Source organism: Tepidibacter formicigenes DSM 15518 (assembly GCF_900142235.1).
GTDB classification, from domain to species: domain Bacteria; phylum Bacillota; class Clostridia; order Peptostreptococcales; family Peptostreptococcaceae; genus Tepidibacter; species Tepidibacter formicigenes.
In genome coordinates this window covers 1-50,503 of the sequence record NZ_FRAE01000015.1, presented here as the reverse complement: position 1 = coordinate 50,503, position 50,503 = coordinate 1, and the positions used below count along the sequence as shown (strand labels likewise).

General features: G+C 27.0%; 42 protein-coding genes and 1 riboswitch. Of the genes, 4 read left to right on the top strand and 38 right to left on the bottom strand.

Annotated elements, in window-relative coordinates; translation table 11 throughout:
- Positions 1 to 155: 155 nt before the first annotated feature.
- The 23 genes from BUA77_RS04590 to BUA77_RS04480 form a co-directional block, all read right to left on the bottom strand.
- Positions 156 to 731: a TlpA family protein disulfide reductase gene (locus BUA77_RS04590; protein ID WP_072887777.1), complete on the bottom strand. Its 576-nt coding sequence runs from the start codon at positions 729 to 731 to the stop codon at positions 156 to 158.
- Positions 732 to 743: 12 nt separating this feature from the next.
- Positions 744 to 1,436 carry a cytochrome c biogenesis CcdA family protein gene (locus BUA77_RS04585; RefSeq protein ID WP_072887775.1) on the bottom strand — a complete coding sequence of 231 codons (693 nt, stop codon included), beginning with the start codon at positions 1,434 to 1,436 and terminating at the stop codon, positions 744 to 746.
- A gap of 147 nt (positions 1,437 to 1,583) precedes the next feature.
- Positions 1,584 to 1,760 (bottom strand): aspartyl-phosphate phosphatase Spo0E family protein, encoded by a 177-nt coding sequence (locus BUA77_RS04580; RefSeq protein WP_084605498.1) that lies wholly within the window; start codon positions 1,758 to 1,760, stop codon positions 1,584 to 1,586.
- A gap of 58 nt (positions 1,761 to 1,818) precedes the next feature.
- Complete coding sequence (locus BUA77_RS04575) at positions 1,819 to 2,145, bottom strand: hypothetical protein (RefSeq protein WP_072887773.1); 327 nt, start codon at positions 2,143 to 2,145, stop codon at positions 1,819 to 1,821.
- Between the two features lie 48 nt (positions 2,146 to 2,193).
- A complete protein-coding gene (locus tag BUA77_RS04570; protein WP_072887771.1) occupies positions 2,194 to 2,571 on the bottom strand; it encodes a hypothetical protein in 378 nt (125 codons plus the stop codon).
- Positions 2,572 to 2,648: 77 nt separating this feature from the next.
- Positions 2,649 to 3,731, bottom strand: a complete 1,083-nt coding sequence (locus tag BUA77_RS14360; protein ID WP_159428948.1) for a YecA family protein — start codon at positions 3,729 to 3,731, stop codon at positions 2,649 to 2,651.
- Between the two features lie 71 nt (positions 3,732 to 3,802).
- Entirely contained in the window at positions 3,803 to 4,477 is a 675-nt protein-coding gene (locus BUA77_RS04560; RefSeq protein ID WP_072887766.1) for a hypothetical protein, read from the bottom strand.
- Positions 4,478 to 4,799: 322 nt separating this feature from the next.
- Positions 4,800 to 10,193 (bottom strand): DUF5057 domain-containing protein, encoded by a 5,394-nt coding sequence (locus BUA77_RS04555; protein WP_072887764.1) that lies wholly within the window; start codon positions 10,191 to 10,193, stop codon positions 4,800 to 4,802.
- Positions 10,194 to 10,216: 23 nt separating this feature from the next.
- A complete protein-coding gene (locus BUA77_RS04550) occupies positions 10,217 to 10,729 on the bottom strand; it encodes a PilW family protein (RefSeq protein WP_072887762.1) in 513 nt (170 codons plus the stop codon).
- Between the two features lie 25 nt (positions 10,730 to 10,754).
- Positions 10,755 to 13,073, bottom strand: a complete 2,319-nt coding sequence (locus BUA77_RS04545) for a pilus assembly PilX N-terminal domain-containing protein (RefSeq protein WP_072887760.1) — start codon at positions 13,071 to 13,073, stop codon at positions 10,755 to 10,757.
- An 11-nt stretch (positions 13,074 to 13,084) separates the two neighbouring features.
- Positions 13,085 to 13,867, bottom strand: coding sequence for a type IV pilus modification PilV family protein (locus BUA77_RS04540; RefSeq protein WP_072887758.1), 783 nt, complete (start codon positions 13,865 to 13,867; stop codon positions 13,085 to 13,087).
- Positions 13,864 to 15,108: a hypothetical protein gene (locus BUA77_RS04535; RefSeq protein WP_072887756.1), complete on the bottom strand. Its 1,245-nt coding sequence runs from the start codon at positions 15,106 to 15,108 to the stop codon at positions 13,864 to 13,866. The genes BUA77_RS04540 and BUA77_RS04535 overlap by 4 nt, the downstream gene beginning before the upstream one ends.
- Positions 15,108 to 15,677, bottom strand: coding sequence for a PilN domain-containing protein (locus BUA77_RS04530; protein WP_072887754.1), 570 nt, complete (start codon positions 15,675 to 15,677; stop codon positions 15,108 to 15,110). Before BUA77_RS04530 ends, BUA77_RS04535 begins: the two co-directional genes overlap by 1 nt.
- Positions 15,678 to 15,689: 12 nt before the next feature.
- On the bottom strand, positions 15,690 to 16,760 hold the full coding sequence (gene pilM / locus BUA77_RS04525) for a type IV pilus assembly protein PilM (protein ID WP_072887753.1): 1,071 nt from the start codon (positions 16,758 to 16,760) through the stop codon (positions 15,690 to 15,692).
- 14 nt (positions 16,761 to 16,774) lie between these two features.
- Entirely contained in the window at positions 16,775 to 17,530 is a 756-nt protein-coding gene (locus tag BUA77_RS04520; protein WP_072887751.1) for a prepilin peptidase, read from the bottom strand.
- 88 nt (positions 17,531 to 17,618) lie between these two features.
- A complete protein-coding gene (locus tag BUA77_RS04515; protein ID WP_072887749.1) occupies positions 17,619 to 17,987 on the bottom strand; it encodes a competence type IV pilus major pilin ComGC in 369 nt (122 codons plus the stop codon).
- A gap of 116 nt (positions 17,988 to 18,103) precedes the next feature.
- Positions 18,104 to 18,187: riboswitch (cyclic di-GMP riboswitch) on the bottom strand.
- A 42-nt stretch (positions 18,188 to 18,229) separates the two neighbouring features.
- Positions 18,230 to 19,441 carry a type II secretion system F family protein gene (locus tag BUA77_RS04510; RefSeq protein ID WP_072887747.1) on the bottom strand — a complete coding sequence of 404 codons (1,212 nt, stop codon included), beginning with the start codon at positions 19,439 to 19,441 and terminating at the stop codon, positions 18,230 to 18,232.
- Between the two features lie 17 nt (positions 19,442 to 19,458).
- Positions 19,459 to 20,514: a type IV pilus twitching motility protein PilT gene (locus tag BUA77_RS04505; protein WP_072887745.1), complete on the bottom strand. Its 1,056-nt coding sequence runs from the start codon at positions 20,512 to 20,514 to the stop codon at positions 19,459 to 19,461.
- A 9-nt stretch (positions 20,515 to 20,523) separates the two neighbouring features.
- Positions 20,524 to 22,203: a type II secretion system ATPase GspE gene (gene gspE, locus BUA77_RS04500; protein WP_072887743.1), complete on the bottom strand. Its 1,680-nt coding sequence runs from the start codon at positions 22,201 to 22,203 to the stop codon at positions 20,524 to 20,526.
- A 78-nt stretch (positions 22,204 to 22,281) separates the two neighbouring features.
- A complete protein-coding gene (locus tag BUA77_RS04495) occupies positions 22,282 to 22,980 on the bottom strand; it encodes a DUF881 domain-containing protein (RefSeq protein ID WP_072887741.1) in 699 nt (232 codons plus the stop codon).
- Positions 22,981 to 23,151: 171 nt separating this feature from the next.
- Entirely contained in the window at positions 23,152 to 25,188 is a 2,037-nt protein-coding gene (locus BUA77_RS04490; protein ID WP_072887739.1) for a methyl-accepting chemotaxis protein, read from the bottom strand.
- Between the two features lie 199 nt (positions 25,189 to 25,387).
- Positions 25,388 to 27,187 carry a heme NO-binding domain-containing protein gene (locus tag BUA77_RS04485; protein ID WP_072887737.1) on the bottom strand — a complete coding sequence of 600 codons (1,800 nt, stop codon included), beginning with the start codon at positions 27,185 to 27,187 and terminating at the stop codon, positions 25,388 to 25,390.
- 14 nt (positions 27,188 to 27,201) lie between these two features.
- Positions 27,202 to 27,393 (bottom strand): hypothetical protein, encoded by a 192-nt coding sequence (locus BUA77_RS04480; protein WP_072887734.1) that lies wholly within the window; start codon positions 27,391 to 27,393, stop codon positions 27,202 to 27,204.
- A 419-nt stretch (positions 27,394 to 27,812) separates the two neighbouring features.
- On the opposite strand from BUA77_RS04480, the gene BUA77_RS04475 reads away from it, so the two are divergent.
- The gene (locus BUA77_RS04475; RefSeq protein WP_072887732.1) at positions 27,813 to 28,295 is read left to right on the top strand and encodes a hypothetical protein; all 483 of its coding nucleotides are present in this window, start codon (positions 27,813 to 27,815) and stop codon (positions 28,293 to 28,295) included.
- A 653-nt stretch (positions 28,296 to 28,948) separates the two neighbouring features.
- Here BUA77_RS04475 and BUA77_RS04470 read toward each other — a convergent pair.
- From BUA77_RS04470 to lon, 5 genes are all read right to left on the bottom strand, one after another.
- On the bottom strand, positions 28,949 to 30,028 hold the full coding sequence (locus BUA77_RS04470) for a PRK06851 family protein (RefSeq protein WP_072887730.1): 1,080 nt from the start codon (positions 30,026 to 30,028) through the stop codon (positions 28,949 to 28,951).
- Between the two features lie 157 nt (positions 30,029 to 30,185).
- On the bottom strand, positions 30,186 to 31,511 hold the full coding sequence (locus tag BUA77_RS04465) for an APC family permease (RefSeq protein WP_072887727.1): 1,326 nt from the start codon (positions 31,509 to 31,511) through the stop codon (positions 30,186 to 30,188).
- Between the two features lie 227 nt (positions 31,512 to 31,738).
- Positions 31,739 to 32,854 carry an aminopeptidase gene (locus BUA77_RS04460; RefSeq protein ID WP_072887725.1) on the bottom strand — a complete coding sequence of 372 codons (1,116 nt, stop codon included), beginning with the start codon at positions 32,852 to 32,854 and terminating at the stop codon, positions 31,739 to 31,741.
- 302 nt (positions 32,855 to 33,156) lie between these two features.
- On the bottom strand, positions 33,157 to 33,765 hold the full coding sequence (gene yihA / locus BUA77_RS04455; protein WP_072887722.1) for a ribosome biogenesis GTP-binding protein YihA/YsxC: 609 nt from the start codon (positions 33,763 to 33,765) through the stop codon (positions 33,157 to 33,159).
- Between the two features lies 1 nt (position 33,766).
- Positions 33,767 to 36,112 (bottom strand): endopeptidase La, encoded by a 2,346-nt coding sequence (gene lon, locus BUA77_RS04450; RefSeq protein WP_072887720.1) that lies wholly within the window; start codon positions 36,110 to 36,112, stop codon positions 33,767 to 33,769.
- A gap of 197 nt (positions 36,113 to 36,309) precedes the next feature.
- On the opposite strand from lon, the gene BUA77_RS04445 reads away from it, so the two are divergent.
- Positions 36,310 to 36,825 (top strand): chromate transporter, encoded by a 516-nt coding sequence (locus BUA77_RS04445; RefSeq protein ID WP_072887718.1) that lies wholly within the window; start codon positions 36,310 to 36,312, stop codon positions 36,823 to 36,825.
- A complete protein-coding gene (locus tag BUA77_RS04440) occupies positions 36,810 to 37,346 on the top strand; it encodes a chromate transporter (RefSeq protein WP_072887716.1) in 537 nt (178 codons plus the stop codon). The genes BUA77_RS04445 and BUA77_RS04440 overlap by 16 nt, the downstream gene beginning before the upstream one ends.
- 9 nt (positions 37,347 to 37,355) lie before the next feature.
- On the opposite strand, the gene clpX is transcribed toward BUA77_RS04440, so the two are convergent.
- The 3 genes from clpX to tig all read right to left on the bottom strand — a co-directional run bounded on the left by clpX (position 37,356) and on the right by tig (position 40,578).
- Positions 37,356 to 38,615, bottom strand: a complete 1,260-nt coding sequence (clpX, locus tag BUA77_RS04435) for an ATP-dependent Clp protease ATP-binding subunit ClpX (protein ID WP_072887714.1) — start codon at positions 38,613 to 38,615, stop codon at positions 37,356 to 37,358.
- A 23-nt stretch (positions 38,616 to 38,638) separates the two neighbouring features.
- A complete protein-coding gene (gene clpP, locus BUA77_RS04430; protein ID WP_072887711.1) occupies positions 38,639 to 39,223 on the bottom strand; it encodes an ATP-dependent Clp endopeptidase proteolytic subunit ClpP in 585 nt (194 codons plus the stop codon).
- Between the two features lie 68 nt (positions 39,224 to 39,291).
- Positions 39,292 to 40,578: a trigger factor gene (gene tig / locus BUA77_RS04425; protein ID WP_072887709.1), complete on the bottom strand. Its 1,287-nt coding sequence runs from the start codon at positions 40,576 to 40,578 to the stop codon at positions 39,292 to 39,294.
- Positions 40,579 to 40,789: 211 nt separating this feature from the next.
- Between tig and BUA77_RS04420 the strand changes: the two genes are divergently transcribed.
- On the top strand, positions 40,790 to 42,058 hold the full coding sequence (locus BUA77_RS04420; protein WP_143151297.1) for an ArsB/NhaD family transporter: 1,269 nt from the start codon (positions 40,790 to 40,792) through the stop codon (positions 42,056 to 42,058).
- Positions 42,059 to 42,081: 23 nt separating this feature from the next.
- Here BUA77_RS04420 and BUA77_RS04415 read toward each other — a convergent pair whose 3' ends face one another.
- The 7 genes from BUA77_RS04415 to BUA77_RS04385 form a co-directional block, all read right to left on the bottom strand.
- Positions 42,082 to 42,612 (bottom strand): DUF2179 domain-containing protein, encoded by a 531-nt coding sequence (locus BUA77_RS04415; RefSeq protein WP_072887704.1) that lies wholly within the window; start codon positions 42,610 to 42,612, stop codon positions 42,082 to 42,084.
- Positions 42,613 to 42,623: 11 nt separating this feature from the next.
- Positions 42,624 to 43,094, bottom strand: a complete 471-nt coding sequence (locus tag BUA77_RS04410) for a metallophosphoesterase family protein (protein WP_072887702.1) — start codon at positions 43,092 to 43,094, stop codon at positions 42,624 to 42,626.
- A 2-nt stretch (positions 43,095 to 43,096) separates the two neighbouring features.
- Positions 43,097 to 44,446: a ribonuclease PH gene (gene rph, locus BUA77_RS04405; protein WP_072887699.1), complete on the bottom strand. Its 1,350-nt coding sequence runs from the start codon at positions 44,444 to 44,446 to the stop codon at positions 43,097 to 43,099.
- Between the two features lie 197 nt (positions 44,447 to 44,643).
- Positions 44,644 to 46,686 carry an N-acetylmuramoyl-L-alanine amidase gene (locus BUA77_RS04400; protein WP_072887696.1) on the bottom strand — a complete coding sequence of 681 codons (2,043 nt, stop codon included), beginning with the start codon at positions 46,684 to 46,686 and terminating at the stop codon, positions 44,644 to 44,646.
- Between the two features lie 105 nt (positions 46,687 to 46,791).
- Positions 46,792 to 47,778, bottom strand: coding sequence for an AIR synthase family protein (locus BUA77_RS04395; protein ID WP_072887694.1), 987 nt, complete (start codon positions 47,776 to 47,778; stop codon positions 46,792 to 46,794).
- Positions 47,779 to 47,892: 114 nt separating this feature from the next.
- Positions 47,893 to 48,480 carry a hypothetical protein gene (locus tag BUA77_RS04390; RefSeq protein WP_072887691.1) on the bottom strand — a complete coding sequence of 196 codons (588 nt, stop codon included), beginning with the start codon at positions 48,478 to 48,480 and terminating at the stop codon, positions 47,893 to 47,895.
- 58 nt (positions 48,481 to 48,538) lie between these two features.
- A complete protein-coding gene (locus tag BUA77_RS04385) occupies positions 48,539 to 50,164 on the bottom strand; it encodes a peptide ABC transporter substrate-binding protein (RefSeq protein WP_072887689.1) in 1,626 nt (541 codons plus the stop codon).
- Positions 50,165 to 50,503 lie beyond the last annotated feature (339 nt).

Sequence of the window (50,503 nt, the reverse complement as noted above, 5' to 3'; positions counted from 1 at the left end):
TCTAAAGATTTTACAATGTAGACTTTTTTGAAACTCATAACGGAATTTATATTTATCCACAATTTAAATAGGAATATAATTTCCTATTCGTTATAAAAAACTCAATAAATTATATCAAAGATTTATAAAAATTAAAAGCTGGGAAAAGTCCCAGCTTATTTTAATTTATCAACCATTTCCTTCATTTGATCATAAGTCATCATTTGCATTTTTATATCTGCTATTTTACCTTCTTTATCTATAAAATAAGATGTAGGTATTCCTCTAATCATATAACTATTAGCAACTTCTCCTTCTTCATCTAGTAAAATAGAAAATTTATAATCCTTATCTTTTAAATATTTATCTACAACATCTTTAGATTCTCCAATATCTATAGCTAATACTACAAAATCATTATCCTTATTCTCTAAATATATTTTATTTAAATCAGGCATTTCTTTAATACAATAAGGGCACCATGTAGCCCAAAAGTTTATAATAACATTTTTACCTCTATAATCACTTAATGATACTTCTTCCCCTTGTAAATTTTTAAAAGTAAAATCTGGTGCATCTTTTTCTTTTTCTACAAAAAATATACCATTTTCAACCATCTTTTGATTCTTAATTTCTATATTTTCTTTATCTTTTTTTATATTATCTTTCATATTATTATCTACATTAAATAAGTATGTACCTCCCAAAACAGCTATTAGAAGTATACTTATTATTATAATTTTTTTACTCATAATTCCCTCCAATTATATAAACATATTAGCTATTATGCTCATTTTATTTAAAAATACTAAAATGCCAAAACCGATAATTATAATACTACTAAATTTACTTATATAAGGAATGACTTTTTCATATTTATTTAAAAATTTTCCAAATCTACTTATGATTAGCGAAGTTATTATAAATGGTACCCCCATTCCTATAGAATATGCAAGTAATAAATAGAATCCTTTAGAAACTGTAGTAGTTGATGAAGCATATATTAATATAGATCCTAATACTGCTCCAAAACAAGGAGTCCATCCCGCTGCAAACGCCATTCCCATAATTATTGAACTAAACCAATTAGAGATTTTTTTAGGTGCTTTTAGTATTTTTATTTCTTTATTTAAAATATTTATATTTAAAAAACCTATCATATTAAGCCCAAACAATATAATTAATACCCCACTTATTTTACTAAAAACATATTTATATTTTATGAATAGTTTTCCTATAAAACTTGCTGATACTCCCATTATCATAAATATTATTGAAAACCCAACTACAAATCCTAATGTTCTAGTAAGCGCAAATAATTTTTTATCATTAAGCTCCTCTTCTACATATGTTCCAGTTATATAAGTTATATACGCAGGAATAAGAGGTAATATACAAGGTGAAAAAAAAGACAAAAAACCAGCCATTATGGCTATCCATATTGATATATCTTCCATATAAAAACCTCCTTTTTTTACATTATACTATATATAGGTATATTGTATATTTAAATTAATAATTTTTTCAAAAAAATAAAAGTCCTACTTCGAAATATTTCAAAGTAGACTTTTCCATATTAAAAGTGTAAATCTTATATATTTATTTCAAGAGAGAAATTTATTACCTCTAATCTTTGTATAAGTATCTATTAGGGTGTCTAATTTTTGACTTAAATCTATTATTTCTCTATTTCCTAGCTTGAAATCATTATCTTCTATTAATTTATTCAACCTTTCCCTTAATATTTCTATATTGATTTGTAAATCTTTTATATTTTGCATACAACCCCCCCTTTAATAAATTTACACCATGATAGCATAAAAATCAACAATATTCATTTTATTTATTTAGACCAAAAATTACATTTATAGACTTTTCATTTATATTTATTAGTGGAATTTCTCGAATTATAAATTTTTTTATCTTTTTTTCTATATCTTCTAATGTTATATCGACATTTTTATTTAAATTTTCTATTATAGCATATCCAACACTTTCTTCAATTTCCTTTTCTTTATATAAAGGATTTATGTTTAACTTTATAAATTTTAAATCACATATAAAATTTTTATTATTTCCAAGTTCTATTACATCATCATATTTGAAAATTTTATATTCATAAATATTCTCGTATGGTTGTATTTCTTCAACACCGATAAAATCCATTTTATCATCTCCTTTAAAATACTTAATTGGTAGCAAAAGTAAAGAGGACTAACCCCTTTTAGTAGTAAGTCCTCTTATAAATTTCATATTATCAAATAATTTTTCTACAAAGCTTTCTGCTTCTTCATTATCTAATAAGAATATTTCTCCTTTAGATTCTAAATCTATATTCTTAGTTTCACAATATTCTTTAGCTTTAACTATTAAACCTTCTTTATCTTGTGATGATAATTCATATTCTTTAAAATCTATAATTATATATTCTTTTACTTTTTCATCATTACCTTCATAAAATCCTATTTCTATGTGATATATCATACCAAATAAATTATCAAAGGTTTCTTCTCCTTTATAAATAGGCACAGCAGGGTTAGATTTAATATAGCTAGTTGAAACAGCTATTTCTTTTCCTAAAGTCAAATTCATTTTTATCCCTCTTTCTACATAGTTATAAGCACTTTATCTACAAATATTATATCATAGTAATTCTAATATAATCTATATTAATTGTGTATTGATTTTATTTCTTTATATCTTTTTCCTAAAGTACTTGGACTGACTTTATACTTTTTAGCAATTTCACTTTGAGTAACGCTTATTCCTTTTTCTTTTTTAGTATGATATTCAAGTGCCGATGCCCATCCATTTTCATTTCCTTTTATTTCATTATTAGAGCTTTTGTATTCTTCCCAAATTGTTAATGCTACTTCTAAGTATTCATCTTCTATATTTTCTTTAACAAGTTTTTTTACTGAACATGAATCATCATTATTTTCTTTAGCTTTTTTTATTTCTTTTTCTTCTTTTGATTCCTTAATATTATTACTATTGTCTTTTTTATTTTTTCTTAAATACTCTCCTATTTTAGGTTCTAGAAGCTGTTGTATATATTTGTAGAATATATTTGTATTGTAAATTAAGAAAGTATCCATATTTTTATATGTATTTTTATTATTTTCATATATACTAGTAATATCTTTAATTATTATATCTTTAATTTTAGGTGATATAGAAAGAATCGTATCTAAAAATCTATTTACTTCAACTATTTTAGCAATTCTAGCAATTATTAATTCTCCAACATTTAAGCTTTTTAAAATATTTACATCTTCTACATAAGTTTCTTTATTTAATATCAAGTCTTTAAGTACAACTTTTTCTTCTTCAATACTTGTAATTTCGTAAATACTGATATATGATTTTAATTTACTTTTTAATATATTTTTTTCTATAACATTTAAACTATTACTATTTTCTTCATAAAAGGAAATAGCTATTGTTTTATTCATACTCGTTATAAAATCTTGAAGATAATATGTGTTAAAGAATGATGAAAATTTCTTATTTATCTCTTTATCATTTAAAATGAAAAATTTTTCTTGAGCCTTTAGATATTCATCATAAAATTTTTCTTTTCTAGAATACGAATATAACTTTTGTGAAATATCCCTATCATGTTTTTGTGAAAAATCAATTTTTTGTTTTAACATTAAAGTTTTTTTATCTTTATTTAAACAGCATTTTTTATATTTTTTACCGCTCCCACATGGACATAAATCATTTCTTCCTACCAAGTTAACTTTCACTCCCTTACAATATATAGTTTTCAATTTAGACAGATACAATTTTTTATTATATCATTTTTTTCTAAAATATTCTACATTATAATCTTATATTTTTTGTCAATTGTTTTGATTACTTTTGATATTATTCCATCCCATATTCCTTCTCTATTTTTTTCTATACAATCCTTTAAAACAATATTATAAAGTGAATTTTTTATCAATATAGAACTATTATTAAAATTCACTTTTTTTAATTTAGGGTATATTCCATTTACACAAAACCTATAAACTATATCCTGTATACCCTGCTTATTATCTGTTTTTTCAAGTTCTATATTTATGAATTCATTATAATTTCTCATATATCTACTTCTCATTATTTCACTTATGTGAATCTTATTTGCTTTTTTATCTAAAAATACTTTTCTTGATATATCATCTAACTTTTTAGTTAAATCTAAATTATTATATCCAAATATATACCCCTGAATATAATTATATACTATTATTCTTTCTCTTTCCTCTTGTGTATCCTTAGATATTTTCTGTGAAATATCATTTGCATTTAATATTTCAATTAGCTTTTCTTTAATTTCCTCTTCAAATAACTTTACTATATAAAGCTCCCAAAAGTAACTGTTCCACTTTTTACAGTCTATTCCATAAAGTTTTTTGCAAAATTTAAGATATTTTTCATTTCCATTGTAAAGATAATCAAGCTTCATTTTAGTTATAGTATCTTCTAAAACTATAACTTTTTCCCCCATATTCTCACCAGTCCTTACTCTTTACTTTTATTATATTTCTATAAATATATGTAAATATCCTTTTTATATTTCCAATTAAAAGAAAAAGAGAATAGAAAGCAATGAAATTTACTACTTTCTATTCTCTATAGATTTAATTAAAACTTCCTTTCCTTTAAATGCAATTCCTATTTTGATTATTTATTTTATACCTTTATCAATTAGCTCTTGTTCATATTTTTTATCTTGTATTTACTCTAGTGTTCTTTTAACAGCTTCTTCTAAAGTTTTTATCTTATTTAGCTCAGAGGATTAATCTGAGCTTTTTAAACTTTAATTTTAATTATTCTAATTTAGGTAGTGGTACAACTTTTATATCAAATTCTCTACTTGCTGTTTTATTTATTGTAACTCTGTTATTTAAAGTAGAATTTTCTGGTGCATCTTGTGATATTTTATACTCTAAAATATAGTGGTTATTAAAAGTATCACTTTGAGGAATCTCTATTTTTAATTCTTTATTTCCTGATATACTACTTAAATCTATAACTTCATTGCCATCACTTAGTTTAGTAATTCCCATTTCATCCCCATTTATATCTCTTTCTACTTTATAAACAGCAATATTTTTTATAGGTGAACTTAAATCATCAGCTCTATATAAAGTAAACTCTATCTTATTAATATTTTCATCTAATTCAAATCTAATATCTGGCTTTTTGTCATAAGATTTAAATTCTACTCCTAAATTAAGGTCATATCCTTTTACTACTTTTAAACTAGTCTCATTAACTTGTTTATTAGCAAATACTCCATTTTTAACTATCACTGCACTATCATCAAGTTTAAATTCTATATTTTCTGTTGCATTATCATATGATAATTTAAAACTTCTAGAGTTACCACCTGTAGCCTCAAAACCTCCTGGAAGTTCTATTAAAACTGTATAGTTTCCTGAAGGTTGATCAGTTAAATTATACTCTCCAAGACTATTTGTTCTTCCTTGAGCTATAACATTTTCACCTTTAGTAACTTTAACTTCTACGTTTTCATAAGGAGTATTATCATGATTAACTGCTTTTACTTTTATTTTACCAGATTTAACTTTAATATTATGTATAGCATTTCTTACATCTGTCATATTTTCTAGATACTTATACGATACAGTATTAATTATTTGATAATCTCCTTCTTTCTTGATGTCAAAGCTTAATTCTTTAGTTTGTTCTTTATTGTTAGGAATGTTTTCTCCATTAATTTGTACATCATTTAATTCCCAACTGCTATCGGTAGTTAATTCTAGAGCATCAGTATTGTACGTCATAGAATAATTAATATCTCTAATAGTAGTGTTTAAGTTTTCATCTTCATTTTGAGCAACTGCCTTTAATTTAATATTTGCTGTATCTCCTACTAAATATCCATTTTTTCCTTCTGATGTTAAGTTTAATCCTATTTTAGTTTTATCTATTATTTCAAATGTTATTTTTTCATCTGAATTATCATATGATAGATTTACATTTCTTTGATTATTTCCTTTTACCATATACTTTTCATCTAAACCTTGTATTGAAATAGTATATGTTCCTGTTCCTGATAATTCATTTTCTAAAGCTACATATCCATATTCATCAGTATTAACTGTTATAGTTTTTCCATTTGATTTTGTAATCATAACCTGAGCATTATCAAAAGCAGTACCATCAGTATTTAATACTTCAATTTCAATTTTTCCCTGTTTTACAGATACAGTATAGTCATAATTAATATTTTGACTACCTAAATCACTAAAATTTGAATACTCATATGATAAAGTATTACTTATATTGTAATTACCTTCTTTATTCACTTTAAATGTAAAATCCTTTTCTTGAATACCCGGGGTTGGATCTGGATTAAATATAATATTCTCTAGCTCCCAATTAGTATCACTAATTTCTATTCCTCCATTAGAATTATCAAAACTAATATTATAATTAATATTTCTAATTTCAGTATTTAAATCATCACTTGTTTTTTGTGTTTTGGCTTGTAATTTAATTATAGCTGTATCTCCTACTAAATATTTTGTTTCTCTATCTTTAATTAAGTTAAGTACTGGATTATCAACAAACTTCATATTGAAGTTTCCATTTTGCTCTGCTACTGCTCCTTTTGAATCTTCAACTACAATTCTAATTGTAAAATCTTCACTATCTCCTACAATTCTTTGTAGTTCTGCAATAGTTATTGATACACCTACTGGTTCATTATTGTTAATATCTCCTTCTCCATAGCTTCTAACTAATATATCATTGATGTATATTTCTCCACTTAAAGGATCACCGTCTATATCATTTGCTGTAAAACTAAACTCAAATGTTTCTTGAGACTTAGATATAATTTTATTTTCATCAAGATTTTTGACTTCTAGTGTTGGAGCATGATTTGCACTTCGTGATGCTTTAATTATAGTATTCATGAACATTTTATGCTCATCTAATTTATTTCCTGTTCCATTTGGAGAACTATGTCCTGTACCTGAATAAGTTATATTCCCTTTTGTGTATGTGTAATAATTATTTCTTCCATCATACTTATCGTAAACGTATTTACGATTACTATTTTTAAATTTAGTATTACTTTCGCCATTTAGTGTAAACCATGGAATAACATCTTCATCTTCTAAATTCAGCTGAAAGTACTGCTCATGTGTAGTTGCAACATTAAGCTGTTTTTGAGGATTGTTTGCTAAAATATATGGATATCTTGTATATAATCCTTCATTTAATTTATATGTTTTGCTAATTTGTGGATGACCTGAAGCCACATTATTTTTAACATCTAAAATTCCTTTAGTAAAACCATATGAAATTTTATTAGAATTAGGTAAAGAATCATGTACTATCTCCTCAGAGTAATACTCATCATTATCATAAGTTATATTGTTATTATTTTTTAAAGGATTGTTATTATATCTACTTTGACCAATTATGTCTCTAAATTGCTGAGTTAAATTTTTACATTGTTTTCCATAGTTATTTACATGATAGCTCATAGTATCATGAGTAAACATTACACTTTGCCCTGTTTTTATAAATTCTTTAATTTCATTTATTGCTTCAATTGTTAAATCTCCATTTTCAAAACCATCCGCAAATCCTAAAATAATCATGTCATAATTACCATTTAGTTTTGTTTGGATTATTTCCCCACCTTTATTTATAGAATTAGGATAGTTATTTTTAAACTCTGTAGTCGTTAACTCCGTTACTTCAACTTCATAGTATTTTGTGTTCAGTGGAACTTTCATACTTTTGATGCTAAATGTATTTTTTGGTGGAACTAATTGAAGTACTCTAATTTTTAACTTTTCTCCCTTATATGCTGGATAACCTATCTCATAAGATTTAACATGTGTCACAGCATCCTCCACTTCTAATTTCCATGGCATCATTCCTGTAAATACATCAGGTAAAGAATGATTTATAACGTATCCTTGACCATTTACTCTAGATCCTGTTTGCTCAACTATTTCATCTTCTTTAAATAATCCATCTCCATTTTTATCTATATATAATCTTATAGTCATAAGATTAGATGAATCATTTGTAGTATTTAAATTTTCTAAATTAAACCTAAAATTCATAGTTTTATTACTTTCATAACTATTTTCATTTCCATTATAATCATTAGGAGAATCTGTTATTTTAAAAATAATTCTTTTATTTGAATTAACATAAAGTTGTTTTATATCTTCACTATATATATCATTAGTAAGTTTTACATTATCTTTTAAAATATCTGTTTTAAAATTGTTATATAATTTTGTTTGATTCAATGAATCATCAAATATACTACTATCAAATATAGTAAGCTGTCCTGATTCTATATAATCTTTTAAGTCAGCTGCTTTTCTATTAGTAATATCATTTTCACTATAATATTCTTCTGACTCTGAACCATTTTTCTTTCCATTTTGAGGTAACTTATTCGGTCTATCACCTATATGAGTATATCCGCCTCCATTATTACCTACATAAACAATATCATATTTACCATTTATTTTTTCTATAGTAGATATAAACTCTACCATTGACATCTTATCTATAGTTATATTCTCAGATATAGAACTAAACATATCTTCGCTAAGTTCAAAATTTCTATTCGGTTGAACTTCTAATACATTTAAATTTTCTAATTTAAACGTATTTATATTGTTAACTGTTGCTGTTGCACTTCCTCTATTTCCTGCTGCATCTTCAAATTCAAATACGAAGCTTCCGTTTTCTGTGAATGTATAAGTTAAAGACCCATTATTATTAGTAACTGTAACATCCTCACTTGGTTCTAATGTTGCTACTACATTATCTGTAGTTAAATCTGTTGTACTATATCTTATTATTGCTGTTGGTGGTGTTTTATCTATATTATGTATTTCTAACCTTCCTATTTCAGACTCATTTTCATATTCATCATATATATCTTTTCCTCTTGCTTGAATAATTCCATTTTCAGTCATAATAATTAATCCATTATATTCTTGCCATGGCTCATCATTAATTTTATACTCCTTTATTTCTGGATTTCCTGGATAATTTATAGTTACTATTACATCTTCTCTTGTTGGTATTTTAGGGTTATAGTCGAATATAGGTGTAGAAATTTTTTCAGTTCTCACTAAATTGAAATTTTGATTTCTTATGGTATTATATTCAACTACATTTATAGCTTTAGTTTGAGATTTATATCCTGGCTTTGAAACAGTTACAAGAGCCTGACCCGCTGGAACATCTTCTAATCTAAAATAACCATTGCTATCTGTAGTAGTACTTACAACTCCTCCTGCCGATACTATTGCTCCTGATATTTTTATATTTGCATTTTGTGAATCTCTTACACAGCCTTCTATAGTTCCAGTATTAGTAAATCCCTTATTATTAATTAATAATTTTACAAAGTCAATTGCATAACCATCTCCTGTAATCCCAGATCTTGTATCATCTATTTTTATAGATAAATTTCCATCTCTAACTAAGTCTAAGTATCTATCTGGAATCTGAAAAGTAATCATCTTACCTCTAGGCCCTGATTGATCTAATGAATTAATTATTTTTTCTAATTCTGGAATCTCCGTATTATCTATCCAGACTTTGTAATGAACATTCCCATTTGTAATTCCATGAGCACTTCCTGGCTGAAAATCGTCTACAAACATTTGAAGAATAGCATTTTTTACAGTTATTCCATTTAAATCTTTGCTGTACTTTAAATTTATTGGCTTTACCTCATTACTTGGTCTACTAGTTTGTTCAGTATATCCATCTATTTTTATTCCAACTGGATCCTTGCGTAATACTTTCTTCTTATAATATACCCATCCAGGTGGCCATGACCTCCAATATCTAACTTGTACCCATTTATAATAATCATACCCAGATACAACCATTATCCTATCTAATCCTTGAGGTTCATTATATGGAGTACTCCAAGGAAAGGTGTGTACAGATGTATCATTCCCAGAAAAAGGATTGAAGTTATAAGGCCAACCAAAACCAAAGTTGTCAATATCCCCCACTCTTACCATCAATTGAGCTTCATCAGTATCCCTTTTAATCTCTCTCTTTTTATTCCAATTACCATTGTTATTATCAAATTGGGTTTGAGCATAAGAATCTAAGGTAAATGATAAAAATAAGCTCATTATCATAGTAATGATTAAAAAAACACTTGTTATTTTCCTCAATATCCTTTTCATAATCTCCCTCCTTTTTATTAACATTACTCTTTATTTCTAAAATAAACTTCATTCTTAACTTCAACACGATAACCATTTTTTACAGCTATAATTGTTATTGTAATTCCTCTACAATCTTTATAGCTTGTAGAAATAGGCTTGATTTGAAGAGATTCTATATTTTGAGACAAAACAGTATTTGCATCATCTCCATGGCCATAAAATATTGTCTCATTATTATGTTCGAATACTAAATCATCTGACTCTAAATCAAATACAATTCTATCAATTTCATGATTTCCAATTGTATTTATAGTTATTGAATTATTTTCTCCTTCTATTAATTTTATCCCCTTTGTTTCCATTACCTTATTAATAATTTCATTCATTGCATTTTGAGCTTCATACTGTACATTCACTTGATCCTCTGCTCTAAAAAACAAATTATAATTTGATATTAAAAATGACCCTACAGCACTAATTCCAATTCCTGCTATAGCACAAACTATAAGTAATTCTATCAAAGTAAATCCTCTTATATTTTTAAGAGTTTTCATGTTTTACAACCTTTCTATCAAGTTTTTATCTTAATTTCTGCCAACTTGAAATCTTTATAATATCTGAAAATCTGTAATAACTATTAATATTTTCATCTATATTTGCTTCTAATTCATATACAATATCTAATTCTTTATCTCCTATATCATCTTGTTTAAATAAATCTCCTATTTGAGTTCCTTTTGTTTTTTTATCTTCACATATTTTTTTTATAACGTAATTGTTATTTCTTAAATCTTCACTGTATTGATTATTGAATATTTTTTCATTATTATCTTTTATATAAATATTTCCTTCCGTTATTATTGCTCCAGTAAATTCAATATTTCCTGATATATACACATCGCCTTTTGTAACTATTATTCCTTTTAATTCTTTATTATTTAAATTTATAGTATAATCTCCATTATATCTTTCAACTGGATTTCCATCACTAGGGCCTACTATTGAAAAGACTTTGCTTGAATTATCATTTACAAAGAATATTTCTTTGTCATCTATAATTTTCTGCTTTTTTTCTTGTGTATCAGGAATAAAGTTCTGACTAAAATTAAATCTATCTGTTATATATAATCTAGTATCCAAATTAGTATTGTTATCATTGTTATCTAAAATATTATCAATATTTATTTGAGAATCACCCATTCTATTTACATAGTATTTATATTCTTTAAGGTTTTTGTCAAAGGCATTAGTATAATCAAGTGTAAAATTCCCTTCCATTAATGATAAATTTATATCCTCTTTCTTTATATAATCTCCAAGGCTATGCTTAATATTTTGAATATCTATAGCACCATTTCCTAAATTTAAAATACTATCGTCACTATCATATACTGCTTTTAAATATTCTCCTCTTTGCTTATAAATAGGATCTGAACTATTATTGATACTATCCATTAAGTAAAGCGGAGAAAAATAATTGAAATTAACATTACTTTTATCATATTTACTTCCATCATTTAGTTCTTTTGAATATCCTTTATAGTTTCCTTTTACAGATATACTTTCTCCTGTTTGATAATCTTCATTATCCAAAGCTATATATACAGTTCCTGCTATGAATGTTCCCTTTCCGTCTTCTTGTGAAGCACCATAATATTCTTTCTCTTTACCATTTCCTGTTATTTCTATGCTAGACCCATTAGTTTTTCCTATATCGTCACTATTAACAATTATACTACTGCTTCTATCATGACCATCTGAACCATATGAAAAACCATAATAATTACCATTTATATTTATATTAGATTGGGTTCCATTAAGTTCTATATCATCATATGTGTTTACATTACCATTTACTGTTATATTACAACTTTCCTGTAATTGTGGTACCGCCAAGGTGTTGCAATACACATCTCCATCACTTATAGTTATACTAGAATTATTACCTTTTGTTTGAAGATAACTTCCAGTTATAACATTTCCGTTTACTACCAAATTTCCTTCATTATTATTTCCTACTATAATCCCTCTATCTTTTATATTAGTTTTGCTCTCATCTCCATAAGCATATATATCTCCATTTATAGTTACATCATTTCCTTCTACAACTATATTTTTTTCAGATATCAAGGCTTTACTCCAAAGTACATTTTCTCTTAATTTTATAATTTCATTACCTACGTAATAAGGAGTATCGTATTTAGGTATATCTATTGAAAATGTACTTCTTATTTTTTTTCTTATATCATTGTGAGTAAATTCAGAGGTTATAATAATTTCAAACTTAGATTCTATATATCGGTTTAACTCATCCTCAAAATCATCTAAATTCTCATTTTCATTCATCATAGGAGATTTAGCATATGTATTTATGTTTTCTACTTCTATTATTGCTCTTGAAGTGTCTATCTCTTTATCTAAAACACTGTAATTACTTAATTTTTCTAATTCTTTCTTAAGTAAATTTTTATTATTTTCTTCTTTATTTAAATAATTAGTATATCCTTTTGTGAACCACTCCTGCATCTTAATTTTAATATTATCTTCATCTACACTTCCATCCGAATTGATGAATGGGCTATCTTGTGCAATTTCTGGAGGCTCTGCAAATTCTTTTGATCTTTCACTAGCTATGAAATTTGATAAATTATTCTCAACTTCTTCATTTCCTTTTTGTATTCCTTCTTCAACTTTATTCATCATAATTGCATAAGCTTCTTCAAGTCCTGCTTCTGATAAATAGAATGATGTCTTACTTTTTTGATCAATTATCTTCATTTTTAAGTTCATGATACTTAAAGACATTACAGCAGTTCCTAAAACGCTTAGTACAGAAAGAGTCATTAATACCATTGTCAGTGTAGAGCCCTTTTCAGATTTTAATATTTTTCTAATCATACTATCTGCCCCTACTTAATATTTTTAAACCCTACTAATTTTACTAATTCATTATTATCTTTTAAAACAGTTATAGTAATTTTATACACCCATGTATCTTCATCTTTTTTAGCTGAATCATCATAAATATTGTTGTGTACATATACTTTTCCTTGGTTATTATTTACTTTAATTAAATTATTACTATCTATGGATTTTATAATATATATATTCGTTTTTACATCATTTAAAGCATATACTTCAAAAGTTACATTACTACTTCCATTACAGGTTAATTTTATATTAATATCCTTTAAATCTTCATTTAAAGTTATATTATAGCTTGATACTGTAATAGATTCATGCTTAAACTCTACAGTTATACTTTCATCACTTTCTTTTTTTAAATAAACATCAATTTTATCATCCTCATCAATTTCTAATGAGATTGAATTTACCTCTTTATAAAAGTTAATTTCTCTAGACCTTTCATCTTCAATACCTATTTCGATTTGACAATCAGTATTAAATTCATCTCCTTTTTGTATACTGTAAGAATCATACTTTTCTACTTTCTTATTTATTTGAAAGTCTCCGTCTGATATTGTTTCATCCTTTTCATTAGTTACATCATTATGTTTTTCTTCTTCCATATACTTTTGTGCTAATAAATTTGCTTTCATCCTATTTTCTGAATTCATATTAATTTTTATTGAATTTACAAAATAAGATGATAATGGAGCTACAATAATTCCAAGTATAGCTAAACTTACAATAAGCTCCACAAGCGTCAAACCTTTATTAGATTTTATCATTTTATCACCTTAACATTTCCAAGCTTATTGACTATTTTTACTCTAGGATTTTCATTATCTTCATAATCTATTTTTACATTTAATTTTAGATTTGTTTTGTTAACTAAAGATAAATTTATACCACTATTATCTTTTTCACCATTTCTCTTGTTACTTATTATATTAAGATTTACATTTGTTCCACGAGGGTAAAACTCTATCATATCATTTTCATAATCTTTAGGATAACTTTCTCCTTGAGTTTTATATTTGTAATAGTATTTTTTATCAACTTGTATTAATTGAAATTCTACATTTTCAAATCCTGAATTATCTGCATATACATAGCTTTTTCCCATCTTATCCATGGCTCTTCCAATAATAACAGTAGGAAGATCAGATGATATAGGCTTTACAGTCATTATAAAATCATTGTTTATAATTTTTTTATTATTGCTATATTCTGTATATCCTGCATAAGGGACAAAAGGGTCATCTTTTCCATATCCATTATCAAAATCCCATTTAAAATATTCTTCATCTTGCTCATGAATTTTGGGAAGAGAGTAAAAGTCTAAAGAAATACTTCCTTTTACTTCATTTTTTTCATCTATAACTAACTCTTCATCATTGTTTTCTCCACTTTTAGCAGATATTGATATATTATTCACTATTATTTTTTTATCGTATTCTTCTAATTTTGTTATAAAGTCAATTATATTTTTATATTTACCTTTATAATTAATTGTCACAGTCATTTTCTCTATTTGGTTTTCCTCTTTATCTTCTTGTAGGTCTTCATTTTCTTCATTATTTGCTTTAAGTTTTTTTTCTTTTATATTACTTTTATATTCTTCTACTAAATTTTTTATTAAAAAATCTTTATCTTTTTCTTGTGGCTTTTTTACATCAACTTCATTTATATCTATTTCAGAAAAGCTAATTGAAGGTACTTGTAAATTAGCTTTTTCTAATAAATCGTCTAAAATTACTATTATCTTTTCTTGATTTATAACAGGAAATAAATGCTTTGTACTTTCCTTTACTTTAGCATTTATTATTTTAAAATCCTTATGAACATGGCTATTTGGAGATATTTCAATTTTTATTCTTTCAACCTCAGCTCTTTTTTTAGCAACTTCTTCTTCAAGCTGATTTACTTTTTCAAGTTGAGAACTTAATATAAATTTATAGTATCCTCCTATAATAATTAAAAGACCTAAAATTGTAAGCATTATTTTTTCTCTTTTTGTTAACTTCACTACATTTCACCATCCTTCATTGTACATTTTAAGGTGAATGTGAAGTCATTTAATTCTTCATCATATTGTTCTTTTTTACTTATATTTGAAACATGAACTGAATCAAATATATCTAAATCCTTTAACTCATGTTCAAGTTCTGCTATAGATGTTCTTCTCTTTGATACTCCTTTTATTTGAACACTTACTCCATCTATAGTTACAGATTTAAAAAATACATCTTGAGGTAAAGATGATGCTATTTGACCCATTAATATAGTATTTATTTTATCAGCTTCAACCATTTTTACATTAATATCCATTACTGAATCATAATATTTTTTCATGACTTCTATTTTTCTATTTTTCTCATTTATCTCTTTTATCTTTTTGGTTACTTCTTCTGAATTCAAATATTCTTCATAAGATGCTTTTTCTTTTTCTAAATTTTTAATTTTCATATTTGTCCATATTGAAAAAGAAGATATAATCATTATAAATAATATAAAACTTAAAATTCCAATCAAATTATTCCTTTTTGAAGTTTTATTAGCATCAATATATGGTGAAAAAAAGTTAAAATCCTTCATAAATCTCCCTACCTACTTTCGTATAATTGAACCTATGCAGTTTAAATACTTATCAATTTCAATATCTTTTAATGCTTTATTAAGTTTGATATTTGATATATTCTCTATTTTAAAGGTTGGAATATTAAGTCTTTCTTTAAAATACTCTGGTAAACCTTTAATTTTACAGCCCCCTCCATGTAAATATATTTCTTCTATTTTATTTTCTCTATTTCTATTTATATAGTATTGAAATATTCTGTTAATCTCTTGTATCCAATTATCTACACTTCCCTTTAGAGCATCATTTAATATTTGAGATGAAATAAGATTATTTTTGTTTGCTTCTAAAGTATCTAATGTAGAGTCTTCTATTTTTCTTTTCTGGGCTTCCTCTATTGAAAGATTAAACATATTTGCAATATTAATATCTATATCATTACTTCCAACCGGAATAATTCTGCTAAATTGTGCTATTCCATTAGAAATTATATTTAAATTTAAGTAATTATGTCCTATATCTATAACAGCAACAGTTTTATCATAACTGGAATTTTCTAAGTTGATTTTAGCTTTAGATTCATATAATTTGGATATTGCATTTGAATTCATATCTAAAGCAACTGGTTTTAAATTAAGTTCTTCTAATAATTTTAAATAAGCCTCTACTATTGTTTTAGGAAGTGCTACAACAGTTATTCTTCCTTTTTTTATATTATCTTCTATAAATTCTTCTAAAACTTTGTATTCTACTACATAATCATCAAACATAATAGGAAGGTACTGCTCTATTTCAAATTGTACCATTGTCTTCATTTCTTCTTCCTTTTTAGCAATAGGAAGTACTATTTCTCTTGTAATAATAGACGTAGATTGTACTGTACAAATTGTTTTTTTAGCTTTTATTTTTTCACTTTCTAAAACATTACTTATAGCTGTTTTTAAGCTGTTTATATCTAGTATATTTCCATCCCTATATGAATTAAGGGGTGTATCAATCACCATGGCTTTTTCAACTAATACACTATTTTTTTGATGTTTTCCTACAACAATTTTCGTATTTTTATTTCCTATATCTATAGATAAAACACTGCTACTAAACAAATTTATTCCCCCTATTAAATTATTACTTTAGTTAAATACCAATTTATAATTTCACTACCATAATAGATTGTTATAAGTGATGCCATGGCTATAAATGGCCCAAAAGGAATAAAATCCTTTCTGCTTTTTATTTTTAATGCTATTAATATTAAAGATACAACTGCCCCTATTATGAAGGATAAAAGTGTTGTTAATATAATGCTTTTGTATCCCAAAATAAAACCTAACATTCCCATGAGCTTAATATCTCCACCACCCATGGCGTTAGTTACTAATGCTATAATTAAAAATATTCCTCCACCTATAACTAGTCCTATTGTCCCATTTAACATGTTAACTTTAAAATTATATAATATATTTAGTATAAAACTGTATATAAGTCCAAAAATTATGATTTTATCAGGTATTATTTGATGCTTAAGATCAATAAATGAAACTACTATAAGAATACTTAAAAGAATTGAATATTTTATAAATAAAATGGAAAGACTAAATTTAAGGTATAATGTTAAATAAATTACTGCATTTAATATTTCAACTAAAGGATATTTTATAGAAATTTTACTACTGCAATACCTACACTTACCTCTTGTCCATAAAAAGCTTAAAACTGGAATTAAATCTATAGGCTTTAAATTATTATTGCATTTTGGACAATGAGAAGGTGGATATGCAATAGATTCTTCTCTTGGTATTCGATATATACATACATTTAAAAATGAGCCTGTTAATAGGCCTAGTGTGAAAATTAGTGAAATAATTTTTCTCACCTTCTTTTAAAATATATTCTAGCCTCACATGAGGCTAGATATTTAATACTATATTCAATATAATCTTTTTAAATTTAACTGTTGATTTTTATTTTTTTACAACTCTTCCATTCGTAATATCATAGTTGCCTAAATTATTAAGTTCAAAATCATCTTCTAAATAATCTTTAGATTGAAGAGCTTTAACCATATTTTCAACACTTTTTGTAGCAGCTTCGTTGCCATTTTTTAATTCACTTAAATCTTCATCGTCTGTTTCTGCTATATATAACTGTATAGCTTTATTTATAGTTTTTACAGATAATTCGTCAGCCTTTCTCTTTGCACTATCTTTAACACCAGTAAAATTAGGTACTGCGATAGCTGCAATTATTCCTAATACTGCTAAAACTACGATAAGTTCAATTAACGTAAATCCCTTTTTATTTCTTAATCTCTTTTGAATAGCTCTTAACACATTTTCACCTCCTTTCAAAATTCGCTTTATGCTAACGCATAGCTCATGTCGCCAACGAGTCCTAACAGACTCCATTGTTCAAAAAAAGCCAACTATTTAAACAAATAACTTGCTTAATACTTGGCGGTCGGTTGCACCACTCACTCCATATCCTCCAGGTGCCCAAATACAGAAGATACTTCATAGTTTCCACTATATTAAGTTTTAAAGTTAACTTTAAAACAAGTTTACTTGTTATATAATTACATCTCAATAGTATTCATCATATCAAACATTGGAAGCACCATGGCTATAACAATAAATCCAACAACTACAGCCATAACAACTATCATTAATGGTTCTAAAAGCTTTGTAAACTGTTCAAGTGCTGTTTCTACTTCTTCATCATAAAAGTTTGCTGTTTTTTCTAGTATTTCATCAAGGGATCCTGATTCTTCTCCTATTTTTATCATTGAAGTAGCCATTGGAGGAAATACTCCAATATTTTTAATAGGAGTGGCTAAGTCTATACCTTTTCTAACCTCTTCCTTAGCTTTAAGTATTCCTTTTTCTACAATTATATTGCCAACAATTTTTGATACAATTTCAAGGGACTGTATCAAAGGAACTCCACTTGATAATAATGTTGATAATGTTCTCGTAAATCTAGATGTGATTATTTTTTGATTTAACCCTTTAACTATTGGTATTCTAAATTTAATAATACCCAAAAAACTCTTACCTCTATCACTTTTCATATACTTAATTATACCATAAATTATGACAGTTAGTGTCAATAAATGTATATACCAGTAATTTTTAATTATTTCACTTATAAATAAAAGTATTCTAGTAGGTAAAGGAAGCTGTACTCCACTACTTTCAAACATTCCAACAAATGTTGGCATTACAAATGTCAATAAAAATACTATAACCCCTACTGCTACTATACTTAGAATCATAGGGTACGCCATGGCTCCCTTTATTTTATTATTAATTTTATTTTCCTTTTCGTAATGAACTGCCATTCTCTCCATTATTACATCTAAATTACCACTTACTTCTCCTGCTTCTATCATGTTTATAAGAAGGTCTGGAAAAATGTCTTTTTGCTTTTTTAATCCCTCCGAAAATGTAAGTCCTTTTTGAACATCATCATGTATATTACCAATAATTTTAGCAAATTTTTTATTTTCAGTTTGAAGTCTTAATATATCTAGGCAGTTAATTATTGTAACACCTGCATTTAATAAAGTATAAAACTGTCTACAAAAAACTGCTATATCCTTTGTTTTTATTTTTCTAAACATATCAGAAAGTCTTATTTCTTTACTTCCAATATCTTCTTCTACTTTGGTTGGGTAGTAATTCTTTTGCCTAAGCATTAATAAAACTTCTTCTTTAGAGTTTGCAGTATGCTTTCCCTCTATTTTTTTTCCTGATTTATCTATAGCACTATACTTATAATTGGGCATTTATTCACCTCTTTACTTTAAACTCCTGTATATCTACTAACCATATCTTTATCTACTGCATAAGTTAATAGTGACTCTCTAGATATAACTCCTCTTAAATATAAGTTGCTTAATGCACTATCCATTGTCTGCATTCCAAATTTTGTTCCTGTTTGTATAGATGTTTGTATTTGATGAGTTTTTCCTTCTCTTATAAGATTTCTTATTGCTGTAGTTACTACCATTGTTTCAAGAGCGGCAACTCTTCCACTATTATCTATTTTAGGTATTAACTGTTGAGATATAACTCCTTCAAGAACTGCTGCAAGCTGAACTAATATTTGTGGTTGTTGATGAGGTGGAAATACATCAACTATTCTATCTATAGTTTTAGCAGCTCCTATTGTATGAAGTGTTGAAAGTACTAAGTGCCCTGTTTCTGCTGCTGTTAGAGCAATTGATATAGTTTCTAAGTCTCTCATCTCTCCAACTAGTATTACATCAGGGTCTTGTCTTAAAGACGCTCTTAGTGCATTTGCAAATGATTTAGAGTCCATTCCTATTTCCCTTTGGTTTACTATACTTTTATTATGCTTATGCAAATATTCTATAGGGTCTTCTAAAGTTAGTATATGACAACTCCTATTTTTATTTATATAATCAATAATTGATGCAAGTGTTGTTGACTTTCCACTTCCTGTAGGGCCTGTTACAAGTATTAGACCTCTTTGTTTGTTTGCTAAATCTTTTATAACTGGTGGAAGTCCTAACTCTTCCATAGAAGGTATATTAAGTGCTACAGACCTTATAGCCATACAATAAGTTCCTCTTTGTTTAAATATATTTACTCTAAATCTTCCTAGTTTATGATAAGAAGCTGAAGTATCTAGTTCTCCTTTTTCTTCTAGCTTTTGAAATCTTTCTTCATCTATTATTTGCTTTACTAGCTTTATGTTGTCATCTGGAAGAAGTATTTCTTCTCCATATTTAATAAGTTTTCCATTAATTCTCATGACAGGAGGATAACCTACTGTTATATGAAGATCTGACGCTCCCATTTCTATTGTTTTTTCAAGTAAGTCATATATATTCATATCCATCACCTAATTATTAGTGTATGTTACTCTCATAAGTTCGTCAAAGCTTGTTACACCATTTAGTACAAGTTCTTTACAGTTTTCTCTAAGAGTTATCATTCCATCATCTATTGATTCTTTTCTTAATTTATCTATACCTTCTTTTTCATCTATTAAGCTTCTTATATTTTTATTTATATTCATTATTTCATGAATGGATGTTCTTCCTTTATATCCACTATTATAGCAGTGTACACATCCAGTTCCTTTATAAAGAAGGTCATTTTCTTTTAATTTAAGGGTTTTTATTTCTTTTTCACTAGGAGTATAAGATGTTTTACATTTATCACATATTTTTCTAACAAGTCTTTGTGCTACTACTCCGACAACTGATGCTGATATAAGGTATGGCTCTATTCCCATATCTACAAGTCTAGTTACTGTAGACGGTGCATCATTTGTGTGCATTGTGCTTATAACAAGGTGTCCTGTTATTGCTGCTCTTACTGCAATTTGAGCCGTTTCACTATCTCTTATCTCACCTATCATTACAATATCAGGATCTTGTCTTAAAATAGAACGAAGTCCACTTGCAAAAGTAAGCCCTGCTTTGTTATTTACCTGAACTTGATTTATACCGTGAAGCTTATACTCTACAGGATCTTCTACTGTAATTATATTTTTATTTATTGTATTTAATTCTCTTAATATAGTATAAAGTGTGGTAGTTTTCCCACTCCCTGTAGGTCCTGTAATTAATATGATTCCATTAGGATTTTTGATTAATTTATCGAATCTTTCTAGGTTTTTATATGTAAATCCTAATTGATTTTTTGAAAGTAAAAATGCACTTCTATCAAGAAGTCTTATAACTATTTTTTCTCCAAATACTGTTGGAAGTATTGAAATACGAAGGTCTATTTCTTGTCTATCTATAGTTATTTCTATTCTACCATCTTGTGGAAGTCTTTTTTCTGCAATGTTCATTTTTCCCATTATTTTAATTCTTGTAACTATTGCTGAATGAGTTGATTTTGCGGTAGTCATAACCTCCTGAAGCTCTCCATCCACTCTAAATCTTATTCTTACATCATTTTCAAATGGCTCAATATGTATATCACTTGCTTTTGCTTTCACTGCCTGCTTTATTATAGAATTTACAAGTCTAACAACAGGAGCATTATTGATATCATTTAGTATTTCTTCATCTAAATCTTGTATATTATCAAGATTATATTGTTTTTTAAAATCCTCTATTGCTTTTTCTGCTACTTCTTTGCCATAGTATTGGTCTATTGCATTTAGTATTTCTTTTTCAGTACATATAACAGGGTCTATATCCATTCCAGTTGCTATTTTAACATCATCTATTGCAAATATATTAAGAGGATCTGCCATGGCTACAACAAGCTTTCCTCTTTGCTTTTTTATAGGTATTAAAGTATACCTTCTTGCAAGATTTTCTGTTATTAGTAAAGGGATTTGAGCATCAATAATAAATTTATCCAAATTAACATGAGGGATTCCTAACTGAAACTCCAATACCTCTATAATTTCTTCTTCTGTTATAATATTTTTGTCTACAAGTATTTGACCTAGCTTTTTCCCATAAATTTTTTGTTCTTTTAGAGCCTCTTTTAACTGATCCTGTGTTACTTTTCCTGCTGTTACTAATAGTTCTCCTAGCTTTAATTTTTTATCTTGCATCCCTTAAATCACCTACTAATTTTTTCATCATTTTTATACAAAATTATATAACATATTATAATTTTACTTATTTTTACATTAAAATTCAACATTTAATTCTGTTTTTGTATATTTTAATTTTTTTTCTCTTTCAGCTTTTATAATAATTATTTTATCACGTGCCTTTATATTTATATTAAGATTATAGTTTTTCATATTATCAATTAATAAGTTGTCATCGTTAATATATTTATTTAATCTTTCTTTGTTTCCTATTACTTTTATCTCATAGGGCTGGGCTATAGGTACAGAATTAATATTTATATGATTACCTGCTAAAGTTACCTCTGAATAAGGAGTAATTCTTTGTTCATTAATTGATATAACTTCACCTCCATAAACATTTATTTGATTTATAAGTGTAATTAAAAAATTTTTTTCTTCCATTAAAAAACCTAAGTTTATATCTTCTTGTATATCTATTCTAATTATAATTCCTGGTCCTTGAACGTCTTTATACCCTAAAGCCATTTTCAATTCATCTACATCTTCTTTTAATTCTTTAGTAACTTCATCTTTTAACCTATTTTTCTCTAATATTTCAATTTGTGAATTAAAGTATTCTTTTTTTAGGAGAAGCTTTTTATTTTCCTGCTTTGTTTTGTTAAGTTCATCTACAAGTTGTCTATCAGAGAAAGAAAGTTCAAGCTCATTATTATAACTATTTTTAATCTGTATTCCTATAGCTATCCCTAAGAATATAGTAAGTATTGTTATGAATAAATATCCCTTTTTCATAGTCTTAACTCCTTGAATATTAATATTATAATTTAATTATATAATACCTTAAATTTAGTTAAATTAACACTATTAAAATTCTCAAAACCCCTAATATTATTCTAATTGCAAAAAATCCTGTATTGTTTTTTCTAATTATCAAAACAATACAGGACCTTTTTATGATATTAATTAGTTTAATTTAAATTTCTTAGTGATTTCTTCAAGATCTCTTGCCATACTAGATAATTCTTCTACTGATCTTGTTATTTGCTCTATAGTTGCTGATTGCTCTTCACTTGATGCTGCAACCTCTTGTGTATTTGCCGCAGAATCTGTTGCTATTCTTTCTATTTCTTGTGCAAAGCCTACTATGCTTTGTGCTTTTGTATTTGACTGTGATACATTTTCATTAGCTGTGTATAGCTTATCTTTTGTAATATCAACTGCATCTAATATTTCTTTTAGATAATTTCCTACTTCTTTTACTATTGCTTCTCCTTTTTGTGCTTCTACATTTCCTTCTTCTATAGAAACAAGTGCTTTTTTAGTATTTTCTTGAGTTTTTGTTATTAAATCTCTTATTTGGTCTGCTGACTTCATAGACTGCTCTGCAAGCTTTCTAATTTCATCTGCAACAACTGCAAATCCCTTTCCACTTTCTCCTGCTCTTGCTGCTTCTATAGCTGCATTTAATGCAAGTAAGTTAGTTTGATCTGCTATATCATTTATAACCTGTAATATATTTCCTATTTCATCAGATGCTTTTTCAAGATCATTCATTACATCAGAAGTATAATTTACACTATTCTTTATAACATGTATCTGAGTTACCATGTTTTTCATTTTTTCTCTACCTTCTAATGCTATTTTACTTGTATCATCTGAATTATTAACTAATATAGTAACTTCTTCTTTTATATTGTCCATGCCTGATACAACTTCTTTAATATTATTTAAAACTTCATTAGTTGCTCTAGCTTGATTTTCAGCTCCATCTGCTATATCTTGAGTTGATATGGCTATTTGTTCTGAAACTGTTGAAGCTTGCTCACTTGCTGCAAGTAATTCCTGTGAATAAGATGATACGTTTGCTGAAACCTCTTGAATTTTACTTGTCATATTTCTTAAATTATCTATCATTTTATTAAAGCTAGATGCAAGAATACCAATTTCATCATTACTTTTAACTTCAATATTTTGTGTCAAATCTCCATCTGAAACTTTATTTGAAATTTGTGCAAGATTTTTAAAAGGGTTAGTTATTCTTCCTATTAATCTTACTAATATAAATCCTCCTACTACGAAAGATAAAATTGCTACAATTAAAGATTTAATTAGTATTGACTTATATGCTTCATCTAAGTTTTTCATAGATATACCTATATTTACAGCACCTATATGATTTCCATTTCTGTATAGTGGTAATAATACATCATAAACTGTTTGCTCATCAACAGTTCCCTTTTTATATATATATTCTGAAGTATACGGCTTTCCGTCTACTGCAGCAGTTCTACTTCCTTTATCTGTTAAATCTATTCCTATTCTACTTGTATCACTATGAGCTATTGCTTTTAGATTTTTATCTATTACAAGAGCATATACAATATTTTCTTTTTTGCCTGTTTTTTCAACTATTGATTGTACATTTATACTAGACTTTATATTCTCAATTTCATTTGCATGTATACCAACCTGAACAATTCCACCATTATCTGAAGATACTGCTCCATATTTATAATAATCATTTGAAACATCACTTTTTCTTATTTTTTCAATCACTTCATTTTTTTCTCCTCTTAATAAAGCATATACAGAATGTTCTTGTGGATACTCATATCCTACGTTTTCAGGCAAATTAGAATATATTATAACTCCTTGTGGGTTTGTTACGTTTATTTCAGAAACACCTACACGCTCAGCTATTTTTATTAAATACTCATTTGAAATATTATTGTTGTGTGCTACTAAATGAGCTACTGATATTACTTTTCCTCCTAAAAGATTATCTATTTGTTCTATTGCTAAATTACTATTTTCTAATTGACTTACTATTTCCTCTACTAGTGCCATTCCATCTTCTTTCATTTGATTTTTTATTGATTTGTTTACTGATTGAATAGATAAAACACTTAATGTAGTTATTGTTAAAAACAATACAACTAAAGATATTGCTGTGATTTTAAATTTAATAGAATTCCCTTTCATATTAAATTTAGGATTCATATAACCCCTCCTTATTTTTTGAATTTTACATAAATATTAATACTATATATTTTATCATTATAATTCATTTTTCGTCATCCTTTTTTGACATTTTTTTATTATTTTATATGGATTTAACACAATTTTAATTCTTAAGCCCTAAAAAAATCCTAACTGTATTTTAAAATAACAGTTAGGATTTTAAATTATTTATATTTAATTATATTTTGTATATATCTATATCTTCTTTAAAGTTTCCTGTAATCTTCTTAAATTCAGCTATACTTCTTGTAAGATTCTTAATTTCTTCTGTATACGTAGTAACACTTGAGCTTACTTCTTGAGATGAAGCAGAGTTCTCCTGAGCTATTGCTGCTAAAGATTCCATATTTTCAAAGATAGATGATATAGAATCAGTTTCTCTTTGAAGATATTCTGCTGTTTTTATCATTTTTTTAGCTACTTCTTTGATTTTTTCATTTGCTACGCTACTTTCAAATACGGCTTCATTAAGCTTATGATTTTCCTCTTCTAATACTATAAATTCTTTTCCCACATCAGATACAAGATTTTCTATCTCTCCTATAAATTCTGATAAATTAGAATTTATCTTATTTACTGCATCTTGAGATTGTTCAGCAAGCTGTCTTACCTCCTCAGCAACAACAGCAAAACCTCTACCTTGTTCTCCTGCTCTTGCAGCTTCTATTGAAGCATTCAGTGCTAATAAGTTTGTTTGATAAGCAATAGAAGATACTATAGATACTATATCAGTTATGTTTCTAGCTTTATTTTGAAGATTTATACTGTTTTCTTTTACTTCTTCAAAGCTTTTTAATATATCATTTAATTTATCTGTTGTAGACTTTACATGGGTATAGCTTTGTTCTATTTTTTCAACAGAATTTTCAAGCTCCTGTTTATTTTCATTTTCCATTTGAGCTATATTTCTTATTCCATTTATATTATCATTTAAAAGATTTACTGCATTTTCAGTTTCTTCAGCTTGAGTAATTGCTGCTGTTGCAACTTGTTCTACTACATTTGATACTTCTTCTGATGTATAATCCATTTTGTTTGCTATTGTATTTAAATTATCACTGAAAGTATTCATTTCATCTGTAAGTCCTTTAAACCCTACAAAATCTTTTCTTATAATATCCTTATACTCATTTAATGTATTATACATTTCTTCATATATATCATTTGATATTAATTCTCCACTTTCAACATAATTATGTGATTTTATATTTTCAAGTTCTTCTAATATTGTATTCATTGGTCTATTAAGGATTTTAGATGAGATTAAAAAACTAAAAAGCCCTATTACAGGATAAAAATAAAATGATAACTCTTTTGCTATAAATTTAATAGGTAAACTTAATATTGTAAAGATGACCATAGACAATATTGATGTTTTTACATGTATATCTTTTATAAATCCAAATGACATAAGTTTATTTAATCTAAATACTTTTTTATTGTATATTTCTTTTTCAAATGTTATTTTTATTTTTAATTGAGAAGAGCTTTTTTCTAATTCTTCTATTTTTATATTTTCATTATAGTACTTTGCAGCTCCTTCAATTAACCCTAAAAAGTAATTAAACATTCCTCTTTTTGAACTATATACAAATATTGCTTCTTGCTTTGATATTGGCTCTAAATCAAGTACTGGAGGTCTTGCTCCTGGTATTCTTTTTACAACAATTTTATGAACATCATTCATTGATTTTAAAAATTGATATAAGCTTTCATGTTTAAAAAACGCAGGATAATCAGTTGCAAATGTAATTATATTATCTCTACCTATATTTTTCCAAATACTTGATAAATCAGTATTAACTTCTTTAGCTATATTTTCTATAATACTATAAATCATCGAATCATCAATGTCTTCAATTGGTGAAAATGTCTTATCTCTGCTTATTCCACAACTTTCCATAGCTTTATCTACTACTTCATCATTATATATTTTTCTGCATGTTTTAAGCCATGTTAAAACAACAGTCCCTTTCATAAAATCCCTCCTATTTATTCTGAATCACTTATATAATCTTCAAGTTCTTTTACTCTTTTTTCTAAAAGTATTACTCTTGCTAAAATTTCATCTTTATTGTCTTCTTTATTTCTTAAATATTTTATAAAATAATAAGTACCCACTGATGGAATAATTAAAACTAAAAATAATATAACTAAATTTATCCCTTGAAATAACAAAACCATAACAATAACTCCTATAAATTTTTAATTTTTTCTAAATTTAACTAAATATAATTTTATCACTTTTTTTATATATTGTATATGAAACTTCATTTCAATATTTTACAAAATTTGTGATTAATAGTTTCCTATTCATTTTCATTATAAAAAAATTCGCTTCATGCTATCGCATGGCTCATGTCGCCAACGAGTCCTAACGGACTCCGTTGCTCAAAATAGTTGATACTTTTATTCAGTTACCAAAGTTATCAACAGTTTAAAAAATTTATAATTTCCTATTCGTTATAAATAATATATAAATTTTACAAAATTTAAAATATAATAAGTATATACACACATGTTTATTATTAATTTTTATTATGGGAATTATATATAATCATAGTAAATATATTATTCTTATTGTTTAAAAGGAGGGAAATAGAATGAAAAATGCTTATCTTAAAACCGAAATGTCTAAGCACGAGATGATATTAAATCAAATGGGTGGAGATGTTAAAGTTATCAGAGGAATAATGTGCTATGTTAAATTTGATATAAAAGGAACTCTAGTAGAATATGTATATCATATAAATAATTCTGACAACTACTTTTTACAAAGAATATCACCTTATCCTATGAATATGGGAACTTATCATAATAAAGATCAAATCATAACTGTAATAAAACATGATATAAACCAATTTAAAAATGCATCTAATTCTACAGTTTTTAATGATTTTATCAATGTGAACAAAAGATTTAACGATGCACTAAGACATTTTGAAGATTTGTATCTTTACTATAATATTCCTCATGAAATATTTAATCAACTAAATGATAGTATAGATGAAATGGAAAAATTAATAAAAGAATATAAAAATAAATGTAAAAGAGTTTATTTTGAAAAAGACCCAGATACAATATAGCTATTTACTTAAAAATACCCTATTGTTTTAAAACAATAGGGTATTTTATCTAACATCCTCCAGAATCTAAATCAGATGTTATTCTAAATCCTTTTCTAAACCAAGAATTTGAATAATCAATATTTATTTGAGATACATTTTTTGAAAGATCTTTATCTACTAAAAATTTAAATCCTTCTTCTTCTACTACAATATCTTCTTCTTTTAACTCATCCAGAGTTATTGATAAAGCTGGGCCACCTCATCCAAATGATTGTATAAATATTCTTAATGGATGATTCTTTACGCCTTTTTTCTCTAGAGAGTTTTTAAGTTCTCTTTTAGCATCTTCACTTATATTTATTTTCATGTTTACCTCCTTATTATACCCCTAGGTGGTATTTTATTTAATTTTACATTGTTATTTATATTTTGTCAAGCAATGTCATATTTTATAACTAATAAATAAAAAAATTCGCTTCATGCTATCGCATGGCTCATGTCGCCAACGAGTCCTAACGGACTCCGTTGCTCAAAATAGTTGATGATGTAGTGTTTTTAGCAATATTATCCATAATTCAAAAGGATTATAATTTCCTATTTATTATAAAAAAAAGTCATAACATTTCTTAAAAGCAATGTCATGACTTTTTTAATAACTATGAAATTACAAATTATTTTTCATAGCTTAATATTCTTTTTAGTATTTCATTTTTTCGTTTTTCTATTTCTTCAAATTTCATATTAGGAATATAATATGTTTCCATAATATCATGTTCTTTTTTAGCTCTATTTATATTCAAAATACCTTGTTGTAATAAATCATTTAACATTTTTTTATCATAATCTAATTCTTCCTTATATTTACTTATTATTTTATTATCTATATATTTATCTAAATCTATAATTTTATAATTATTTTGTTCATACATCTTGCTTATTGTAAGAGCAATGTTAATATCCTTAATTAATATAGTTTCAATCTTTTGAGGAATTAAAGGTGTATGATAAACTTCTACATCCAATCCTTTTAATAATGCTTGCTTATATATCTTTTCAAGTAATGTTGATTTTCCAGTTCCCATATTTCCTTTAACATGGTATATTTTACCTATATTATTTAAAATAGTATCTGTATATTCAATATGACCATTTGGAGTTATTGCACTTCCAAATAAATGTCTCTCTTTTCCTATTTTTGGTTCTGTGGTAATATTTTCAAATATTTTATTAATAAGATTTATTGTCTGAACATTAACTTTTCCAAAATCCATAGCTTCTTTGTATTTATTCACTATATCTTCAGCTATTGGTCTACACGCTCTTAAGAATTTATAAGCTCTTTGAAAAAGTCTTCCTACTTCCTTGTTAGATTTTAAAATTTCTTCTCTATTCCCTTTCATTTTTTCTAAATCCCAATAATCTCCTAAGTGAATAATTTCATCTACTGCTCCTGGATTTTTAGGATCTACTATATGAGGAGCAGTTCCATCTACCATGGCAACTCTAAGCTTCGGTATTACTATCCCATCTATAGAATTATTATCAGATGAGCAGTGATGAAACTCTACATCGTATCCCCTTTTAATCATCTCATGTCCTATTCTTTTCATCATAGAAGATTTTCCAACTCCAGGTCCACCTTTTATCACGAATATTCTGTTCGCATCATTTTCGATCAAATAATCATAGTAGGAATAAAAACCTTCTGAAGTGTTTCCTCCTGGAAATACTCTTTTTAAATTCGCAGCCATAATATCAACCTCTTTCAATTAATATTCATTCTCATGCTTTTAACCTACTTTTATTTTATTAAGATTTAATAAATTTTGTGCTTGTCCTATAAAATAAAAATTGTAATACTAAAAAGGTACACTATTTCATTAAACAATAGTGTACCTCTTTTTAGTATTATAATACTGATTTAAATTTATTTTTTCTAAATATATATATAGGTAATCCAATTAAAGTAACTATCAGTCCTAAAACAGCATTTTTAGGCTGAGTTATTAATGTATTTACTATAATATATAACCCTCCCATTATGGCTAAAATAGGGATTACAGGATACATTGGTACTTTATATGGTCTAGGAATATTTGGTTTATTCTTTCTAAGAATAAATACCCCTATAAAAGTCATAACGTAGAATATCCAAATTATAAATACTATCAAATCTATTAACGGTCCAAAATTTCCTGATAATGCATATATAATAGCAAATATGGAAAGTAATATACTTGCATTTACAGGTGTATTAAATTTAGGATGTAATTTAGCTATCCATTTACTTCCTGGTAGTTTATTTTCAACCGCCATTGCATACGGTATTCTCGGCCCTGTTAATATAAAACCATTTAATGTTCCAAATATAGACACAAGAATTCCTATTGTTATTATTTTTCCACCATTTGCTCCAAATATTATATTAGCAACATCTGTAGCTGGAGTATTAGTTGATGCAAGTACATGTGCTGGTAATACAAATAAATACGCTATATTTATTAATACATAAACAGACATAATTATTGATAAACCACCTATTATTGCTTTAGGTAAGTCTTTAGCTGGATTTTTCATCTCACCTGCTATATTCCCTACGCATATCCACCCATCATAAGCAAACATAGTAGCTGCTAAAGCCGAACCAAGTCCAGTAACAACTGGGTGAGTATCTACTGAAATTGGAAATAATCTAACTACTCCACCATCACCTTTTATAAAACCTACAACTATAATTGCAAATAAAGGTATCAACTTACATATCGTAGAAACAGTTTGAATCATTCCTCCTGTTTTTGAGCCTAGTCCATTCATAATAGTTAAAAATATAATTGCAATTATTCCTATTGGAACAATCATTTTGTCACTAAGTCCCATAAGTGATACTGCTTGTGTAGCAAATATTATCCCAAGAGCAGCCATTACAGCTGGAATATATATAAGTACTTGAGCCCATCCTAAAAGATATCCCCAAACATCTCCATATATTTCTTTTAGGTATGTCATCATTCCTCCTGTTTTAGGTATTGCAGCAGAAACTTCAGCAGCAGTAAGTCCAGCTGCTATAGATATAGTTCCTCCAAGTATCCATGCTATTATTCCAAGCCCTGGAGCTCCTGTTTCACCAAATACTTTTGTAGGCATAAAGAATACCCCTGAACCTATAACCATACCTACAACTATAGATAATGCAGGTACAAGTCCAAGGTCCTTTTTTAATTCATTTTCCTTCATATTATCCTCCTATTCATATTTTTTTCAAATTTTCATTCAAATTCGACAAATAATTTAAAAAATATTTTATCACAGCTATATATTGAATACAAGTTATTTTTAATGTAAATTTTAATTTTATTTATTAAAATATTTTTACAGTCGAATTTTAGTATATTTTTGCAAAAAAAGTGCTATTATTAATTTTGAAATTAATAATAGCACTTTCTTGTAAATCAATATATAATTTATTTTAGATTTTCTGGATTTAAACACTCTAATTCCTCTATAACAAATAACCCATCTTTTCTAATTAAAGTATCATCAAAGTAAATTTCTCCTCCTCCAAATTCTGGAGTTTGAATACATACTAAATCCCAATGTATTGAAGAGTTATTTCCATTATAAGCATCTTTATAGCTATTTCCTGGAGTAAAATGAAAGCTTCCTTTTATTTTTTCATCAAATAATGTATCTTTCATAGGTTTTTCTATATATGGATTAACCCCTATTGCAAATTCTCCTATGAATCTTGCACCTTCATCTGTATCAAATATTTTGTTTATTCTATCTGTATCATTTGCAGTAGCTTTTATTATTTTTCCATCCTTAAATTCAAGTCTTATATTTTCATATGTAAATCCATTATATACTGCCGGAGTATTATATGTTATATATCCATTTACCGAGCTCTTAACTGGTGCTGTATAAACTTCACCATCAGGTATATTCATCTTTCCATCACATTTTACTACAGGTATATCTTTTATTGAGAAAGTAAGCTCTGTTCCTGGTCCTACTATTTTCACTTTTTCTGTTTTTTCCATAAATTTTACAAGTGAATCCATTGCTTTTGACATTTTAGAATAATCTAAGTTACAAACATTAAAATAAAAATCTTCAAATTTTTCTGTGCTAGTTCCAGCAAGTTGAGCCATGGATGGATTTGGATATCTCATAACACACCATTTCGTATTTGCTACTCTTTCTTTTATATGTACTGGTCCTATAAATTCTTCCATATACATACCCATATTTTCTTCTGGTACATCTGAAAGTTCAGTTATATTACTTGCACCTCTAATTGAAATATATGCATCCATTTCTTTCATTCTTTCAAGTTCATATTTAGCCATACTTTTTAACTGTTCTTTATTTATTCTCATTAAAATTTCTCTTAGTATAATATCATTTTTAACTGAAACAAAAGGAATACCACCTACTTCATAAGCTTCTTTTACAAGCTCTTTAGCAAGATCAATATCGTCTCCTTTAACATCAATTAACAACTTTTCTCCTTCTTTTAGCTCTACAGAATAATTAATTAAATTTTTAGCAAGTTTACTTATTCTAGGATCTTTCATATTTTCAACTCCTATCTAACAAAATTCATATATATAAATATATTTATATATTACCATATAATATTTCAAAAATTAAGTAAAAACAAAAAATTCATATCATATTATTTCATATTCATTATAAAAAAGTCTTTATTCTAAAGATTTTAAATGTAGACTTTTTTGAAATTTCATGGCGCCAACGAATTCTAACGAATTCCGTTGCTTAAAATTCATAACGAAAATTATATTTATCCACAATTCAAAAGGATTATAATTTCCTATTCATTATAACAAAAAACGATATGATTTAAATCATATCGTTTTTAATCTGTATTTATGTGATATCCTTTTTCTGTATATATATTTATTATTTCTTCCCATAGAGTATCAAAACCTGTTTTCTTTAATGATGAAACTGGAATTATCTTCTCATCCTTAAGTCCTAATTTCTTTCTTATTATACTAATATGCTTTTGATATTTTCCTCTAGATATTTTATCAGCTTTTGTTGCTATAATAGTACAATCATAACCGTAATATTTTATCCAATCATACATAGCTTTATCATCATTAGTAGGTTCATGTCTTATATCAACTAATAGAAATATATTGCAAAGCTCTTTTCTTTCTTTTAAATACATTTCCATTATTTTTCCCCAACCAGCTTTTTCTGATTTTGATATCTTAGCATATCCATATCCAGGCAAATCAACAAAATAAAATTCTTTATTTATTAAGTAAAAATTTATAGTTCTAGTTTTACCTGGAGTTTGACTAACTCTAGCAAACTGTCTTCTATTTAGAAGAGAATTTATACTAGAAGATTTTCCTACATTAGATCTGCCTACAAAAGCAATTTCTGGAATTCCTTCATTAGGATATTGATCCTTATTTACAGCACTCATTACTATTTCTGCGGATCTTATTTTCAATTTACTCACCTTCCCTTACCAAGGCATGCTCTAAAACCTCATCCATATTCTCTACTAAAACAAATTCCATTTTCTTTTTAATATTTTCAGGAATATCATCTAAATCCTTTTTGTTTTCATGAGGAAGTAATACCTTTTTAATTCCTGCTCTATGAGCTGCAAGTACTTTTTCTTTAATTCCTCCAACAGGTAAAACTCTTCCTCTTAAAGTTATTTCCCCAGTCATAGCTACAGTATTACTTACAGGTATTTGTGATAAAGCTGATATTACTGCTGTTGCCATTGTTATTCCTGCAGATGGCCCATCTTTTGGAATCGCTCCTTCTGGAATATGAATGTGTATATCTTGTGTTTTGTAAAACTCAGTATCTATATTTAAATCTTCACATTTAGATCTTATATATGAAATTCCAGCTTTTGCAGATTCTTTCATAACATCTCCAAGCTGACCTGTTAATACAAGCTGTCCTTTTCCTTTCATAGGGGTTACCTCTATAGATAAAGTATCTCCTCCTACTGAAGTCCAAGCAAGCCCTCTAACTATTCCAATTTCAGGCTTTTCTTTTATTAATTCAAATTTATACCTTTTCTTTCCAAGATATTTTTCTAAATTATTTCTATTAACTCTTATTGATTTTAAATCTGGTTTTTCTACATATCTTGTAGCTACTTTTCTACATACTTTACCAATTGTTCTTTCTAGAGTTCTAACTCCAGATTCTCTTGTATAATAATTAATTATATCTCTTATAGTATCTTCTCCCATTTTTAAGAAATCTTCTTCTAATCCATGTTCTTTTATTTGCTTTGGAAGTAGATACTTTTGAGATATTTTTAATTTTTCTTCTTCTGTATATCCAGAAACCTCTATTATTTCCATTCTATCAAGTAACGGTCTTGGAATAGTGCTTAAGCTATTTGCAGTAGTTATAAATAGAACCTTAGATAAATCAAATGGCATTTCTAAATAATGGTCTACAAATTCCTTGTTTTGTTCTGGATCTAGAACTTCAAGCATTGCTGAAGCTGGGTCTCCTCTAAAATCAGAAGCCATTTTGTCTATTTCATCAAATAAAAATACTGGATTTTTACTTTCTGCTTCTTTTATAGCATTTATAATTCTTCCTGGTATTGCTCCTACATAAGTTCTTCTGTGTCCTCTTATTTCAGCTTCATCTCTTACTCCACCTAAAGATACTCTTACAAACTTTCTGTTTAAAGATTTTGCTACTGATTTTGCTATAGATGTTTTACCCACTCCTGGAGGGCCAACAAGACAAAGTATAGGTCCCTTCATAGATTTTGCAAGCTTTCTTATAGCTAAATATTCAATTATTCTTTCTTTTACTTTTTCAAGACCATAATGATCTTCATCAAGTATTTTTCTAGACTCTTTTATATCTATCTTATCTTTAGTTTCCTTATTCCAAGGAAGTGAAAAAATTGTATCTAAATAACTTCTAATAACACCCGATTCAGCAGAAGATGGAGATAATCTTGACAGTCTGTCTATTTCTTTAGATATTTTTTCTTTTATTTCTTTTTTTACTTTTAACTTTTTTAATTTCTCTTTATAATCATCAATTTCATCAGATACTTCTTCATCTTCTCCAAGTTCTTTTCGAATTGCTTTAAGTTGCTCTCTTAAATAGTATTCTTTTTGTACCTTATTTATCTGTTTTTTAACTCTTAAGCTTATCTTCTTTTCTATTTTTAAAATATCTATTTCTTCAAGTAATATTTTATATATTTTTTCTAATCTTTCTTTAGGATCAAATATTTCTAATATTTCTTGTTTTTGAAGAGGTTTTAAAAACATATTTGAAGCTATAGTATCAGCGAATCTACTTGCATCCTCTATATCAGATAAAGACAATAGTATTTCTGGAGAAATTCTATTGCTGATATTTATATATTCTTCAAATGATTCAAATACATTTCTAATTAAAGCTTCTACTTCTTTATTTTCTTTAAGAAGTTCCTCATCATAAACTACTTCTTCTATAGTAGCTTTAAAGCATGGTTCTTCATTTATAATTTCTTTTATTTTAGCTCTAGATATACCTTCTACTAATACTCTTATAGTGTCTCCTGGAAGCTTTAACATTTGCTTTACCTTACATATTGTTCCTATATGATAAAAATCCTCTGGTGTAGGTAAATCTACTTCAGCTTCTTTTTGAGATGTTAAAAATATAAGCTGTTCATCAACCATGGCTTCTTCTAATGCATTTATAGATTTGTCTCTACCAACATCAAAATGTAAAACCATATATGGAAATACCGCTAAACCTCTAAGAGGTATAAGAGGCAATTGATGTTCTTTCATCGTATAGTTTTGCTCCATAACATCACTCCTTATGTAAAAAAGTCTTTATTTTAAAGCTTTTTATAGTTTTTTAATTAATAGGAAATTTATAGTTATTTAAATAAATGTCTATACTATTATATATTTCCCATAAAAAATTTTCAATATAATCTAAATTATAGAGTTTTATTTCTTTTTTGATGTTATAATAGTTTTATAATTTATAGGAGGTATTTATGTTTAAACTATTCTTAACATTTTTAAAAATAGGTTCAGTTACCTTTGGAGGAGGATATGCTATGATTCCTCTAATTGAAGAAGAGATTGTAAATAAGCAAGAGCTTTTAAGTGAAGATGATTTTTTAGACTATGTATCAATAGCTCAAAGTTTTCCTGGTGCTATAGCAGTTAATATAGCCCTACTTTTAGGATATAGATTTTATAAAATCCTAGGAAGCTTAATATGTCTTTTAGGAGTAATACTTCCATCATTTTTATCTATATTGTTACTAGCCTATCTATACAATATAAGTAAAAATTCAAATTATATAGAAGGATTTTTTTATGGAGTAAGACCTGTAGTTGTATCTCTTCTTTTATATTCTTTTTTTCGTATGTTTAAAAATATGGATAAAAGTAAAATATATATAATATTTTTTATTACTTCTTTTATTTTAGTTACTTTTTTTTCAGTTAATCCCATATATATAATATTAATTGGAGGAATTATAGGATTATGTATAAAATCTTAGATTTATTTAAAATTTTTATAGCATTTTTTAAAATAGGAGCTTTTAGTTTTGGTGGTGGATATGCTATGCTACCCTTTATCGAGAGAGAAATAATTAAATCTAAAGGCTGGCTTACTTATAAAGAATTTTTAGATGTACTTGCTATTTCTCAAGCTTCTCCTGGGCCTATTGCAATAAACAGTGCTACATTTATAGGCTATAAATATTATTATATTTTAGGAAGTATTTTTGCAACACTTGGTGTAATAACCTTTTCAACTATTTCTATGAATATAGTATCTCCTGCTCTTGAAAAATACAAGAATAATAAATATTTATTAAAGGTTCTTAAATATTTAAGACCTATAACTATAGGATTTATATTATCATCAGCTTATTCTACATTCAACAAAAGTATATTTGATCTATATTCTTTTATTATTTTTTTATTATCCTTTGCTTTGTTAAATTCAAAAAAAATTCATCCAATAATTATAATAATAGGATTTGGGTTAATTGGAACAATTTTAAAAGGGGCATAAAGCCCCTTTTTATGCACTTTCTTCTGGTTTTTTATTGTCATTTTCAAATATAACTAGAGGTTCTTTATTATCTATTATAGTTTCCTCAGTTATAATTACTTTTTGGATATCTTCTCTAGATGGTATTTCAAACATAATATCCATCATAGATTTCTCCAATATACTTCTAAGACCTCTTGCTCCTGTATTTCTTTCTATTGCTTTTTTAGCTATCGCTTTTAGTGCATCTTCTCCAAATTCAAGGTCTACATTATCCATTTCAAATAGCTTCGAGTATTGTTTCGTAAGAGCATTTTTAGGCTCTTTTAATATTGTAACTAAGGCATTTTCATCTAATAAATCTAAAGTTACAACAACAGGAACCCTACCTATAAATTCTGGTATAATACCAAACTTCAGTAAGTCCTCTGGTTGAACCTCTTTATATAATTTCCCTATATCTGTTTCTTTTTTACTTTCTATTTTAGCACCAAAGCCTAAGGTTTTTTGACCAGTTCTTTTCTTGATTATTTTATCTATTCCATCAAAAGCTCCACCTACAATAAATAATATATTAGTAGTGTCTATTTGTAAAAACTCTTGATGAGGATGCTTTCTACCTCCTTGAGGAGGTACATTAGCAGTAGTTCCTTCTAATATTTTAAGAAGTGCTTGCTGAACTCCTTCTCCACTAACGTCTCTTGTTATAGATGGATTATCTGATTTTCTAGCTATTTTATCTATCTCATCTATATATATTATCCCTTTTTCTGCTCTTTCTACATCATAATCAGCAGCTTGGATTAGTTTAAGAAGAATATTCTCTACATCTTCTCCAACATAACCTGCTTCTGTTAATGAAGTAGCATCTGCCATGGCAAAAGGAACATTAAGTATTTTAGCAAGAGTTTGAGCAAGCAGTGTTTTACCAGAACCAGTAGGTCCAAGCATTAATATATTACTTTTTTGAATTTCAACATCTTTACTTTTTTTATTAGATGTATATATCCTTTTATAGTGATTATATACTGCAACAGATAAAGCTTTTTTAGCTTCTTGTTGACCAATTACATACTCATCTAAAACTTCTTTAATTTCCTTAGGTTTAGGAAGATTACTTGCATCATTTTCAAAAGACTCTTCAAATTCCTCTTTTATTATTTCATCACAAAGCTCTACACATTCATCACAAATGTATACATTTGGCCCTGCTATAAGTCTTTTAACTTGCTCTTGATTTTTTCCACAAAAAGAACATTTTAGATGTTTTTTATCTTCGAATTTTGACATTTTTACACCTCTCTTAATTTAGGCTATGGTCTTTTACTTATAACTTCATCAATTATTCCATATTCTTTAGCTTCATTTGCAGCCATGAAATAATCTCTTTCTGTATCTGCTTTTATTTTTTCAAGCGGCTGTCCAGTTCTTTCTGATAAAATTTTATTTAGTTTTTCCTTCATTTTTATAATTCTTTCGGCGTGTATTTGTATATCTGTAGCCTGACCTCTTGTTCCACCTAATGGTTGATGTATCATTATTTCACTGTTTGGAAGAGCATATCTTTTGCCTTTTGCTCCAGCATTTAATAAAAATGCTCCCATAGAAGCTGCCATTCCTATACAAATTGTACACACATCAGGTTTTATATACTGCATTGTATCATAAATTGCCATTCCAGCAGTAATACTTCCTCCTGGTGAATTTATGTATAAATATATATCCTTATCAGGATCTTCTGACTCCAAAAATAAAAGCTGTGCTACAACAAGACTTGCTGTAGTATCATTTACTTCATCTCCTAAAAATATTATTCTATCCTTTAAAAGTCTAGAATATATGTCGTAAGATCTTTCTCCTCTTCCTGTTTGTTCTACTACTACAGGTACTAATGCCATAAAATACCCCTCCTTTTTTATAAATCCTGTATATAGATACAGTAGCCTAAAATTAGGCTACTGCAAAATTAAGCTATTTTAGCATTTTCTACTAACATGTCTATTGTCTTTTTAACAGCTACATTTTCTTTAAAATAGTCCATGTCTTCTTCTCTTATAGTTGCTTTGAACTTATCCAATTCCATTTTGTACATATTAGCCATTTCTTCCATTTCTTTATTTAATTCTTCATCAGAAACTTCTATTTTTTCTTCTGCTGAAATAGCCTCAAGTACTAAAGATGTTTTTACTCTATTTTGAGCCTCTTCTCTCATTTGAGATTTTAAATCTTCCATTTTCATTCCTGTATATTGTATATAACTTTGAAGATTTAATCCTTGCATTTGTAATTGTTGATCAAAATCTCTAAGCATATTGTTTATTTGATTTTCTATCATAACTTCTGGTATTTCAACTTCACAAACTTCAGTTGCTTTTTCTACAACTTTATTTCTAAGTTCAGCTTCTTCTCTATTTTTTGCAGTTTCCTCTAATTTATTTTTTATATCATTTTTTAATTCTTCTAATGTATCAAATTCACTTACATCTTTTGCAAATTCATCATCAAGCTCTGGCATTTCTTTTACTTTTATTTCTTTTACTTTTACTTCAAATACAGCTGGCTTTCCTGCTAGATTTTCTGCATGATACTGTTCTGGGAAAGTTACATTTACTTTTACTTCATCTCCAATGTTTGCTCCTATTAATTGGTCTTCAAATCCTGGTATAAATGTTCCTGAACCTATAACTAGACTATAATTTTCTCCTTTTCCACCTTCAAAAGCTTCTCCATCTACGAATCCTTCAAAATCTATTATAACTGTATCTTTATCTTGAACTGCTCTATCTTCAACAGTTATTAATCTAGCATTTTGATTTCTCATTTCTTCAAGTCTAGCTTCTACATCTTCTTCTTTTACAGTATATTCAATTTTTTCAACTTCTATACCTTTATATTCTCCTAATTTCACTTCAGGTTTTACAGTAACTTTAACAGAAAGAATTAAGTCTTTTCCATTTCCTATTTCTTCTATATCAAGTTCTGGTCTGTCTACTGGCTCTAAGTTATTTTCATCTACAGCTTTTGTATAAGCTTCTGGGAATACTATATTTATAGCTTCATCATAAAATACTCCCTTACCATATTGAGCTTCTATTAGTTTTTTTGGAGCTTTTCCTTTTCTAAATCCAGGAATGTTAAACTTTCCTTTTAATTTATCATATGCTTTGTTAACTGCCTTTTCAAATTCTTCACTGCTTATAGTTATTTTTAAAGTAACTTCATTGTTTTCTTTTTTGATTAATTCTGAATTCATTTTCTATTCCTCCTATGTAACTTTCATTATTTTCTTTTATAACCATTTTATTATAACATATAACATTTTTTATTTACAAGAGAGTTGATTTTTTCATTTATTTAAAAAAATAGTTAATATATTAAGTATTTACATTTTAGAATAATTTATTTATAATTGTAAATATTAAGAATTTAAAGCATATTTTATTTATAAAGGAGCTGATGAATTTATGTTTGAAATCATTATAGCCTCAATTATATTTATATCAACATATATTTTTATTATTTCAGAAAAAATAGATAGAACAGCTATATCATTTTTAGGTGCATCATTTTTACTTTTATTCGGAATCTTAACAGAAGAAGAAGCACTTCATTTTATTGATTTTAATACTATTGGATTATTGGTTGGTATGATGATTATAGTAAATATATTAAAAACTACGGGATTATTTCAGTATATAGCTATAAAATCTGCTAAAATTTCAAAGGGGGATCCTTTAAAAATAATGATTATTTTCTGTTTTATAACAGCAATTCTTTCTGCTTTTCTAGATAACGTCACCACTGTACTTTTAATAGCTCCTGTTACACTTGTTATAACAGATACTTTAAAATTAAATCCAATACCTTTTTTAGTTCCCCAAATACTTTCTTCTAACATTGGAGGTACTGCAACACTTATTGGTGACCCTCCAAATATAATGATTGGAAGTGCTGCAAATATTGGTTTTTTAGATTTTATACTAAATACAGGCCCTATATCTCTTATAATATTAATAATTACAGTATATTTGTTTAAATTTATGTATAAAAATCAATTAATTGTAGATGAAGATGTAAAGAAAAAAATATTTGAATTTGATGAAAAACTTGCATTAAAAGACAAAAATCTTTTAATAAAATGTTTAAGTATATTATCCTTAGTTGTAATTGGACTTATGACTCATCAATATGTAGGCTTTGAATCATCTTCAGTGGCACTAATAGGAGCTTCTATAATGATGGTAATAAGTAAAGCTAATGTAGAAGAGGTTCTTCATTCAATTGAATGGACTACTATATTTTTCTTCATGTTCTTATTCATACTTGTCGGTGGACTTGAAAAGGTAGGAGTTATAAATCATATTGCAGAAATTATAGTTTCTTTTGCTAGTGATAATTTATTTTTAGCATCTATTGTACTTATTTGGACAGCAGCTATACTCTCTTCATTTTTAGATAATATCCCATTTGTTGCTACTATGATTCCTTTAATTGAAAGAATATCTCTTCTTTCTGATATTAATGTAATGCCTCTTTGGTGGGCACTATCCCTTGGAGCTTGTCTTGGAGGAAACGGCAGTTTAATAGGTGCATCAGCAAATGTTATAGTAGCAGGAATACTCAAAAAAAATAATCACGAATTATCCTTTATAGAATATTTTAAAGTTGGATTTCCTTTGATGATTTTATCTATTATTTTAAGTACAATTTATCTTATGATTTTTTATATATAGAGAAAAAATGACCTAAAATCAGGTCATTTTTTCTTTACTAATCTACGTTTTCTAAAATATCCACCTTTTATATTTCTAGCATCTGTTATGGTTATAAAAGCATCTTTGTCATATTTATCTACACAAGCCTCAAAATTAGGAAAGTCTTTTCTATTTAGCACTACATTTAATATATGTATTTTACCTTCTTTTCCACTTCCTTCTGTAACTGTTACTCCAAAGTTTTTCTCTCTTAAATAGCTTGAAAATCCTTCTATATCTTTTTTAGTAATAATTTGTGCAACTAAAGTTCCTATTGCCATTTTTTCCTCTATTAATATGCCTACATAGTTTCCTGCTGCAAATCCAAAAGCATAAGAAAGTATATTCCCTATATTATCCATTCCACTTAAAACTTTATTTATAGCTAGTATATATATTATTATCTCTATAAACCCAATCATTGCCGCTACAAACTTTCTTCCTCTTACAACCATTATAGTTCTAATGGTTGCCATAGATACATCTGTACATCTTGCAACAAATATAAAAAGATACCCCCATATATAACTCATATCAATTCTCCTTATAAATAAATATATTCAACATTAATAGTTTTATCCTCAATATTTATAATAGAAAAACTCCTTTTAGTTGTTCCTCTAGGAAGTGATATACTTCCTGGGTTTAAGAAAAGTATATCATTCTCTGTTAAATTAAGTGGTGTATGTGTATGCCCAAATATAACTATATCTGCACCTAGTTCCAAAGCTCTTCTTTTTATACTTCTTATTCCATATTTAACATCATATTTATGTCCATGGCATAAAAATATATTAAAATTTTCAATTTCAAATACTATTTCATCTTCTACATCTTCAAAATCACAATTTCCCTTAACACCTATAGTATTTATTCCTGTTAACTTATAAATATACCTAGAATCAAAAAAGTTATCTCCAGTATGAAGTATTAAATCACATTCCTTTAAATAATCTATAGCTTTATCTATGTATTTATAGTTTCTATGTGTATCACCTATAACTCCTATTTTCATATTTATTTAAACCTCTTTTCAAACTCCTCTTTCATTTTTTCTAAAGCTTCTGATCTATGACTTATTTTATTCTTAACATCACTTGGAAGTTCTCCAAATGTTTTATTATATCTATTTACTATAAATAATGGGTCGTATCCAAAACCATTATTTCCTACTTCTTCAAATCCTATTTTTCCTTCAACAGTTCCTCTTACTGTAAACTCTTCATTATTTGGAAATACAACCGCAATAGAAGAAACAAATCTAGCACTTCTTTTACTCATATTAACATTACTTAGCATTTTTAAAAGCTTTTCATTATTTTCTTTATCTGTAGCATTTTCACCTGCAAATCTAGACGAATATATACCTGGCTTTCCTCCTATTGCATCTACCATAAGACCTGAATCATCTGCTATTGTTATTTTTCCAGTTCTCTTTGCTACTTCTCTTGCTTTAATTAAAGCATTTTCTTCAAATGTAGTTCCATTTTCCTCTATTTCAAGACCCTGAAGATTCACATCCTTCATAGATAATATTTCTACATTAAAATCCTTTAAAATGCTTCCTATTTCTTCAAGCTTATGAGAATTTGAAGTGGCAATAACTACTTCTGTTTTTGTTCCAAGTATCAAATCTGAAATTTGACCTAAAGCTTTTTTTTGAGCATCTATCAACATTTTATTCCCGATTTCTCCAATATCTAAAAGCTTATAAAGCTGATCTTTTTTAAAAGGAAACTCTTCTCCTGTTCCTTGAACTTCTACAAATTCTCCCTTATCTGTCATAACTATATTCATATCTACTTGTGCATTTGAATCTTCTTCATAGCAAAGATCAAGTATATTCTCACCATTTACTATTCCTACGCTTACAGCAGATATAAAGGATTTTATAGGCATTTTCTTTATAAGCTTTTGTTTATATAGTTTATATAAAGCATCTGCCATGGCAACAAAAGCACCAGTTATTGAAGCAGTTCTAGTTCCACCATCTGCTTGAATAACATCACAATCTATCCATATAGTTCTCTCTCCTAACGCTTTAAGATCTATTACAGATCTTAGCGCTCTACCTATAAGCCTTTGAATTTCCTGTGTTCTTCCATCAACTTTTCCTCTTGAAGATTCTCTTACTTTTCTTTGATGAGTAGATCTTGGAAGCATAGAATATTCTGCTGTAATCCATCCTGTTCCACTATTTTTCAAAAAAGGAGGAACTCTATCTTCAATAGATGCATTACATAATACTTTAGTTTCTCCCATTTCTATTAAAACAGATCCTTCTGCATATTTAGTATAATTCCTTGTTATTTTTATATCTCTAATTTCATTGTTTTTTCTACCACCTAGTCTATCCAAAAATATCATCCTTTCTATATAATAACTATACTTTATTATTATACAATAGGTACCATATTATGAACAAAGTTTTTTGCAATAAGAAAGTCTTCATTCTAAAGATTTTAAATGTAGACTTTTTTGAAACTCATAACGGAATTTATATTTATCGACAATTTAAATAGGAATATAATTTCCTATTCGTTATAAGAAAAGGAAGAGTATTTTTACTCTCCCTTTTCTTCAAAATATCTTTCTATCCCATTGTATATACCTTCTACTAATTTATCCTGATATTCTGGTGATTTCATTAATTTTAATTCATCATTATTAGTTAAAAATCCACATTCAATCAAAACAGCTGGCATTTTGGTGTATTTAATTACAACTAGATTTGGTCTTTTAACTTTTTTCCTATCAACAGCATTTGTTGATTTTAATAATTCTTCTTGTATAATTTTAGCAAAGGTTTCATTATCTCTTCCATTTGCATACTCTCCATCATTAGGATAGTATAATGTTTGTATTCCATGTATAGCCGTATTATCAACCGCATTTATGTGTATACTTACAAAAATATTTCCTTCAACTTCATTTGCTAAATCTGTTCTTTCTCTTAAAGCAGGATACGTATCTTTATCTCTTGTCATTACTGTATCATATCCATTTTCTTTAAGTTTTTCATTAAGCTTTTTTGATATTTCTAAGGTTAAATCTTTTTCTTTAGTTTTATCTATAGGAGATATAGCGCCTGGATCACTTCCACCATGGCCTGGATCTATTACAACTAGGCGCTTTCCATTATTAATTTGTCCTTGCTTATAAAGCTTAATCTCTATAATTTTATCTTCTCCACGTTTTAATATATTGAATAAAACATTATTTTTAAGCTTTATATCAATATATGTGTATTTAGAACTTTTATCTACCTCTATTTTTTCCACATACTCATCATCTATTTTTACCTCTTCATCATCTAAGTCTACATATCTATTTTTAATCTTAACCTTTATTTTATTAGACCAATCATCATAATCTATATCTTCAGCTTCTTTATCAGAATCTTGAATAATTGTCAAAATAGAACTATTATTTTTAAATTCATATTTCAAATTTTCATTTTCTATATTAAAAAAATTAAACAGTATTTTTATATCATTTTCTTCTTCTAAAAATTTAACATTTTTCTCATATTCATCTATACTTATATCACTATTTAAATTTAAAACTAATCTAGTTCTTTCCTCTTCTTTATAATAATAAGCTTTATAACCGTTTATATAATCTTTATTTATTTCTTCTTCTATTAACTCATCATCATTTTCTATTTCTAATGTAGTATAATATAAATCTACAACAAGTCTATTTGGATTTTTTAAATAAAAACTTTTGTATTCAGATTTTATATCTCTTTCAATAATAAAGCTTTCTTTATCATCAGTTTTTTTAAATTCAAAATTAGCAAAATTATCAGCTACATCAAACTTAATTATAATTTCATTATCATTTTGAGTAATATCGTATTTTGGAGAATATTTAGTATCTACTACAACTCTAGCAACTAAAGGATTTTCTTCAAATTGAGAAACTCTTACTCCACTTATTAAAGCCCCTAATCCTTCATATTTATCTTTTAAAGTATTCATTTTAGTGTTTTCCAGATCTATTACTAATCTATCTGGATTTACAAGAAGTATATCCTTATATGATGCTTTATCACTTAATATTAGTTTAATTTCATCACTTTTTATTTCAACATCTTCTAAGCTAATATAATTTTCTTCTTCCTTTTTATTTTCAAGGATTACAACTCTATTTACACTATCCCAATCTACATTTACTCCTAATTGTTCAGAAACAAACCTTACAGGAACCATAGTTCTATCACTAACTAATTTTGCAGGAACCTTATCAGGAAGTATATATTCCTTTCCATCAACATCAGCCTTATAGCTATCTATTTTTAATACTATCTCTTTATTATCTTTATTAATATGTACCTTGTATTCTTTCGAATCCCAAGTTACTTTTGCACCTAAATTTTCTGATATAAGCCTTACTGGAACTAAAGTTCTATCATTTAATATAACAGGAGGAACATCACCTTTAAGTTCTACACCATCAAGCTTTACTTTCGTAATAGGTAATTTAACATTTTTACCATCTAGAACAAAACTTTCTTCTATTACTTTTTCATCTGCAAAACTTGTACTAAAAACTAATGAAAATATTACTATTAAAAAAGCAAATACATAACTCAATCTTTTCATGTAAACTCCTCCTATTTAAGCCATTTTACAACATCTTATTCTAAGGATATCATTTTTAAAAATACAGTGTCAACTTTACTCAAAGTTTGTAAATTAATTGTAATATTAAATGACTTTATATAGTTCATCACTTTCTGGAGGAACTATTTCTTCTTCAATTCCATTCCTTAGAAGAACCTTTTTGTTATCACTGTTAAATTCTCCTATAATACAAAATTCTATATTTTCTTTTTCAAATTCATTTATTAGTTTATCTAATTTATTTTTATCAACTCCAATTATCATAGAACCACTAGATATAAGCCTTAATGGATTTATATTAAAGTAATCACATATAACTTTTGTACTATTATTTATTTTTATTTTATCTTCATATATAGTGCATCCTATATTATAAAGATCACACATTTCCCAAACTGCTCCTAATATTCCACCTTCAGTCACATCATGCATACAACTTACCCCTACTTTACCTGCTATAATACCTTCTTTTACAACGCTTATTTTATCAAGTAAGGATTTCCCTTCATTAACTATTTTTTCGCCGTATATATCCTTTAACTCATCCTCTTTTTCAAAGGAGATAATTCCTGTACCTTCAATTCCTGCACCTTTTGTAAGTATGATAAAATCGCCACTTTTAGGAATATCTTTATATAATATATCTTTTTTTAGTTGTTTTCCTATTCCTGTTGATGATATAACTATTCTATTTACTGCATTTGTTATTTCTGTATGCCCTCCTATTATATCCACATTTAACTTATCAGCTTCTTTAGATGCATCTTTCATTATTTTCCTTATATCTTCTTCTTTTGTCCCTTCTGGAGCCATTATAGTAAGCATAATACCAATAGGAGCAACTCCACTTGATGCTATATCGTTACAAGTTATATGAACAGCAAGCTTTCCTATTTCTTCAGCTGTTCCAGTTATAGGATCCGTACTCATTACACATACATTTTCTCCAAAATCTACAATAGCACAGTCTTCTCCTATGTTAGGTTTAATCAAAACTTCTTCTCTTTTTTTATTTAATGTAGAAAAAACTAGATTTTTAAGTTGATCTGTTGTTAATTTTCCTATTTTCATTTGATTACCCCCTATAAAATTACTAACATAAATATTATATCACTATAATTGCTGTAATTTTATACAAAAAAGTCCCAAGATTACTTTTAATTATAATCTTGGGACTTAAAAAATTTATGAAAATTGTTTTTTAAATTCTTCTATATTCATTCTTTCATGATCTGAACAAATATATAAAACCTCTATATCTTCTTTAGGTATATGATGACAAATTAATATTTCAGCATCATATCCATCTTCTAAATCTTTTCTTATTTTTAAATTATCTTTAAAGCTCAAAGAAGAATTCCAGTATTCTTTTAGTATATCTTTTCCTTTATTATGTAAAAACTCACTACAAAACTCAAATCCTTTTGTTTCTTTCAAGGCAAAAGGCTCATAAATTTTATTTGCTAAATTTTCATTTGCAATCCAGCACATATCTTCATTAATTTTTACCGAAAGAACTGCACTATGTGAGTGAAAGTAATGCTTTTCTTTAAAGTTTAAGCTTGCAAATATAGATTTTCTTCTTTCTACCCAATTTGGTATGTTATTTCTTCTAAAATCATCTATATAATCATGAAATCCTTTATATTTAGTGTTATATGTAATTTTATCATTATAATATATTCCATTTTTGAGTACATAATCCAAATCTCTTAAAGCTACTATATGATAGACTCTTTTTGTTTTAGTATAGTCATCAAATAAAAATTTCATAGTTATCTCCTTTCAAAAAAATAAAGAAGGCTTTTAGCCTTCTTTATTTTTTCCTATTTTATTTTTCTATATACGCTTCGTCATAATAAACGAATCCTAATGGAGATACTCTTACATCTTTTACATAAGATTTAATCATTTCTGGATTAGTATAATAGTAAATTGGCATTACTATCATATCTTCCATCATTAAATCTTCTGCTTTATGCATAAATTCAAATCTTGCTTTTTCATCAGTAGCAGTTTTTGCTTCATTTATTAGTTTATCAAATTCTTTATTTTTCCAGTGAGCATTATTATTTCCACTTGTTGAATACCACATATCTAAGAATGTCATTGGATCTGTGTAATCTCCTAACCATCCATGTCTAGCTATAACGAAATCTCCACTATCTCTAGTTTGTTGGAATACTTTCCATTCTTGATTCTGAAGATTTACTTTTATACCTAGGTTTTTATTCCACATTTCTTGAATAGCTTCTGCTATTGCCTTATGCCCTTCAGAAGTATTGTATATAACTGTTAATTCCGGGAAGCCCTTACCATCTGGGTATCCAGCTTCGGCTAATAATTTTTTAGCTTCATCAACTTGAGCTGTTTCTTTTAAACCATAATCATTAGCTTTTTCATAGAATTCTTTTCCATCTGGCTCTTTTATTCCTGGAGCAACAAATGTTAAAGCTGGTTGTTGTCCTGCTTTTGCTATAACTTCAACTATAGCTTTTCTATCTATAGCAAGTGCTAATGCCTTTCTAACTTTAGGATCATTAACTGGTTCTTTAGTAGTATTAAATACATAGAAGTATGTTCCAAGTTGTGGGAATATCTTAAATTCATCACTTTCAGCTTTAAGTCTTGGTATTTCTTCAGTAGGCATATCTTCTATATAATCAACTTCTCCTGATTCAAATGCAGAAAGAGCAGTTGAAGCTTCTGTCATCATATAAAATTCTATACCGTCAAGTTTTACTCTATCTTTATCGTAGTAATTTTCATTCTTTTCAAGTGCTAATACATTATTGTGATCCCACTTAACAACTTTGAATGGTCCATTTGAAATATGAGTTTCAGGATTTAAAGCCCATCCCTCAGGATCTTTCTCAACAATATCTTTTCTAACTGGAAAATATGTTGGGAATGCAGTAAGCTCTAAGAAATATGGAGTTGGAGCTTCAAGAGTAACTTCTAAAGTTTTATCATCTATTGCTTTTACTCCTACTTCATCAGCACTCGCTTCTCCCTTATTATATTTTTCACCATTTTTTAAGTAATACATTTGATAAGCATAATCAGCTGCAGTTTTAGCATCTAAAGCTCTTTTCCAAGCATATTCAAAATCTTGTGCCTTTACTGGCTGTCCGTCTGACCACTTAGAATCTCTTAAATGGAATGTATAAGTAAGTCCATCTTCTGATACTTCATATTTTTCTGCTACTCCAGGAATAGCTTTATCATTTTCATCAAGTCTCATAAGTCCTTCGAATGCATTAACTAATATAGTAGCTCCATCTACTGATGCATTTAAAGCTGGGTCTATTGTTTCTGGGTCAGCAGCTGTATTGTGTCTTACTATCATTTTTCCAGCAGCTTCTCCTCCTGCTTCTTCTTTAGTTTCTTTAGTACATCCAACTAATGAAACTAACACTAATGATAATGCCAATAATAGTGATAATAATTTTCTCATTAAAAAATTCCCTCCTTTATTTTCTTATATTTAGCTCGTTGCAGAACTCTACAACTCGCATAAATACTACATTTAAATTTATAGAAATGGCTAAGTTTCCCCCATTTTGGGTATATATACATTAACTAGATGTGTATAACTCAAAATGAAAAAAGGAGGAAAAACTTATGCCAGTTCAAGCTAAACAATTAAACTTTTCTAATATTTCTTCTGATTTTGAAAAGTTTTTTAATCAAAATCAATACAATTTACTTTCTATGTTAAATCATTTTTTTGATATTAGTGATTTCATCCCACTTTCTTTTTATCAAAAATATTATTCTAATTTTGGACGTAAAA

Excerpts from the sequence above, each read along its gene's own strand:
- BUA77_RS04590 (WP_072887777.1), bottom strand. The coding sequence starts at position 731 with ATGAGTAAAAAAATTATAATAATAAGTATACTTCTAATAGCTGTTTTG.
- BUA77_RS04585 (WP_072887775.1), bottom strand. The coding sequence starts at position 1,436 with ATGGAAGATATATCAATATGGATAGCCATAATGGCTGGTTTTTTGTCT.
- BUA77_RS04580 (WP_084605498.1), bottom strand. The coding sequence starts at position 1,760 with ATGCAAAATATAAAAGATTTACAAATCAATATAGAAATATTAAGGGAA.
- BUA77_RS04575 (WP_072887773.1), bottom strand. The coding sequence starts at position 2,145 with ATGGATTTTATCGGTGTTGAAGAAATACAACCATACGAGAATATTTAT.
- BUA77_RS04570 (WP_072887771.1), bottom strand. The coding sequence starts at position 2,571 with ATGAATTTGACTTTAGGAAAAGAAATAGCTGTTTCAACTAGCTATATT.
- BUA77_RS04560 (WP_072887766.1), bottom strand. The coding sequence starts at position 4,477 with ATGGGGGAAAAAGTTATAGTTTTAGAAGATACTATAACTAAAATGAAG.
- BUA77_RS04555 (WP_072887764.1), bottom strand. The coding sequence starts at position 10,193 with ATGAAAAGGATATTGAGGAAAATAACAAGTGTTTTTTTAATCATTACT.
- BUA77_RS04550 (WP_072887762.1), bottom strand. The coding sequence starts at position 10,729 with ATGAAAACTCTTAAAAATATAAGAGGATTTACTTTGATAGAATTACTT.
- BUA77_RS04545 (WP_072887760.1), bottom strand. The coding sequence starts at position 13,073 with ATGATTAGAAAAATATTAAAATCTGAAAAGGGCTCTACACTGACAATG.
- BUA77_RS04540 (WP_072887758.1), bottom strand. The coding sequence starts at position 13,867 with ATGATAAAATCTAATAAAGGTTTGACGCTTGTGGAGCTTATTGTAAGT.
- BUA77_RS04530 (WP_072887754.1), bottom strand. The coding sequence starts at position 15,677 with ATGAAGGATTTTAACTTTTTTTCACCATATATTGATGCTAATAAAACT.
- BUA77_RS04510 (WP_072887747.1), bottom strand. The coding sequence starts at position 19,441 with ATGCCCAATTATAAGTATAGTGCTATAGATAAATCAGGAAAAAAAATA.
- BUA77_RS04505 (WP_072887745.1), bottom strand. The coding sequence starts at position 20,514 with ATGAATATATATGACTTACTTGAAAAAACAATAGAAATGGGAGCGTCA.
- gspE (WP_072887743.1), bottom strand. The coding sequence starts at position 22,203 with ATGCAAGATAAAAAATTAAAGCTAGGAGAACTATTAGTAACAGCAGGA.
- BUA77_RS04495 (WP_072887741.1), bottom strand. The coding sequence starts at position 22,980 with ATGAAAAAGGGATATTTATTCATAACAATACTTACTATATTCTTAGGG.
- BUA77_RS04490 (WP_072887739.1), bottom strand. The coding sequence starts at position 25,188 with ATGAATCCTAAATTTAATATGAAAGGGAATTCTATTAAATTTAAAATC.
- BUA77_RS04485 (WP_072887737.1), bottom strand. The coding sequence starts at position 27,187 with ATGAAAGGGACTGTTGTTTTAACATGGCTTAAAACATGCAGAAAAATA.
- BUA77_RS04480 (WP_072887734.1), bottom strand. The coding sequence starts at position 27,393 with ATGGTTTTGTTATTTCAAGGGATAAATTTAGTTATATTATTTTTAGTT.
- BUA77_RS04475 (WP_072887732.1), top strand. The coding sequence starts at position 27,813 with ATGAAAAATGCTTATCTTAAAACCGAAATGTCTAAGCACGAGATGATA.
- BUA77_RS04470 (WP_072887730.1), bottom strand. The coding sequence starts at position 30,028 with ATGGCTGCGAATTTAAAAAGAGTATTTCCAGGAGGAAACACTTCAGAA.
- BUA77_RS04465 (WP_072887727.1), bottom strand. The coding sequence starts at position 31,511 with ATGAAGGAAAATGAATTAAAAAAGGACCTTGGACTTGTACCTGCATTA.
- BUA77_RS04460 (WP_072887725.1), bottom strand. The coding sequence starts at position 32,854 with ATGAAAGATCCTAGAATAAGTAAACTTGCTAAAAATTTAATTAATTAT.
- lon (WP_072887720.1), bottom strand. The coding sequence starts at position 36,112 with ATGGAGCAAAACTATACGATGAAAGAACATCAATTGCCTCTTATACCT.
- BUA77_RS04445 (WP_072887718.1), top strand. The coding sequence starts at position 36,310 with ATGTTTAAACTATTCTTAACATTTTTAAAAATAGGTTCAGTTACCTTT.
- BUA77_RS04440 (WP_072887716.1), top strand. The coding sequence starts at position 36,810 with ATGTATAAAATCTTAGATTTATTTAAAATTTTTATAGCATTTTTTAAA.
- clpX (WP_072887714.1), bottom strand. The coding sequence starts at position 38,615 with ATGTCAAAATTCGAAGATAAAAAACATCTAAAATGTTCTTTTTGTGGA.
- clpP (WP_072887711.1), bottom strand. The coding sequence starts at position 39,223 with ATGGCATTAGTACCTGTAGTAGTAGAACAAACAGGAAGAGGAGAAAGA.
- tig (WP_072887709.1), bottom strand. The coding sequence starts at position 40,578 with ATGAATTCAGAATTAATCAAAAAAGAAAACAATGAAGTTACTTTAAAA.
- BUA77_RS04420 (WP_143151297.1), top strand. The coding sequence starts at position 40,790 with ATGTTTGAAATCATTATAGCCTCAATTATATTTATATCAACATATATT.
- BUA77_RS04415 (WP_072887704.1), bottom strand. The coding sequence starts at position 42,612 with ATGAGTTATATATGGGGGTATCTTTTTATATTTGTTGCAAGATGTACA.
- BUA77_RS04410 (WP_072887702.1), bottom strand. The coding sequence starts at position 43,094 with ATGAAAATAGGAGTTATAGGTGATACACATAGAAACTATAAATACATA.
- rph (WP_072887699.1), bottom strand. The coding sequence starts at position 44,446 with ATGATATTTTTGGATAGACTAGGTGGTAGAAAAAACAATGAAATTAGA.
- BUA77_RS04400 (WP_072887696.1), bottom strand. The coding sequence starts at position 46,686 with ATGAAAAGATTGAGTTATGTATTTGCTTTTTTAATAGTAATATTTTCA.
- BUA77_RS04395 (WP_072887694.1), bottom strand. The coding sequence starts at position 47,778 with ATGAAAATAGGAAAATTAACAACAGATCAACTTAAAAATCTAGTTTTT.
- BUA77_RS04390 (WP_072887691.1), bottom strand. The coding sequence starts at position 48,480 with ATGAAATTTTTATTTGATGACTATACTAAAACAAAAAGAGTCTATCAT.
- BUA77_RS04385 (WP_072887689.1), bottom strand. The coding sequence starts at position 50,164 with ATGAGAAAATTATTATCACTATTATTGGCATTATCATTAGTGTTAGTT.